General features: G+C 31.2%; 60 protein-coding genes, 2 tRNA genes, 2 pseudogenes and 1 riboswitch (1 of these 65 cut by a window edge). Of the genes and pseudogenes, 56 read left to right on the top strand and 8 right to left on the bottom strand.

What is annotated here, in order from left to right:
- From CUL_RS19540 to CUL_RS0112775, 22 genes are all read left to right on the top strand, one after another.
- Window positions 1-312, top strand: the 3' portion of a protein-coding gene (locus tag CUL_RS19540) for a hypothetical protein (protein ID WP_025642117.1). Its footprint begins 309 nt before the window's first position; only the last 312 of its 621 coding nucleotides appear in the window; the start codon falls outside the window, past its left edge; it ends in the stop codon at window positions 310-312.
- Between the two features lie 108 nt (window positions 313-420).
- Window positions 421-1,119, top strand: a complete 699-nt coding sequence (locus CUL_RS0112875; protein WP_005585952.1) for a flavodoxin family protein — start codon at window positions 421-423, stop codon at window positions 1,117-1,119.
- Between the two features lie 149 nt (window positions 1,120-1,268).
- Window positions 1,269-2,582, top strand: coding sequence for a M18 family aminopeptidase (locus CUL_RS0112870; protein ID WP_005585953.1), 1,314 nt, complete (start codon window positions 1,269-1,271; stop codon window positions 2,580-2,582).
- 514 nt (window positions 2,583-3,096) lie between these two features.
- Window positions 3,097-4,140: a S66 family peptidase gene (locus CUL_RS0112865; RefSeq protein ID WP_097677641.1), complete on the top strand. Its 1,044-nt coding sequence runs from the start codon at window positions 3,097-3,099 to the stop codon at window positions 4,138-4,140.
- Window positions 4,141-4,399: 259 nt separating this feature from the next.
- A complete protein-coding gene (locus tag CUL_RS19535; RefSeq protein WP_025642113.1) occupies window positions 4,400-4,663 on the top strand; it encodes a hypothetical protein in 264 nt (87 codons plus the stop codon).
- 113 nt (window positions 4,664-4,776) lie between these two features.
- Entirely contained in the window at window positions 4,777-5,544 is a 768-nt protein-coding gene (locus CUL_RS0112855) for an HD domain-containing protein (protein WP_201767899.1), read from the top strand.
- Between the two features lie 140 nt (window positions 5,545-5,684).
- A complete protein-coding gene (locus CUL_RS0112850) occupies window positions 5,685-6,674 on the top strand; it encodes an NHL repeat-containing protein (RefSeq protein ID WP_025642109.1) in 990 nt (329 codons plus the stop codon).
- A gap of 164 nt (window positions 6,675-6,838) precedes the next feature.
- Complete coding sequence (locus CUL_RS0112845; RefSeq protein WP_025642107.1) at window positions 6,839-7,606, top strand: GNAT family N-acetyltransferase; 768 nt, start codon at window positions 6,839-6,841, stop codon at window positions 7,604-7,606.
- 23 nt (window positions 7,607-7,629) lie between these two features.
- Window positions 7,630-8,235, top strand: a complete 606-nt coding sequence (pcp, locus tag CUL_RS0112840) for a pyroglutamyl-peptidase I (RefSeq protein WP_005585961.1) — start codon at window positions 7,630-7,632, stop codon at window positions 8,233-8,235.
- A gap of 32 nt (window positions 8,236-8,267) precedes the next feature.
- On the top strand, window positions 8,268-9,611 hold the full coding sequence (locus CUL_RS0112835; protein WP_005585963.1) for a B12-binding domain-containing radical SAM protein: 1,344 nt from the start codon (window positions 8,268-8,270) through the stop codon (window positions 9,609-9,611).
- Between the two features lie 37 nt (window positions 9,612-9,648).
- Window positions 9,649-10,062, top strand: a complete 414-nt coding sequence (locus CUL_RS0112830; protein WP_005585964.1) for a DUF3788 domain-containing protein — start codon at window positions 9,649-9,651, stop codon at window positions 10,060-10,062.
- 109 nt (window positions 10,063-10,171) lie between these two features.
- Window positions 10,172-11,098, top strand: coding sequence for an SPL family radical SAM protein (locus tag CUL_RS0112825; protein WP_025642104.1), 927 nt, complete (start codon window positions 10,172-10,174; stop codon window positions 11,096-11,098).
- Window positions 11,099-11,272: 174 nt separating this feature from the next.
- The gene (locus CUL_RS0112820) at window positions 11,273-12,109 is read left to right on the top strand and encodes an amidohydrolase family protein (RefSeq protein ID WP_025642103.1); all 837 of its coding nucleotides are present in this window, start codon (window positions 11,273-11,275) and stop codon (window positions 12,107-12,109) included.
- A gap of 176 nt (window positions 12,110-12,285) precedes the next feature.
- Window positions 12,286-12,729: a GNAT family N-acetyltransferase gene (locus tag CUL_RS0112815; protein WP_025642100.1), complete on the top strand. Its 444-nt coding sequence runs from the start codon at window positions 12,286-12,288 to the stop codon at window positions 12,727-12,729.
- A gap of 70 nt (window positions 12,730-12,799) precedes the next feature.
- On the top strand, window positions 12,800-15,142 hold the full coding sequence (locus CUL_RS0112810; RefSeq protein ID WP_035143233.1) for an ATP-dependent DNA helicase: 2,343 nt from the start codon (window positions 12,800-12,802) through the stop codon (window positions 15,140-15,142).
- A gap of 428 nt (window positions 15,143-15,570) precedes the next feature.
- Complete coding sequence (locus tag CUL_RS0112805; protein ID WP_025642096.1) at window positions 15,571-15,972, top strand: GNAT family N-acetyltransferase; 402 nt, start codon at window positions 15,571-15,573, stop codon at window positions 15,970-15,972.
- A gap of 6 nt (window positions 15,973-15,978) precedes the next feature.
- Window positions 15,979-16,329: an SH3 domain-containing protein gene (locus CUL_RS0112800; protein ID WP_025642094.1), complete on the top strand. Its 351-nt coding sequence runs from the start codon at window positions 15,979-15,981 to the stop codon at window positions 16,327-16,329.
- Window positions 16,330-16,387: 58 nt separating this feature from the next.
- Window positions 16,388-17,353, top strand: coding sequence for an alpha/beta hydrolase (locus CUL_RS0112795; protein WP_025642092.1), 966 nt, complete (start codon window positions 16,388-16,390; stop codon window positions 17,351-17,353).
- Between the two features lie 91 nt (window positions 17,354-17,444).
- Complete coding sequence (locus CUL_RS0112790) at window positions 17,445-19,208, top strand: MutS-related protein (protein ID WP_025642090.1); 1,764 nt, start codon at window positions 17,445-17,447, stop codon at window positions 19,206-19,208.
- Window positions 19,209-19,245: 37 nt separating this feature from the next.
- The gene (locus CUL_RS0112785; RefSeq protein WP_005585974.1) at window positions 19,246-19,698 is read left to right on the top strand and encodes an NUDIX domain-containing protein; all 453 of its coding nucleotides are present in this window, start codon (window positions 19,246-19,248) and stop codon (window positions 19,696-19,698) included.
- Entirely contained in the window at window positions 19,698-20,342 is a 645-nt protein-coding gene (locus tag CUL_RS0112780; protein WP_025642087.1) for a DNA alkylation repair protein, read from the top strand. Before CUL_RS0112785 ends, CUL_RS0112780 begins: the two co-directional genes overlap by 1 nt.
- A 17-nt stretch (window positions 20,343-20,359) precedes the next feature.
- Entirely contained in the window at window positions 20,360-20,878 is a 519-nt protein-coding gene (locus tag CUL_RS0112775; RefSeq protein ID WP_025642085.1) for a GNAT family N-acetyltransferase, read from the top strand.
- 115 nt (window positions 20,879-20,993) lie between these two features.
- On the opposite strand, the gene CUL_RS0112770 is transcribed toward CUL_RS0112775, so the two are convergent.
- Window positions 20,994-21,491, bottom strand: coding sequence for a cupin domain-containing protein (locus CUL_RS0112770; protein WP_005585977.1), 498 nt, complete (start codon window positions 21,489-21,491; stop codon window positions 20,994-20,996).
- A gap of 686 nt (window positions 21,492-22,177) precedes the next feature.
- Here CUL_RS0112770 and CUL_RS20235 point away from each other — a divergent pair.
- Window positions 22,178-22,282 (top strand): annotated as a pseudogene (locus CUL_RS20235) (MerR family transcriptional regulator); the annotation flags it as partial.
- 57 nt (window positions 22,283-22,339) lie between these two features.
- Here CUL_RS20235 and abc-f read toward each other — a convergent pair.
- On the bottom strand, window positions 22,340-23,809 hold the full coding sequence (gene abc-f / locus CUL_RS0112765; RefSeq protein ID WP_025642083.1) for a ribosomal protection-like ABC-F family protein: 1,470 nt from the start codon (window positions 23,807-23,809) through the stop codon (window positions 22,340-22,342).
- A gap of 462 nt (window positions 23,810-24,271) precedes the next feature.
- On the opposite strand from abc-f, the pseudogene CUL_RS20015 reads away from it, so the two are divergent.
- From CUL_RS20015 to CUL_RS0112735, 6 genes and pseudogenes are all read left to right on the top strand, one after another.
- Window positions 24,272-24,481: pseudogene (locus CUL_RS20015) on the top strand (glutaredoxin domain-containing protein); the annotation flags it as partial.
- Between the two features lie 73 nt (window positions 24,482-24,554).
- On the top strand, window positions 24,555-25,730 hold the full coding sequence (locus CUL_RS0112755) for a DUF438 domain-containing protein (protein ID WP_035143231.1): 1,176 nt from the start codon (window positions 24,555-24,557) through the stop codon (window positions 25,728-25,730).
- Window positions 25,731-25,772: 42 nt separating this feature from the next.
- Window positions 25,773-26,474, top strand: a complete 702-nt coding sequence (locus CUL_RS17395) for a GNAT family N-acetyltransferase (RefSeq protein WP_025642079.1) — start codon at window positions 25,773-25,775, stop codon at window positions 26,472-26,474.
- Window positions 26,467-27,015: a GNAT family N-acetyltransferase gene (locus tag CUL_RS0112745; RefSeq protein WP_025642076.1), complete on the top strand. Its 549-nt coding sequence runs from the start codon at window positions 26,467-26,469 to the stop codon at window positions 27,013-27,015. The genes CUL_RS17395 and CUL_RS0112745 overlap by 8 nt, the downstream gene beginning before the upstream one ends.
- Before the next feature lie 26 nt (window positions 27,016-27,041).
- Window positions 27,042-27,599 carry a GNAT family N-acetyltransferase gene (locus CUL_RS0112740; protein WP_005585984.1) on the top strand — a complete coding sequence of 186 codons (558 nt, stop codon included), beginning with the start codon at window positions 27,042-27,044 and terminating at the stop codon, window positions 27,597-27,599.
- A 169-nt stretch (window positions 27,600-27,768) separates the two neighbouring features.
- Window positions 27,769-27,827: riboswitch (Fluoride riboswitch) on the top strand.
- A gap of 58 nt (window positions 27,828-27,885) precedes the next feature.
- Entirely contained in the window at window positions 27,886-29,058 is a 1,173-nt protein-coding gene (locus CUL_RS0112735; protein ID WP_025642074.1) for a cation:proton antiporter domain-containing protein, read from the top strand.
- A 22-nt stretch (window positions 29,059-29,080) separates the two neighbouring features.
- Here the strand turns inward: CUL_RS0112735 and CUL_RS0112730 are convergent, their stop codons facing one another.
- From CUL_RS0112730 to CUL_RS0112715, 4 genes are all read right to left on the bottom strand, one after another.
- A complete protein-coding gene (locus CUL_RS0112730) occupies window positions 29,081-29,518 on the bottom strand; it encodes a YaiI/YqxD family protein (protein WP_025642072.1) in 438 nt (145 codons plus the stop codon).
- 21 nt (window positions 29,519-29,539) lie between these two features.
- Entirely contained in the window at window positions 29,540-29,812 is a 273-nt protein-coding gene (locus CUL_RS0112725; protein ID WP_025642071.1) for a putative signal transducing protein, read from the bottom strand.
- 155 nt (window positions 29,813-29,967) lie between these two features.
- Complete coding sequence (gene thyX / locus CUL_RS0112720) at window positions 29,968-30,669, bottom strand: FAD-dependent thymidylate synthase (RefSeq protein ID WP_025642070.1); 702 nt, start codon at window positions 30,667-30,669, stop codon at window positions 29,968-29,970.
- 31 nt (window positions 30,670-30,700) lie between these two features.
- Complete coding sequence (locus tag CUL_RS0112715; protein ID WP_025642065.1) at window positions 30,701-31,291, bottom strand: DsbA family oxidoreductase; 591 nt, start codon at window positions 31,289-31,291, stop codon at window positions 30,701-30,703.
- Window positions 31,292-31,509: 218 nt separating this feature from the next.
- Between CUL_RS0112715 and CUL_RS0112710 the strand changes: the two genes are divergently transcribed.
- The gene (locus tag CUL_RS0112710) at window positions 31,510-31,698 is read left to right on the top strand and encodes a hypothetical protein (RefSeq protein ID WP_025642059.1); all 189 of its coding nucleotides are present in this window, start codon (window positions 31,510-31,512) and stop codon (window positions 31,696-31,698) included.
- 46 nt (window positions 31,699-31,744) lie between these two features.
- Here CUL_RS0112710 and CUL_RS0112705 read toward each other — a convergent pair.
- Window positions 31,745-31,832, bottom strand: a tRNA-Leu gene (locus tag CUL_RS0112705).
- Window positions 31,833-32,014: 182 nt separating this feature from the next.
- On the opposite strand from CUL_RS0112705, the gene polA reads away from it, so the two are divergent.
- The 26 genes from polA to CUL_RS0112575 all read left to right on the top strand — a co-directional run bounded on the left by polA (window position 32,015) and on the right by CUL_RS0112575 (window position 57,133).
- Window positions 32,015-34,672 (top strand): DNA polymerase I, encoded by a 2,658-nt coding sequence (gene polA, locus CUL_RS0112700; RefSeq protein ID WP_035143250.1) that lies wholly within the window; start codon window positions 32,015-32,017, stop codon window positions 34,670-34,672.
- Complete coding sequence (gene coaE, locus CUL_RS0112695; RefSeq protein WP_005588739.1) at window positions 34,659-35,273, top strand: dephospho-CoA kinase; 615 nt, start codon at window positions 34,659-34,661, stop codon at window positions 35,271-35,273. Before polA ends, coaE begins: the two co-directional genes overlap by 14 nt.
- Before the next feature lie 18 nt (window positions 35,274-35,291).
- Complete coding sequence (locus CUL_RS0112690) at window positions 35,292-35,948, top strand: lytic transglycosylase domain-containing protein (protein ID WP_005588740.1); 657 nt, start codon at window positions 35,292-35,294, stop codon at window positions 35,946-35,948.
- Between the two features lie 17 nt (window positions 35,949-35,965).
- A complete protein-coding gene (locus tag CUL_RS0112685) occupies window positions 35,966-37,720 on the top strand; it encodes a peptide ABC transporter substrate-binding protein (RefSeq protein WP_025642055.1) in 1,755 nt (584 codons plus the stop codon).
- 37 nt (window positions 37,721-37,757) lie between these two features.
- Window positions 37,758-37,844 (top strand) — tRNA-Leu (locus tag CUL_RS0112680).
- Between the two features lie 57 nt (window positions 37,845-37,901).
- Window positions 37,902-38,948: a DNA polymerase IV gene (locus tag CUL_RS0112675; protein ID WP_005588742.1), complete on the top strand. Its 1,047-nt coding sequence runs from the start codon at window positions 37,902-37,904 to the stop codon at window positions 38,946-38,948.
- 334 nt (window positions 38,949-39,282) lie between these two features.
- Window positions 39,283-40,617, top strand: a complete 1,335-nt coding sequence (gene rsxC / locus CUL_RS0112670) for an electron transport complex subunit RsxC (protein WP_005588743.1) — start codon at window positions 39,283-39,285, stop codon at window positions 40,615-40,617.
- Window positions 40,618-40,628: 11 nt separating this feature from the next.
- Entirely contained in the window at window positions 40,629-41,666 is a 1,038-nt protein-coding gene (locus CUL_RS0112665) for an RnfABCDGE type electron transport complex subunit D (RefSeq protein WP_179956604.1), read from the top strand.
- Window positions 41,667-42,242, top strand: a complete 576-nt coding sequence (locus tag CUL_RS0112660) for an RnfABCDGE type electron transport complex subunit G (protein WP_005588745.1) — start codon at window positions 41,667-41,669, stop codon at window positions 42,240-42,242.
- A 22-nt stretch (window positions 42,243-42,264) separates the two neighbouring features.
- Window positions 42,265-42,891, top strand: coding sequence for an electron transport complex subunit RsxE (rsxE, locus tag CUL_RS0112655; protein ID WP_005588746.1), 627 nt, complete (start codon window positions 42,265-42,267; stop codon window positions 42,889-42,891).
- Window positions 42,888-43,457: an electron transport complex subunit RsxA gene (rsxA, locus tag CUL_RS0112650; protein ID WP_005588747.1), complete on the top strand. Its 570-nt coding sequence runs from the start codon at window positions 42,888-42,890 to the stop codon at window positions 43,455-43,457. Before rsxE ends, rsxA begins: the two co-directional genes overlap by 4 nt.
- 11 nt (window positions 43,458-43,468) lie before the next feature.
- Window positions 43,469-44,284, top strand: a complete 816-nt coding sequence (locus CUL_RS0112645) for an RnfABCDGE type electron transport complex subunit B (protein ID WP_005588749.1) — start codon at window positions 43,469-43,471, stop codon at window positions 44,282-44,284.
- Between the two features lie 165 nt (window positions 44,285-44,449).
- Window positions 44,450-44,836 carry a NusG domain II-containing protein gene (locus CUL_RS0112640; protein WP_236616476.1) on the top strand — a complete coding sequence of 129 codons (387 nt, stop codon included), beginning with the start codon at window positions 44,450-44,452 and terminating at the stop codon, window positions 44,834-44,836.
- A gap of 11 nt (window positions 44,837-44,847) precedes the next feature.
- Window positions 44,848-45,372, top strand: coding sequence for a Gx transporter family protein (locus CUL_RS0112635; protein WP_025642050.1), 525 nt, complete (start codon window positions 44,848-44,850; stop codon window positions 45,370-45,372).
- 9 nt (window positions 45,373-45,381) lie between these two features.
- Window positions 45,382-45,963, top strand: a complete 582-nt coding sequence (locus tag CUL_RS0112630) for a Maf family protein (protein WP_025642049.1) — start codon at window positions 45,382-45,384, stop codon at window positions 45,961-45,963.
- An 18-nt stretch (window positions 45,964-45,981) separates the two neighbouring features.
- Window positions 45,982-46,689 (top strand): RadC family protein, encoded by a 708-nt coding sequence (gene radC / locus CUL_RS0112625; RefSeq protein WP_005588754.1) that lies wholly within the window; start codon window positions 45,982-45,984, stop codon window positions 46,687-46,689.
- Between the two features lie 40 nt (window positions 46,690-46,729).
- Window positions 46,730-47,761 (top strand): rod shape-determining protein, encoded by a 1,032-nt coding sequence (locus CUL_RS0112620; RefSeq protein ID WP_025642046.1) that lies wholly within the window; start codon window positions 46,730-46,732, stop codon window positions 47,759-47,761.
- Window positions 47,762-47,772: 11 nt separating this feature from the next.
- Window positions 47,773-48,609, top strand: a complete 837-nt coding sequence (gene mreC, locus CUL_RS0112615) for a rod shape-determining protein MreC (RefSeq protein WP_005588757.1) — start codon at window positions 47,773-47,775, stop codon at window positions 48,607-48,609.
- Window positions 48,610-48,625: 16 nt separating this feature from the next.
- Window positions 48,626-49,126 carry a rod shape-determining protein MreD gene (gene mreD, locus CUL_RS0112610; protein ID WP_005588758.1) on the top strand — a complete coding sequence of 167 codons (501 nt, stop codon included), beginning with the start codon at window positions 48,626-48,628 and terminating at the stop codon, window positions 49,124-49,126.
- A gap of 11 nt (window positions 49,127-49,137) precedes the next feature.
- On the top strand, window positions 49,138-52,473 hold the full coding sequence (locus CUL_RS0112605; RefSeq protein WP_025642043.1) for a penicillin-binding transpeptidase domain-containing protein: 3,336 nt from the start codon (window positions 49,138-49,140) through the stop codon (window positions 52,471-52,473).
- Between the two features lie 51 nt (window positions 52,474-52,524).
- A complete protein-coding gene (locus CUL_RS0112600; RefSeq protein WP_005588761.1) occupies window positions 52,525-53,187 on the top strand; it encodes a septum site-determining protein MinC in 663 nt (220 codons plus the stop codon).
- A 19-nt stretch (window positions 53,188-53,206) separates the two neighbouring features.
- On the top strand, window positions 53,207-54,001 hold the full coding sequence (minD, locus tag CUL_RS0112595; RefSeq protein ID WP_005588762.1) for a septum site-determining protein MinD: 795 nt from the start codon (window positions 53,207-53,209) through the stop codon (window positions 53,999-54,001).
- A 13-nt stretch (window positions 54,002-54,014) separates the two neighbouring features.
- On the top strand, window positions 54,015-54,293 hold the full coding sequence (gene minE / locus CUL_RS0112590; protein ID WP_005588763.1) for a cell division topological specificity factor MinE: 279 nt from the start codon (window positions 54,015-54,017) through the stop codon (window positions 54,291-54,293).
- A gap of 114 nt (window positions 54,294-54,407) precedes the next feature.
- Window positions 54,408-55,274 carry an FMN-binding protein gene (locus CUL_RS0112585; RefSeq protein ID WP_005582122.1) on the top strand — a complete coding sequence of 289 codons (867 nt, stop codon included), beginning with the start codon at window positions 54,408-54,410 and terminating at the stop codon, window positions 55,272-55,274.
- A gap of 61 nt (window positions 55,275-55,335) precedes the next feature.
- Window positions 55,336-56,391 carry an FAD:protein FMN transferase gene (locus CUL_RS0112580; RefSeq protein WP_005582123.1) on the top strand — a complete coding sequence of 352 codons (1,056 nt, stop codon included), beginning with the start codon at window positions 55,336-55,338 and terminating at the stop codon, window positions 56,389-56,391.
- Window positions 56,392-56,449: 58 nt separating this feature from the next.
- A complete protein-coding gene (locus CUL_RS0112575; RefSeq protein WP_005582125.1) occupies window positions 56,450-57,133 on the top strand; it encodes a M23 family metallopeptidase in 684 nt (227 codons plus the stop codon).
- Here the strand turns inward: CUL_RS0112575 and CUL_RS17390 are convergent.
- Window positions 57,130-57,671, bottom strand: a 542-nt coding sequence (locus CUL_RS17390) for a transposase (RefSeq protein WP_201767898.1), incomplete at its 5' end; no start/stop codon positions are given. The genes CUL_RS0112575 and CUL_RS17390 overlap by 4 nt on opposite strands.

The following is a 57,671-nucleotide window of genomic DNA, read 5'->3' as shown; positions in this document are numbered from 1 at the left end:
GGAAGAAATCCATTGATAGATGCAGATGACATTACCTCATATGGAAAAGGAGAGTATTGGAAGAAGGGAGAATACTATAACAATGCTCTATTAATACCTATGGACTCTAGATGTACCGCAAGTCCTACTGGCACAAATGATTATGTATATTATAGGGAAGGTGGTATGAGTTGGACAGTACCATATTTAGCAGGATTATACGCATTGGCATGTCAAGTTAATCCAGATATTATATTGGATGTATTCTTTTTTGAAACCCTCAATACAAGCGATACAGTAATTGTTGATGAAACCACTGGGGAAAATTGTTAACCCTATCAGATTAATTGAAAAGATCGAGAAAATGGAATAGTGCGAGAGAAATAATATTTAATTTCAACTTTATCAAAATTGAAATTTCAAAAGGGGGAATTAAGCAATATGAGAATTGTAGTTTTGCATGGGCAATTGCATAAAGGTAGTACATATAATATTACAAAACTTTTTTTAGATAATCTTTCAGATGAAAATACAGAAATAATTGAATATTTTATGCCAAAGGATACCCCATCATTCTGTATAGGCTGTTTTAATTGTTTTACAAAGGGTGAGGAACAATGTCCACATGCTGAGGTGGTTCAACCAATTGTTAAAGCAATTGAAGAAGCTGATTTATTAGTTTTAGAATCTCCTTGTTATGTCTACGGAATGAGTGGTCAACTTAAAACACTTCTTGATCATTTAGCCTATCTATGGATGCCACATAGACCTCATCCCAAAATGTTCAGTAAGGTTGGGCTAGTTATTTCCACCGCTGCAGGTGCAGGTACAAAAAAAGTGACAAAAGCTTTGAAAGATAATCTTTTCTATTGGGGAGTAGCTAAAATCTATCGTTATGGAAAAAATGTTGCTGCTTCAAGCTGGGAAACTGTAAAACCAGAAAAGAAGCGTCAGATAGAAAAGGAAGTTATAAAATTAGCTAGTAGAATTTCAAAACAGATAGGTAAGACAAAACCAGGGATAAAAACCAAAGCAATATTTCAAGTAATGCGAATGAGTCAGAAAATAAATGATTGGAATCCCACTGATAGAGAATATTGGTTACAAAAAGGATGGCTTGATTCGAGTAAGCCTTGGTAAACCACATTAATGAGTATCTACCAGAAGATTTCAAATACCCAAATGCTTTTGAAAAACCTATTGTTTTTGTCTTATAAATATAAGTCTAATATGTTATAGTTTTTATATATGGAATATTAATTAAAGAATAGGTATGAAAGGAAGATTTTATGGGAAAAGAACAAGAATTTGCAAAAAAATTAATAGATTTTATCAATGCAAGTCACAGTTCATTTCATGCAACAAAAAATGTAGAAGAAATACTTATAAAAGAAGGGTTTAAAAAAATTGAATTACAGGACAAATGGAAATTAAGTAAAGAAGGCAAGTATTATGTATCTAAGAATAGTTCAGCAATAGTAGCATTCGTAATAGGAAAAGGAGAAATAGAAGATGATGGATTTAGGATTGTAGGGGCTCATACAGATTCACCAACTTTTAGGATTAAACCTGATCCTGAAATGACTGTGGAAGGAGAATATTTAAAATTAAACACAGAGGTCTATGGTGGGCCAATATTAAACACTTGGTTTGATAGACCTTTATCTATGGCAGGTAGAGTAAGTATAAAAACTAAAAATCCATTAAAGCCCAAAGAATTACTGATCGATATGGAAAAACCTATAATGACTATCCCTAATTTAGCCATACATATGAACAGAAAAGTAAACGAAGGTGTAAAGATAAATCCTCAAATTGATACTTTACCATTACTATCAACTATAAATGATAAATTTGAAAAAGAGAGTTTCATATTAGGATTAATTGCTGAAAAATTAAATATAAAATTAGAGGATATTCTAGATTTTGAATTGTTCTTATATGGTGTAGAGAAAGGATCTTTAATAGGGCTTAATGAAGAATTTATCTCTATTGGCAGATTAGACGATTTAGCTATGGTTCATGCTGGATTATATGGGCTTATAGATAGTAAAGTAGGTAATGCTACAAATGTACTAGTTTGTTTTGATAATGAAGAAGTAGGTAGCACCACAAAACAGGGAGCAGCGAGCCCCATGCTTAGAACTGTTCTTGAGAGAATTGCAATATCTATGGGTAAGGACAAGGAAGATTATTATAGAGCATTATCCAATTCTTTTTTAATATCTGCTGATATGGCACATGCACTTCATCCTAATTATACAGAAAAGCAAGACCTGACTAATAGACCAGTAATAAACGGAGGCCCAACTATAAAGATATCTGCAAATCAGTCCTATACAACTGATAGTTCGTCGTCAGCTGTTTATGAAGGAATATGTAAATCTGTAAATGTTCCTGTACAAAAGTTTGTTAACAGGTCTGATGAAAGAGGAGGCTCCACTATAGGACCTATATCCTCAACTCAATTAGATATTCCTTCAGTAGATATAGGAAATCCAATACTTGGTATGCACTCTATAAGAGAATTAGGCGGGGTTTTTGATCATTATTATGTCTATAAGTCTTTTCAAGAATTTTATAGTATTATAGCAACAAATTAATTCATATACATTTAAATATATTCTTAATTCTTCAATTGATAGGTAATAATTTACCTATCTTTTTTTGTTCTGATAATAATAATGTAAAAAGAAGGGATTTAAAATAAAATGTAGAATATTAGAGATATGAATCTACATTTAATGAGGTAGGATGGGCTGATAATGTAATCGTTGTAGTTGTTGTTTTAATTTAGTTATTATAGAGGGGCAGTTCGTAAAAAATAGGATGAAACTGTTTATAGTAAATAGCCTATAGATGCCTCCAATACTAAGAACGTTATAGGAAATACCAATATGGGAGCTACTTATTAATGTCTTTTATGTAAAAAAGTATGTATTAAGCAATTATATAAATATTTATTATATTGAAGTATTGGATTGTAAAATATTAATAATTTACAAAAAGGAAAGAGGAAATAGCATGCCTATAGAAAAAGTTCTACGTAGCAAATATGGGAAGGTTATGTGAAATTTGCTTTTAATAGAGTGTTAGAGGGAGGTCCGAGAACTAATAATGATAAAACCAAAAAAATTAAAAAAAGGAGATACAGTAGCAACGGTAAGTTTGTCATGGGGTGGAGCAGGAGATAAAGAATATAGATATCGATATGAGATAGGTAAAAAAAGAATGGAAGAATTGTTTGGAGTAAATGTTATAGAGATGCCAAACAGTTTAAGGGGTAGTGAATATTTAAATAATAATCCCAAAGCAAGAGCAGAAGATTTGATGAACGCCTTTAAAAATAAAGAAGTAAAAGCTATTTTTTCTAATATAGGTGGTGATGATACCCTAAGATTGTTACCCTATATAGATTTTGAAATAATAAAGAGAAATCCGAAAATATTTATGGGTTATTCTGATACAACCGTAAATCATTTTATGTGCTATAAGGCTGGTTTGACGAGTTATTATGGTCCGAGTGTTTTAGGAGAATTTGCAGAAAATGTAGAGATGCACGATTATACGATTAAATGGATCCAGAAATCACTATTTAGTAATGAAACTATAGGAGAGATTATGCCAAGTGAATATTGGACATCACAATGGTTAGCATGGGAAAAGGAAGAAAATAGTAAAATAAAAAGAAAAATGAATATGGAGAAAAGGGGTCATGAGATTCTTCAAGGAAAAGGAAAAGTAAGAGGCAAACTGATAGGTGGTTGTATAGAAGTATTGGATTGGTTAAGAGGCACAACTTTATGGCCAAGTTTAGATGAATGGGAAAATAAAATATTATTTCTAGAGACTAGTGAAGATAAACCTACCCCAGATTATATAAGATGGTATCTAAGAGCTCTAAATGCTCTTGGCATATTTGGTAGAATAAATGGTTTAATAATAGGTAAGCCTCAAGATGAAAAATATTATGAAGAATATAAGGATGAGTATTTAAAAGTAATAAGAGATGAAGCAAAAAGAGATGATCTTCCAATAATGTATAATATGAACTTTGGACATACAGCACCAATGTTTATTTTACCCTATGGTGTTGAAGCAGAAATAGATTGTGACAATAAAAAGTTTAGAATTAATGAATCAGGAACAGTAGAAGAATGAGATAGAGCAAGTATATCAAGAATAAATAGAAGTACTAAGGGTATTAGATAAAAAACAAATAATGTATTGCAATAGATAAAGTAGGAAGAAGCATATAATACTAAGATAAGAAATGATATATTCTATCTAAGAAAATATACAGATATATAAGCAAGAAATTAATATATACTATAAAAGAATGTTAATTCAAAAATATAGGCTTAAAGATTTATTATTATCAAGACCACTAACCCTTAGCATATGCTTAATGAGTGTTACTATGGTTATTAGACTATTGGATATTTTTGTTTTCGGATTGGACGATCTATTAGGTGAGATTATATTGTCAAAAATAATTGGTTTTATTATTGTAATTCTATTTGTAAAGATAGTTGGCGATAACATTAGTAATATTGGATTTAATATTAATAATGGGAGGTCAATTTTTCAATCTATAATATTTATACTTATTCCAATTCTAATCATGCTTACTAAGAAACTTAATAAAGTTGATAATAAATGTTATAGCGAAACAAAATTGTAATAGTCTATCAAGATTTTAAACGTTCATCACATTCCTTCTTCGATATTATCCTGGGTTTGAAATTTGGATTGGTGTAATTCTTGTTTTCATCACAATAGGAATTTTTATACAGCATGGACAAAGTGAGGGGTATATTTTTCTATTCAATGGACAGATTACCTGTCCCTCTATCCATAATAGCCATTAGAAAGGAAGTAAATATGATGATAGATAAAAAACATGAGAAGATAAAAGAAATTGTTGAAAAAGAGTTATCATGTTCAGCACATAATTTAGACCATGTAATGAGAGTGTATAATTTATGTTTACTATTAGCAGAATATGAAGAAAATGTTGATTTACATGTTCTTATTCCTGCAGCGCTGTTACATGATATTGCTAGAGTAAAAGAAAGCAATGATAATACTGGAAAGACTGATCATGCTATTTTAGGCAGTGAAATTGCAGGAAGGATTTTAAGAGATTTAGAATACGGAGAGGACAAAATTGAAGAAATAAAACATTGTATTGCATCACATCGATTTAGAAGTGGAAATGAGCCAAGGACAATAGAAGCTAAAATACTATTTGATGCAGACAAGCTAGATTCATTAGGGGCTATTGGAATTGCACGTACCTTTATGATATCTGGCCAGTTTGGACAAAAATTATCAACAGACCTGTTCTCAAAGAAATATATGGTTGAAAATACTACCGAAAATGGAAGGTTAAAAGATGTATCAAAGCATTCACCTTTTATTGAGTATGAAGTTAAGTTTAAAAAAATACCAGAGAAGTTATATACGAAAAAAGCAAAGGAAATTGGTATTGATAGATTAAACTTTATGAATGAATTTTTTAATAGATTGAGTATGGAAATAGAAGGAATGAGGTTGGTCTAGTTTCAAAAATAAGCCACCAGCAAACAAAATATTGATGTAAAGGAGTTTGGCTTAAAGGACTGATTCAGAGATGTGGCAAATATAAGAGCTATAGATATGAATAAAATCAGATATAGGTTAATAAATTTAGGGGGATAATTATGTGGAAAGTAGAAAAGATAATTAATTATGAAGAAAATAAAAATTGGGGAGATGGTTTTTCTCATTTAGGCTTCCATGACTATTTTGGCAATCAATATGGACTTGATTATGATAATAATTGGGTAGGCCAAATAGATGGAAATAATTTGTTGTGGACAATTGGACATAACTCTGGCTTTGAGACTAATTGTCATATTAATTGTGATATAAAAAATCCAAACTATTTAACAGGATTACCCGATGGTTCACCTATAGTAGTAAGTGGTGGAAACAAAATAGTGTATAAGATAATAATGGAAAATAACAAACCTAAAGATATAGAAGTTTTAATTGATTGTAACAAAATAGGATTAAAAGATGTAGGAAATTGTGAATATGATATAGATGGTAATATGTGGATAAATGAAATAACCGGCTGTAGGATATGGAAGTTTGATAAAAAAGGCAATACATTAGAAGTTTTGGGAACTGGGCAACCTGGATTTCAAAGGGAGGAAGTTTCTTTTAATGAGGCACGTTTTAACTGGATATATGATTTAAGGAGAGGTCCTGAAGGAAATATCTATATATTAGATAGTAAAAATTATGCAGTACGGAAGATTAATATAGATAAAGAGACTGTTGAATTAATTGCTGGAACAGGTAAGCCTGGTTATACAGGTGACGGTGGAGATGCTAAAGATGCTACTTTTGGTGGAAATAAAGAGAGTTATTTTGATGGACCATGGTCTTTGTCACTTGATGAAGTTGGTAATATATATGTAGGAGACACCCAAAATCATGTTGTAAGAATGATAACGAATAAAGGGAAGGTTTATACAATAGCGGGAAATATCAATGTAATAAAAGGTAGAAAAAATAGAACCAACGAAAAGGATTTGTTTAAGATAAACTTGCCGTTAATTTGTAGTATGGACTATTATGATAGAAGATTGTATATTCCTGAATGGGATGGAGATTTAATTATCTTAAAGAAAGACAGCAAATAGATTATATTCGCTGACTAAGGAGAGATTTATTATGAAGAAAAAGTATACAGAAATAAATTCTAATCAGCATGTCGTAAAATTATAACTATAATTTATATTGAATAATTCCTATTTAAAGCAATGAGATTTCATATTGGATTATTAAAATACAAGGGGAGAATATAATGAAATTTGAAGAAATATATGAAAGAGGGTATAGTTATAAAGAAAGTTTTTTCTATGGTGATATGTTAGAGGATTCAAAACTATATGAATTTCCTGAAGGTGTTTTTTTGTTGGGAAAGACTAGCGAGGACATGGAGTTATTATGGGGAGTAAATAATTTAGAAGATTTAAGAAGTAGCATAGAAAAAATAAAGAAGGAAAATCCAGATATTAAATTTATATTTAGGTATGGCAATAGTCTTAATGAAGTCATTGAAAAGGAAAAAATAATTAATCAGTGGGGGTATAAGGGCAAAGAAATTTATGTAGGCTATTCATGCACATTAGATAATATTACATGTCAAGAGGATAGCTCATCTATTGAATACTTAAAGAGAGAAGATATAAATGAGTTTCTCATATTTGATAGATACCTGTTTGATTCTCTTAACATAACGAAAAATCAGCTAACTACTAGGTTGGATGATGATCATCATATAATACTGGTTTATAAGAAAAACAAGAAGATAATAGGATCTATAATAATTGAATTATATGGAAGAAACAATATAAACTGCTTTATAAGGAATGTTGGGGTAAGTGAAGTTGAAAGAGGAAAAGGTTTTGGAAAGAGATTGATACTATCTGGTTTAAAAGAAGCAAAGAAAAAAGGAGCATTAAAGGCAATGTTATGGGTTGGATATGATAATATAATTGCAAGAAATTTATATGAAAAAATAGGATTTGTCTTAGATGAGAGTGAAGCAGAAGTTATATTTCAGGTATAATTAAATTCGGGAGGTAATTATGAATGAAGCTTTTGATTACGGGATTTGAACCATTTGGCGGAGAAACTATTAACCCTGCCTATGAAGCAGTTAAAACTTTAGAAGACAAAATAATGAATACAGAAATTATTAAAAAAGAAATTCCTACTGTATTTAACAAATCCATAGAAGTATTAGAAAATTTAATTGAAAATGAAAAACCGGATATAGTTATTTGTGTTGGACAAGCTGGAGGGAGATATGATATTTCATTAGAAAGAGTAGCAATAAATATAGATGATGCAAGGATAAAGGATAATGAAGGAAATCAACCAGTAGATATAAAAATATTTGAGGATGGAGAAAATGCTTATTTTACTTCACTACCTATAAAAAGAATGGTAAAGAAAATTAGAGAATCGGGTATTCCAGCTAGTATCTCTAATACTGCAGGAACTTTTGTATGTAATCATATTATGTATGGACTATTATATTTAATAGACAAAAAATATCCTAATATAAGAGGAGGTTTCATTCATGTACCATATTTACCTGAACAAGTCATATCAAAAAGGAATATGCCTAGTATGAGTATTGAAAATATTAGAAAAGGATTAAGATTAGCTGTTGAAGTTGTTTTGGAGAAATAGAAGAACCTATACCTTGGAGGGAAAACGCTGATATGATTATTAAATTGATACAACCTAAAATGATTATGAGGCCAATGGATACTCGACTTAAAACTAGAATGGCCCCATCCCTTGCATTATTGACAATAGCAAATATGATTCATAAAGAACATACAGTAATAATTGAAAATGAAAATATAGAAGATATTAATTTTGATGAAGCAGTAGACATTGTAGGCATTACTGTTACAGTAGATGTTTTTCCTCGTGCAATAGAAATTTCAAAGATTTACCAAAGTAAGGGGATTCCAGTCGTAGCAGGTGGAATACATATTACTGCATTTCCTGAACAGGCCAAAACGTACTTTGATATTGTAGCTGTTGGATTAGCAGAGAAAACATGGCCTGATATTATTCGAGATTTTCAAAATGGGAAACTGAAAAAAATATACCGATGTAATGGTGAAATTAAAGGTAGTGAGATTGTTTCGCCAGGATATCATTTGATTGATACCAAAAAATATTTATATTGTAATATTATTAGTACAAGTAGAGGATGTCCATTCAGATGTGATTTCTGTTACAATAGCTGTGAAGCTTATAAAACATTGTATATTAATAGGGATATTGAAGATGTGATAAAAGATATAAAAACAATTGGCAAGCGACATGTTATGTTCATAGATGATAATTTTATTGGAAATCCCAAATGGACCTTAGAATTTGTTAGAGCCATTAGACCAATGGGATTGAAGTGGAATGCAGCAGTTTCAGCAAATATAGTGGACATGCCTGATTTATTAGATGAGATGGCTATCTCAGGATGTGAAAGTTTATTCATTGGTTTTGAAAGCCTAAATGAAAAGGCTATAAAAAATGTCCATAAAAGTCAGAACAATATCCGAAAGTATGAGACTTTAGTTAAAGAAATTCATAAAAGGGGAATAATGATTAACGCTAGTTTTGTTTTTGGCCTTGACGATGACGATATTACAACATTTAAGACTACATTAGACTGGATCGTAAAAAATAAAATAGAAACAGTTACATCCCATATACTAACCCCATACCCCGGAACAAAAGTTTACGATGAGTACGCCAAAAATGGAAGAATCATAGACTTTGATTTTTCAAAGTATAATACTGCAAATGTTGTATTTAAGCCAAAAAATATGACTCCTGAGGAACTTTATAATGGATATATATGGATTTACAGACAAATTTACTCTACGAAGAATATATTTAAAAGGATGCCAAAGGCACATAAACAACGAGTACCATATTTTCTATTTAATTTTTTATATAGAAAATTTGGAAAAGCAACTGAAAAACTATGTGAATTAATAACTTATGAACGGGTTGGCAGTATTGCAGAAAAGCTTTCCTACCTTGTCTAGACATTTTTAGAAATCAAGAAAGCAAGGAGGTGTAAATGTGCTTGAGACAATTCCTAATAAAGAGCAAATAGAATCTCTAATAGGCGAGACAGCAATGGAAGCATGGAATGAAGTTATTCAATTTGTAGAGTCAAATTATCAATTTGATCCTGTATGGGATGAAGGCGGAAAGTATGGGGTTTGGGAAGTGAAATTTCGTAGAAGTGGCAGAACCCTATGTGCTTTTTATGTAAAAGAGGGACAGTTTATTGTACTGGTTATATTTGGCAAGGCAGAAAGGCAGAAATTTGAGTTAATACAAAATGAGTTTTCTTCTAAAATTATTGAATTATATTCAAATACCCGTCAATATCATGATGGTAAATGGTTATGGATCAATGTTTCTGATATGAGTTTAGTTGAAGATATAAAGAGATTGATAATAATAAAAAAGAAACCTAAAAGAAAATAAATGAAATAGGTAATGACCCATTAGAAAATACCAGAATTAAAATACCTATATTTTCTTGCGATTCCAGATTATTATGCAATAAAAGTATTTAATCAAAGAGGAGAATATTATGCATGAAACAGAAGTGAAAGGTATCTTATCCGCTCAGAATGGAATAAATATATATCGAGACTGCACCCATGGCTGTATTTATTGTGACTCAAGAAGTAAGTGTTATCAGATGAATCATGATTTTGAAGATATAGAGGTAAAGGTAAATGCTCCTGAAGTTTTAGAGAAGGCCCTGCGTAGAAAAAGAAAGAAATGTATGATAATCACTGGAGCTATGAGTGACCCATATATTCATTTGGAAGAAAAGCTAGAAAATACCAGAAAGTGTATAGAGCTTATTTATTCCTATGGATTTGGACTGGCTATACAGACAAAGTCTACAAGAATTTTAAGAGATCTAGATTTACTTAAAAAAATTAATGAAAATACAAAATGTGTAATACAAATGACCCTTACTACTTATGATGAAGATTTATGCAAAATAATTGAACCAAATGTGAGCACTACAAGGGAACGGTTTGAGGTGCTAAAGATAATGCGTGATAACGGAATCCCAACGGTAGTATGGTTGAGCCCTATTTTACCATTTATCAATGATACGGAGGAAAATATTAGAGGAATTTTGGATTATTGTGTAGAGGCAAAAGTACATGGCATTATTTGTTTTGGCATTGGACTAACACTAAGAGAAGGCAATCGAGAATACTTCTATAAAAAGTTAGATGAACATTTTCCAGGAATGAAAGCCCGATATATTGAGAGGTATAAGTATGCGTATAATGTAAATAGTCCTAATAATCATAAGCTGATGAGTATAATAAAAAGAACATGTAAACACCATGGTATATTGCACGATATTGAAGAATGCTTTAATTATCTTCATGAGTTCACAGAAAGAAATGAGTATGAGCAGTTAATATTACCTGGATTAGATAAGCTGGAGCTTTCAATTAAGAATGATGCAATACGACCTTTATCAAAATAGGAAATGAAAGATACAAAAAGTCACAGATGCATTAATGATTTCTATGTTTAAGTCAAAGGAGAATATTTATGGAAAAACAGAGGGGAAACTATTTAAAGAGGGATTAATAAAAAAGATTTAACTAAGATAAGAAAGGTATCCAAGGGAGATGTACATAATCATTGTGGGCTAGGTATGAGATTCTCTATTTTTAATAAATGGGCTGGTGGCAATGTAAATAATCCACCTAGTAAAATAGATGGACTTAAAGGATTAGATGATTATATTTTTAATGAAACTATGAGGTATATTAGTAAAAAAGAAGATATTCTGTTTTTAATTGTAGAAACGGTAAAGGAAGCCATAAAAGATGGAGTAAAGGTATTAGAAGCTAGTATAGATTGTCATGAACTAATGCGCTTTACTGAAGAGGATGAGTTCTTCAAAACAGTACTTTACATTAGAAATAAGTATATTGAATCGACAGACTTTAGACCAGAGGTAGGTATGCCTAAAAATATATCCAATGAAAATCTAGAGAAACTTTTGCTACCCTGTATAGACAGTGGAGTGTTTTTTTCTATAGATTTATATGGAGATGGAACTGTAGATGACTTTGAGAGATTTAGAGATTATTATAAATATGCAAAGGAGAAAGGTCTTAAACTTAAAGTACATGCTGGAGAATTCCATGATTCTAAAAATGTAAAAAAAGCAATAGAAATATTAGAAGTAGATGAAATACAACATGGCATAGGGACTGTTTCAAATGAATACGTGATGGATTTAATAAAAGAGAGAAACATTAGATTAAATATATGTCCAAGCAGCAACTATATATTAGGAGCGGCTAAAGACATGGCATGTTATCCTGCCAGAAAATTATTTGATAATGGGATACTTCTTACAATAAATACAGATGACCTATTAATATTTAATAGTGGAGTTTCTGAGGAATATTTATATTTATATAGGCTAGGATTGTTTAATGTAGATGAATTAAATGAAATAAGGAAGAATTCATTATTATAGGGAAGGCATATGAATTCACTGTTTTATTAAATAAGATTGGATTTGCAGGATGAAAACATTATGGTCTTTATTATGATTATTTAGACCCTAAAAGCAAAGCAATGCAGATGTTTTGGTAGTATTCATGTAAGTCACTTTCGATAAAGATAATATTTCAATTTCATGGAGGTGTAAAATTGTTTTTTGATACAACGGATTTGCGAGATCAAGAAATTTATCTACGCCTATATAGAACTTCTGATGAAAACATCGAGAAGGGATATGTTCCAGCATATTATTTCAAGATTGTCAGGTGCGTTGATGATGTTGAAGTAGGTCAGTGTGATTTGCGTATCGGGCATAATGATAATACAAAATATGGCGGGAATATAGGATATGAAATTTATGAATCTTATAGAGGAAACCATTACGCCTCAAAGGCCTGTAAATTACTGTTTCTATTGGCAAAGAAACACAAGATGGATAAAGTTATAATTACATGTGCACCGGAAAATATTGCATCCAGAAAAACTTGTGAACACAGTGGTGCTGAACTAATAGGAATTATCGATAGACCAACGTGGCATGAATTATATAAAAACGGGCAAAAAAAGACTTGTCAGTATATAGTAAGATTATAGGTATTAGAAAGGAAGTCCATATGAAAGCATATATAGGTATCAAATATCATGAAGATTAAGGATGAATAATATGTCTAAGCAAATCAAAGTATCTGTAAGGAATTTAGTCGAGTTTGTACTTCGTTCAGGAGATATAGACAATACATTTATGGGAAGTACTAGAGCAGTGGAAGGGACAAGAGCCCATCAAAAGGTGCAAAACTCTTATGGAGAAGAATATACTCCAGAAGTTGCATTAAGGCATATCTTAAATTATGAGGATTTCACTATAGAAATAGAAGGTAGAGCGGATGGGATTTTAAAGACAGATGAAAATATAATAATAGATGAGATTAAAAGCACTACAAGGCCATTAGATGAGCTTGGTGAAGATTATAATCAGCTTCACTGGGCTCAAGGGAAATGTTATGGTTACATGTATGCAAAGGAAAATAAAATAGATGAAATAAATATACAGCTTACCTATTACAACATTGAATGGGAAGAAACAAGGAAGTTTATAAAATACTATACTTTTAAGGAATTAGAGGAATTCTTTTTAGGGTTAATTGAAGAATATGTAGAGTGGGCAAATATGACTTTTTATTGGCAAATGGTTAGAGATGCAGCCATAAAAGAACTTTCTTTTCCTTTTAAAAGTTATAGAAAAGGTCAAAGGAAATTAGCAGTTGCCGTTTATGAGACAATACTTAATGAAAAAAACCTTTTTGCTCAGGCTCCAACAGGTATAGGTAAAACCATTTCTACTATATTTCCTTCTATAAAGGCTATTGGGGAGGGTGTTGCTTCTAAAGTTTTTTATTTGACCGCAAAGACTATTACAAGGCAGGTAGCTTTAAATTCTATAGAGCAGATGGCATGGAAGGGACTTAGGATTAAATCCATTTTTATCACTGCTAAGGAAAAAATATGTTTAAATGAAGAAGTAAAATGTAATCCAAGAGACTGTCCTTATGCCAAAGGCCATTATGACAGGGTGAATCAGGCTATTATGGATGTACTAGAGAAACAAGATATGATGACAAGGGAGATTATAGTAGAATATGCACAACTTCACCAGGTATGTCCCTTCGAATTTTCTCTAGATTTAAGTCTTTGGAGTGATGTAATAATATGCGATTATAACTATGCATTTGATCCAAATGTAAGTTTGAAAAGATTTTTTGAAGGTAATGGAAATGACTATATATTTTTAATAGATGAAGCTCATAACCTAGTAGACCGTTCTCGGGACATGTTTTCAGCACAGATTACAAAAGAGCCATTTATAAAATATAAAAGATTATTTAGAGAAAAATTTCCCAATGTTTCAAAAGCTTTTAATAATTGTAATAATGCTATGAATAAAGTAAAAAGAGAGCATGTTTCTAATAAGGATTTTTATTATCAAAAAGAGGAAATAACAGATATTTATTCTCCAATAAATAAGCTTATAAAAGAATTAGAAGAGTGGCTTATAAATGAAAAAGGACATGGGCTTCATGAGGAAATACAGGAGTTATATTTTGAACTATTGAGATTTATTAAGATAGCCGATTTCTATGATAAGAGGTATGTAACCTATATTGAGCCAATGGGTAAGGATATGCTTTTAAAGCTATTTTGCATAGATCCTTCCTATTTATTAAGTGAAATATTAAAAAAGGTGAGAGCAGCTATATTCTTTTCTGCTACATTAACACCCCTTGATTATTATAGAGATGTATTAGGTGGAGATGAAGAGGATTATATTATTAGATTTTCATCTCCCTTTCCCAAGGACAATCTATGTCTTTTAGTTGGGGATACTATTTCCACTAAGTATAAGGATAGAGATAAAACTTACTTAAATGTAGTGGAATATATTGAAGAATTTGTATCACAGAAAAAGGGAAATTATTTTATTTTCTTTCCTTCATACAAATATATGGAACAAGTGTATTTAAATTTTGTAGATAGAAATCCAGATATTAGAACTATAATTCAGGAAAGTTTTATGACAGAAGAAGATAGAGAGAAATTTTTAAATAGATTCAATCTAGAAACAGAGGATACAATGGTTGCTTTTGGAGTATTAGGAGGTATATTTTCAGAGGGAATAGACTTAATTGGAGACAAACTCATTGGTGCTGTAATTGTAGGAGTAGGGCTACCCCAGATATGTTTTGAAAGAGATATTATTAGAGAATACTTTCAATCAGAAAATGGGTTAGGCTATGAATATGCTTATATGTATCCTGGAATGAATAAAGTCCTTCAAGCTGCTGGTAGAGTTATTAGAAGCGAGAAGGATAAGGGAGCAATACTACTTATAGATGAAAGGTTTGGCATTATAAAGTATAAAAGATTATATCCAAAGGAATGGTCTCATTATAAGAGGGTAGCAAATTCAAAACTTATAAGAGTAAAACTCATGGAGTTCTGGAAGAATTAGTTTATATTCACCTAGGAAAGCAAATGATATCATTAGAACTCATGTAGGAGGAAGGGTTACGAAAAGGGTAATACTGATTTAAATAAGAATTGATATTAAGTGAACATAAGAAAATTTATGTGTCTTAGTTTTGTTTTTAAACTTTAGTGGCAGTTTCCGGCATATTTATAAAGAACAGCATTTCCGATTCGAGATTTGGCAAATATCACGACACATTCTTTATACATTGTGAAGCATATATCAAATATAGGGAAACATAAAAATAAATATCTCAAGAGGGATAGGATGGCCTTAGTTGATGAAAAAAAGGTAAAGATAATTTTAAAAATAGCATTTCAGAACAAATCAATTATCTATTAATTGAAAGGGACATGCATAATCGAATTAAAATTGCTAAGTATTTAATGAGAGAACCTGGTGAATTTAATATGAGTATAGAAAATGAAATAAAGTTTATTAAAAATAAAGCAAATAATGATAAGGAGATCTTTCTTACTGCAAAAGTTAATGGAAATATTGTAGGCACACTAGGTTTTACAACTAGTTCTTTAAAAAGATATCAACATAAAGGTCAATTTGGAATAGCAATATTAAAGGAATTTTGGAATTATGGTATAGGAAGTAAATTGATAGAAACGATGATAAACTGGGCAGATAACAGTAATTTTCTAAAAATTTGCTTAGAAGTAGATTCCAATAACGAACGGGCTATAAAACTGTATGAAAAATTTGGATTTCAACAAGAAGGAATCTTGAAGTTTGATAAATATTTAGAAAAAGGAGTATATATAGACTCTATTATTATGTCAAGAATTAATAAAGAGAGGTAAATAAGTATGATTTATAAAGTAATTAAATCCCATATTAGCAATTATCCAAATCCAATAACAATAAAAAAAGGCACCAAATTAAAGATAGGAGATAAATATAATGGACCAGAAAATTGGGATAACTGGAGGTATTGTTATACATTAGATAATGAGACAGAGGGATGGGTTCCAGAACAGATACTTTCTATTGAAAATGAATATGGAACAATATTAGAAGATTATACAGCAAAGGAACTGAATGTTAAAATAGGCGAAGTTGTTGAAGGGACAGAAGAACTTAATGGTTGGTTATGGTGTATAAAAATTATTGATAAAGATGAAGGGTGGTTACCAAAGGAAAAATTAAAAAATATATAATTCTGTAGATTAAAGATCTTTTTAACATATTATTATAATATCGAAAGGGGCTCAAATATTGAAAAAGAAAAGAATAATAAGAATATTTGGCATCACCTTAGGATTTGTTATATTAGCCGGAATAATTGGAACTTGTTATTTTACAGGAATTTCTGTTTTTAATGGTTCTATGCAAATGGTGGATAATGAGAGCACTAGTTTTGAAAATGCAAAAGCATATTTCAAAAAGATAAATTTTAATTTAGATGAATTTAAATCAAAATATGCAATTGAGACAATACAAATAAAATCTACATCTGATGAACATATAATCCCTGCTGATTATATCACTATAGATGGAGATAAAAATACAGATACCATAGTCATGGTTCATGGTTTGGGTGGAAATCGTTGGACAAACTATCCTATAGCTAATATGTTTTTAGAAAACGGATATAATGTTATTTCTTATGACCAACGAAGTTCAGGAGAAAATACAGCAAAATACACTACTTATGGTTACTTAGAAAGTCATGATTTACAGGATTATGTTACATATCTAAAAGATAATATTGGTGATAATAAAAAGATTGGAGTATGGGGAACTTCATTTGGTGGGGGCACCGTAGGAATATATCTTGGTTCAGACCAAGCCAATAGGAATGTTGATTTTGCAATTTTAGACTGTCCTATGAGCAATATGAGTTATATGCTTTCTACTGAGATGGAAAAAATGGATATAGGTATACCGGTAGATTTCATGATGTTTACGGGAAATATCGTTACTAAATTGAAATTAGGATTTTCTTATGAAGATGCTAATATTTGTAACCGTATAGGTGATACTAAAGTACCTCTACTAATTATAAATAGTAGAGCTGATGAAATAACACCTTATTTTATGGGACAGGATATTTATAATTCAGTTAAACATAATAATAAAAAGATTTTTACTGTTGAATATAGTGCACATGCAGAAATATATTTTGACTATCCAAATGAATATGAAAATAATGTTTTTGGGTTTATAAAAGAATTGGAGTAAATTATAGATTTGGAGGAGAGTCAATATAATTTTTTCACAATTTATCAATATCTTATAAAACTAATCATCTAGAAAAGGAGGATAAAATGCTTTGAATCAATTTTCTAAAGGAGATTTAGATTTCATAATAGAAACCTTATCTGTAGTTCTAATTATTGTTGGAATTGCATTAGGAATACAAGTAAATTATTTGTTTTTTTTAGTTTCTATTTCAGTAATTATATTTTTATTAGTATATCAAAAAATAAAAAGAAATAATTATGTAAAGGGTAAGAAAAAGGCTATTAGTGAATTATGGGGAGAAGAAAGGAAAGATAATGCTAATTTTTCTGGGAAAGATAATCTTCATAAATTTCTATCTAAAAGGGAAAATATTTATTTTTCAATAGACGATATTACATGGAATGATTTAGATATGGATACTATATTTACAAAAATTGATCATACTATGAGTTTGCCAGGTATGCAATATCTATATTATATTCTGAGAAGACCTTTATTTAAAGAAAATCCACTTAATAAAAGGTATGAAATAATAGACCGATTAAGAAATAATAGTGATATTTCACAAGGAATTCAGTATTATCTTTCTATACTGGGGAAAGAGGAGGGTAAAGAGATATTTGCATACTTTGAAGAAGGTATGAATGTAGATACAAATTATTCAACTTTATACCAAATACTTTCTTATATACCTTTTTTATCATTGATATTGCTATTAATTAACCTTAGAATTGGGTTTGCTATATTTATATTAACTTTTATGGTTAATACTGTGGTTTATAATAGCAACAAGCATAAAATATATGCAGAGATGGAAACTTTTAAATATTTAGGAAACCTTATTTATTGTGCTGAAAATATTATGAAATTAAACATAGATAGTTTAGGATTAAATCAAAATAGTTTAGAGGAGTTATTGCAAAACACCAAGAAGATAAAGCGTAATATTTCTAAAATCAACTTTAACGATGAACTAAAAACAGAAGCTCAGTTATTAATAGATTATTATAATATGATTGTTTTAAGAGAACCAAAAGTATTTTATAGAGTTGTTAAACAGTTAAATGAAAATAAAGAGGATTTTTTGAAAATGTATACAATAGTTGGTGAAATAGATGCATATATTTCTGTCAGTTCCTATACATCAGGGTTAGATTACTTTATTAAACCTAAGCTTAGGAAGGAAAACTGTAGATTCTATTTGGAAGTAGATAAAATGTATCATCCCCTATTAGAAAAACCAGTACCCTATACTTTTGAATTTAATAATAAAGGGGTTTTAATTACAGGTTCAAATGCATCAGGAAAATCTACATTTTTACGGACTATAGGCATAAACTCAATCTTTGCTCAGACTCTAAATATAGTATTAGCTAAAGGTTATACTTCCTCTTATTTTAGACTATTTACTTCAATTGGAACTACAGACAGTATTGTTGAAGGGGATAGCTATTTTATGGCTGAAGCTAAGGCATTGAAGAGGATAATTGACTCTATTGCTTCTGATGAACCAATACTATGTATTTTAGATGAAATATTTAGAGGTACTAATACAGCTGAAAGGATTAGTGCTGCCAGTGTAGTACTAAATTATATGATAAATAATAATTCTTGTGTCATTGCAGCCACACATGATTTAGAGCTTATAAGTTTAGTAAACAATAAATATGAAAATTATCATTTTAAGGAAACTATTAAAAGTAAGGATATAATATTTGACTACATATTGAGGAAAGGCCCTTGTGTAAGCAGAAATGCTATTGCAATTTTAGAATATCTTGACTATCCGTCGGAAATATATGAAAAGGCTTTAGTACAAGTTGAAAACTATTCTATAATTAGTAATAAATGAGAACAATAAATATGGAAAATTGAAAGGAGAAATATATATGAGCAATATATTGTACATTGTCAATGTGGAGGCAGCCATATATAAAGATGATAAATGGTTGATCATAAAAAGAAGTGAAAAAGAAGAACATGCTCCAGGACTTATGTCTTTGGTTGGAGGGAAAGTAGAAACAAATATGGCACAAGATGGCATTTTAGAAGAGACTTTAAGAAGGGAAATAATGGAGGAAGTTGGTATAGAAGTTTTAGATACAATGCATTATCTTGAGAGCAAATCATTCTTACTAGCTGATGGACAAGTAGTTGTAGATGTGGTTTTTATATGCAAATATAAATCTGGGGAAGCAAAGCCCGTGGCTACCGATGAGGTTGGGGAAATATATTGGATGACTTGTGAAGAAATATTAGAAAATGAAAAAGCCCTTATATGGTTAAAGGAGAGCATCGAAAAGGCTGAAAATGTCAGGTTAAGATTAGAAAGAGGGATATAATGGACATTTTTCAAATATTCTATAACAATAGAAACGAAGAACAAGCAATACCTATGGCCAAATATATGAAAAACAAATTCCCTTTTCTTGGCCTTAAAAAGCCAGAAAGGAATGGATTATCGAAGGAATTACTAAAAGTTAAAAGAAAGGATACAAATATAGATTGGAATTTCGTTTTTAAATGTTATGATATGCCAGAAAGGGAATTTCAATACTTGGCTATAGATTATATGGAAAAAGTTAAAAAGCTGTTTACGCCAGATGATATGGGAAATATTGAGAGACTATTGACGACAAAATCATGGTGGGATAGTGTAGATGCCATAAATAGAATAGTAGGCCATGTAGCTATGGAATATCCTGAAGTAAAGAAAGACTATTTAACCAAATGGATAGAGTCGAATAATATTTGGTTAAATAGGGTATCTATTATATTTCAATTGAAATATAAAGAAAAAACCGATACCCAATTTTTAAGCAAAGCAATTTTATCCAACTCCGAAACCAATGATTTTTTTATAAACAAAGCAATAGGCTGGGCCTTGAGAGAGTACTCTAAAACCAATAAGGAATGGGTGAAAAATTTTATCCATAAAAACACACTCCATCCTTTAAGCGTTAGGGAAGGTAGCAAGTATTTATAGGTAAATGAGGTGAGAATATGTCTCAACATTTGAAAATTAGTAAGGCTAAAAAGGAAGACGCTGAAAAGGTATTAGAATTCTTAAATATTATTGGTGGGGAAAGCGACAATCTATTATTTGGTGAAAATGAATTTAAAGACATGCCAGTAGAAAAAGAAATGGCAATCATTGAAGATATTAATTTATCGGATAAATCAGTTATGTATCTTGGGAAAATTGGTGAAGAAATAGTTTCTATTGGTTCATTGCAAGGATTTATCAATAGAACTCGTATTGCCCATAGAGGTGGACTTGCTATAAGTGTTAAGAAGAAATATTGGAATCAAGGTATTGGTACTAAAATGATGGAAGAATTGATTACATTTGCAAAATATATTGCAAAACTGGAAGTTATAGAATTAGAAGTTAGGATAGATAATTTAAGTGCAATAAAGCTTTATGAAAAATTGGGATTTGAAAGGATTGGAGTGTATAAAAAATTTTTTAAAATTGATGGAGAATATTTTGATGCTGTACTTATGAATTTATATCTTTAAAATATTAAGTGATAATATGATGTATTGCTAATATATAATGATGGATTAATTGATAATTTGGTAGCGGAAAAGATGTGGACAAAGAATTTTTGTCCACATCTTTTACTACCAATATCTAATAACGATTTTCATGTATTTCAGCTTCTTCTTTAGTTCTATGAATTGTGCCATGGGGATGCTCTGGAGGTGCATATATAGAATATAGTTTAATTGGTAAATTACCTGTATTAATTAAATTATGCCATGTGCCTGCAGGTATAAATATTACATAATCGTCATAAACTCTTGTTTGAAAACTCAAGTTATCCATTGTATTCCCCATTCTAATGATTCCTTGCCCTTGTTCAATACGAATGAATTGATCTAGATCAGGGTGCATTTCTAGACCGATGTCATCACCAACATTAATACTCATTAGTGTAAGCTGTAGATATTTCCCTGTCCATAATGCTATACGAAAATAGTTATTTTGTTTTGCAGCTTCTTCAATATTGGTTACAAATGGGCAAGGTCCATAATCTTTTAATTGGATAGGGTCTTTATAATAATTTGGGTGACGTTTTGGTTTGTTATCCCAGTAAGGACACGGATACGATCTATAATCATTATACATGATATTCACTCCTTTTATGGCTTCTATGATATTATATGTATTATATTCAAGAGGAGTTCTTTATGAAATTAAGTATAAAAATATTTTCTAGAATCTATGACCATAAATATATGTAAAAGGCAAGTGTTTTTTCTTAATTTTCACAAAATAATGCTCCCGAACAATTTTCAATTTCTAATCTTCTAAATAGGCAATATTCAAGGGATTCTTCTATAAGTTTTTTCTTTATATCTTTGTAAGCGTTGCATATTAAACTGTATTGGGCCCTTATGTAGCTTGGTTTTCAACCCTAATTCTGTCAAGAATAAATTTAGCTTTATTGGTGTTATTCAGTATATTTAAAGTTTTGTCATATAGTTTATATATCTTTAAAGTTTTATCCCTTTCAAGGTGAGCAATTTGTATTAATCTTCCATGAATATTAGCATCTCCTGTTCTATCTAACCATAGAAAACCCTATATTTTAAACTCCAATTTATATGAACTGGTTTAACAAGTTTTAAAATATAGTCTTTAAAATTTAAGTCAAAGTAAGAGGAAAAAATATGATTGGCTAAAATTCAAATAGAAAAATACATTTGGCGGTGGAAGAGAAGGAGAGGTGCTTAAAAAATAAATATTTGAATCGGAACCTTTAGATACTATGATAAAATTGGTTTATTTACTGTTGATCGAAGAAAAACTATAGATACTATACCGAGAAAGATACTAAAAGACTACAAAGTATTATGGCTATGAAAGAAATGATGTTTTCTTTAGAGGATATAAATAGAGAAAATTATAATTTATAAAACTATATAGATCAAGCACAAGAAAAAATAATTTTTATTCTTGTGCTTGGCTATATTTTAGCACAATTCAACAATATCTGTAGCAACCTTGTCGATAAATTTTTTATCATGCTCAACAAGGAGCATTGTAGGGGCATATTCTAAAATCATATTTTCAATCTGAATTCTCGAAATGATATCAATATAATTTAAAGGTTCATCCCAGATATATACATGAGCCTGTTCACAAAGGGATTTTGCTAAAAGAACCTTTTTCTTTTGACCACTACTGTAATTCTCCATGGGAATATCAAATTGTTCTCGGGGAATTCCCATTTTTCTAAAGATTGTTAGAAACTGAGTCTTATCAATATTGGAATTATCAATAAACTCAAATAGACTGCCCTTTAAAAAATCAAATTGTTGTGGCACATAAGATATTATTAAATTATTGGCTTTCCACAATTGGCCAATGGTTTGTAGTTTTTCACCTAGAATAGCCTTTATAATACTGGATTTTCCGCTGCCATTATTACCTTGCAGAATTAAACATTCCCCTTGATTAAGGGTAAAGCTTATTGGTTTAAATATAGGATTATCATTGTAATATATTGTATAATCGTCTACTTCTATAAGAGTATCTACATGGTGCTCTAAAGGGTCTATTTGTAGTGCTTCAATCTCCTCTATATTTTTGAGTAATTTTTGCTTTTTCTCAATGGCTTTTTCATAACGTTTCTCAATGTTTTTAGAGCGCTTCATCATTTTAGCAGCCATATGACCAATATATCCTCGATCTACAGGACCTTGACCAATTTTGGATTTCTCAACTTTATCTGACCATAGAGCTTTTTCCCTTGCTGAGTCTTTTAATCTTCGTATTTCTTTTCTTAATTTTTCATTTTGTGCAAGCTCAAATTGATCTTCTAAATGCTTATTGCGCTGCCATGTATCGTAATTTCCTTTAGTTAGTACAATTTTATTTTTTTCAATGGCCAATATATGGTCAACGGAGATATTTAAAAACTCTCGATCGTGGGATACAACTATAAATCCTTTTTTCATTGCCAAGTATTCAGCTACAAGTTTCCTACCTTGAACATCTAAATGATTGGTAGGTTCATCAACTAATAGAAACTGATTATCTGTAATAAACATAGTGGCAAGAAGTATTTTAGTCTGTTCTCCATGGCTTAAGGTAGAAAAAGACCGGTACAACACATCTTCCTTAAGTTGAAGCAAGTTCATTTCTTTTTCCAATTTCCACAGTGGAAATTCTCCTTTTAAGTTTTCAATAACTGATATGGTTATATTATCTGGATTATTTACCACATAGGGAAAGTATTCAAAATCTACAGAAGTATGGATATTACCCTTATAGGACAACTTACCCATTAAAAGGTTTAGAAATGTAGATTTTCCATAACCATTGCGACCAATAAATCCTAATTTCCAATTTGTATCTAGTTGTAAACTTACATCATCAAAAATTGGATTAATGCTACCTATATGAGTAAATGTTAAATTTTTAATATCTATTAATGACAACTAATTTCACTCCTTCTTCAGATACTTCTGGTATAAAAGGGTATTATTCATATTGTTCACCTCCATAAAAAATGCCAAGAGAAAGCTCTCCTGGCAGCAGAAAAATATATAAAAAAAGATGATCAAAATCATCCTTTAATAAAATATAAATATATTCATAAGAGATTTCTCGCTAAAATTAGACACAAAAATACTAGGGTAATATAATGGCTGTATTTTTGTCCCTGTAAAATTTTATTATTTAGCAAGAAATAAAATCATGAGCAACCTCCAAATATTATTTTCACATTAATTTTACCATATTGAGTATAAAGTCACAAGTATTATTCTAAATATTCATTATTAATATATTTACCAATTAGGAGGACCATGATATATTAAATATAGATAATTTACTTAGGAGGAGAGATGTAAATGAAGAAAATAATTGTTTTTGGTAGTAAACATTGACCAGATTGTGAGCCAGCGAAAGAGTATCTTTCCAACAACAATATTAAGTTCTTATATTTAGATATTACTGAAAATATGTTATACCTAAAGAAGTTCTTAAAAATAAGGGATAATAGACCGGAATTTGATGAAATAAAAAAGGCAGGAAGGGTAGGGCTTCCTTGTATAGTTATAAATGATGGGGAACAGGTTATTTTCGATTATAAAAAGTTGATAGTTTAAATATATAGAATAGTTGGTATATATTGGATATATTATAATTTAGATTATGTGAAATTTTGAAGCAAGGGGTGTAATGGTGGATATAGATAGGAAAAAAATTGAAAGTTTAAAGGAATACGTTCAAGGAGTTGTGGATAATGGAGATGGGAAAGCTTTATATCTTAAATACAAAGAAGATATTGAAACTGTAACTCCACAAGAATGTTTTGAAATATTTACCTCAAAATTAGAAAAAGGGTATACACCAAAGGATGTACTTAAAATATTAGATAAGGTTATAAATGTATTTCATAAACCTTTAAGCAATTATTCATGGAAAAAGCCAAAAGAAGACAGTTTTTTATATTATTTAATAAAAGAAAATGAAGCCCTTACGAAAAAATTAGAAGAAATAAAGAAAATAATATTAAACAAAGAAGTGGAGATAAAAAAGGATGAATTATTAGTTCGTGTTAAGAAACTAGAGGAATTTAATCAACATTATTTAAAGAAGGAGAATATACTTTTTCCTTATTTAGAGAAAAAAATGGACAGGTTCCATGGACTAACTATTATGTGGTCATTACATGATGAGGCAAGAAAAAATATAAAGAGAGTAGAAAATTTATTAGAATCTGAAAATATGTCTGTTGAAGAATTTAATAAAGAAATTGGTAGTTTGTTCTTTACTTTACTTGGTATAGTAAAGAAAGAAAAACTTATTTTATTTCCAGCATCTATGGAAGTAATTAGTGATGAGGAATGGGAAGATATGCATGCTCAAAGTATGGATTATGGATTTCCATTTATTCAAAAGCCAGCATTAGAGAAGAAAGAAAAATTAGATTTATATGGGTTAGAGGCAACGAAGTTCAAAACCAATACTGGAGAATTGAATTTTGAACAGATGATGCTTCTATTAAACGCTTTGCCAGTAGACCTTACTTTTGTAGATGAAAACAATAAAGTTAGATTTTTTACAAGGCCTAAGGATAGAATATTTCCACGTTCACCAGCCGTCATTGGCCGTGATGTGGAGAATTGTCACCCTTCAGAAAGCGTAGATGTAGTAAATAAAATAATTGAAGCATTTAAAGATGGTAGTAAGGATTCAGCTAGATTTTGGATAGACTTGAAGGGGAGAAAGATATTAATCCAGTATTTTGCATTAAAGAATTCAAAAGATGAATATAAAGGAGTACTGGAGGTTAGTCAAGATATTACAGGAATAAGGGAATTAGAAGGGGAAAGAAGATTATTAGAATGGTAGATAAGTAATACTCTAATAAGGTTAAAAACTGGGGGGATCATATTGAATAAAGTAGTTGGAGCATGGGGATGCATCTGTAGTGATTGCCACATTTTTGAGGTAAAATGTATGGGATGCCATGCTATAGAAGGCAAGGAATGTGAGAAAATGCCATGTGAAAAGTTTTGGATGAATAAAAACCCAAATTGGACAGATGAACAACATAAAAAAATTGTTGAAGATAGAACTGCTTTGCTTAAAGAGTTGGCAAACACTAGGGATTATTTTATTAAAGAAATAAGTGATCCAAAATCCAAATCAAATATAACTAATTCCATACTTAGAAAACTACCAGATTGGTTTGGAATAGAAGAAGCTATTATTGAATATGTAGATAAAGTAAAGGATACCATTTTTTATGCAGCTTTTGATAATGATAAGCCTATAGGATTTTTAAGCTTAAAGTTTAATAATGAATATACTTGTGAAATATATGTTATGGGGATTAAGAAAGAATATCATAATAAAGGAATAGGTAGAGAGTTAGTAGAAAGAGCCATAAGTTATTTGATAAAGAAAAATTATAAGTTTTTAATGGTTAAGACTCTTGGAGAAAGTCATCTAGATAAGAATTATAAAAAAACTAGAGAATTTTATAATAAACTAGGATTTTATCCAATCGAAGAAATTAAAGGAATTTGGGGGGAACATAATCCTTGTCTTATAATGGTAAAAAGTTTGTATGGAGGTACAGTCAATGTTTAAACATATAGTTGATAATAATATTGAACTAAGATTAGTTGGTATACATCACGCAGAAGAGATGTTTAAATCAATCGATTCAAATAGAGAACATTTAGGAAAGTATTTGCCTTGGGTTGATAGTACTAAAACTGTAGATGATACTATATCCTTTATAAAGAATAGTAAAAAGCGATATGCAGCCAATGAAGGTTTTGATGCTAGTATATGGTATAAAGGAGAATTTGCAGGTGTTATAGGTTTTCACGGTATAAATCCTAGTATTAAAGAAATAAGTATAGGTTATTGGCTAGATGAAAACTATGTAGGAAAAGGAATAATGACAAAAGCATGTATAGAATTTATTAATTATGCATTTACTATTTATAATCTAAATAGAGTAGTAATTAGATGTGCAGAAGACAATCTTAAAAGCAGAGCTATTCCAGAAAGGCTTGGATTTACTAAGGAAGGTATAATTCGAGATGGTGAATTACTTAAGGATGGTTATGTAAATTGTGTTATATACGGAATGCTGAGAAAAGAATGGAATAGAGGGTATTAATTATCTGAAATATAGGGGGCAATAAAATGGGAAAACAACCTATAATAGAAACAGAAAGGTTAATACTAAGACCTTTTGAGTTATCGGATTCGAAAAGAGTACAAGAATTGTCTGGAGATTCAAAGGTGGCAGAGACAACCTTAAATATTCCCCATCCCTACGAAGATGGAATAGCGGAATCATGGATTAGTACTCATAAACATAATTTTAATAGTGGAAAAAGTATTACCTATGCAATAGTGATAAAAGATACTAAAGAAGTAATTGGAGCAATAGGCCTTACGATAAGTAAAATTCATAGAAAAGCAGAACTTGGATATTGGATAGGAGTACCTTATTGGAAAAATGGATATTGTACAGAGGCTTCTCAAGCTATTATTGAATTTGGGTTTAAGGAATTAAATCTAAATAGGATTTATGCACGAGCTATGGATTCTAACATTGGTTCATGGAGGGTAATGGAAAAGGTAGGTATGAAATATGAAGGCACTCGTAGACAGGATGCTATTAAAAATGGAGTACCAGTGGATTTGAAAAGTTATGCAATTCTAAGAGAAGAGTTTTATAGGTGTAGAGCGGATTAGACTGTAGAAAGTTAGTTTCTGAAAGCATCCATATGATAATTTGGATTAGCGGAGTATCTGAAAATGAAAAACTAATGTATAGGTTTGAAATATTTATTATTTTTGTTTACCATATAAATTTAAATTTCTTGACATTAGATAGAGAGTTATAATATACTCTTACTAGAAAATAAATAATGGTGATGGGGTTCACCAAAATCGCTTAATGCTAATGACTCCTACAGGAATACTATGTTATACCTGTGGGATTTTTATTTTTTGTGACTATTATAAAGGAGATGATATTTTGGCAATAAGCTTAGCAGCTATTCTATTATTAGGATTACCAGCAAACAAACTGTTTGAAAAGCTTAAGTTACCAGGATTACTGGGGATGCTTATTTTAGGTATTATTATAGGACCTTATGGTATAAATTTGCTACAAAAAGATATAATTAATGCATCGGCAGATTTGAGAAAAATTGCATTAATAATTATTTTATTAAGAGCAGGCTTTGGAATTGATAAAAAAGCATTAAAAAAGAACGGAATTACTGCAATCAAAATGAGTTTTATACCAGCTATATTAGAAGGATTTACAATTGCTTTTATTTCAACAAAGCTTCTTAATTTCTCCTTTATCCAAGGTGGGATTTTAGGATTTGTAATTGCAGCAGTTTCTCCAGCAGTAGTAGTTCCTTCTATGTTAAAATTGATTGAAAATAATATAGGGGAAACCAAGGGTATACCTACTTTAATATTAACAGGTGCTTCTATCGATGATGTTTTTGCTATTACTATATTTAGCGCCTTTTTAGGATTATATAGTGGTACACATTTAAATATTGGAATACAGATACTAAGCATACCAATATCTATATTATTGGGTATCATAGCTGGTATTGTTATTGGAATTGTATCCATAATAGTCTTTAAAAAATATCATATGAGAGATACTAAAAAAGTATTATTAATATTAGGTCTAGCTATTTTATTAACTGAGACTGAAAATTTATTAAAAATGCGAATTCAAATAGCTTCTTTGTTAGGAGTTATGACCATAGGTTTTGTAGTAATGGAGAAAATGCCTTTAGTAGGTAAAAGGCTAGCAGCAAAATTTAACAAACTATGGGTTTTTGCAGAAATATTATTATTTGTATTAGTGGGTGCTCAAGTAAATGTAGGAATAGCATTTGAAGCTGGGAAAACGGGAATTGTAATTATCTTGATTGGGCTATTAGGAAGAAGTATAGGAGTACTGATTTCCTTATTAAACACAGATTTAAATTGGAGAGAAAGACTATTTTGTATAATTTCATATACACCAAAAGCAACGGTCCAAGCTGCAATTGGAGCGGTACCATTGTCTTTAGGTGTAGAGTCAGGAGAAATAATTTTAGCATTAGCAGTATTATCCATACTTATTACTGCACCTTTAGGAGCTATTGGTATTAATTACTCAGCAGAAAAATTACTGTAATATATCTGATGTATAAGCCAAATCAGGATATAGATAAAATAAGCCTTTTTAAGTTCTCTTCAAAATCCTCATTAGCTTGAGGATTTCTTTTTTTGAACTTAGTATAGATATTTTGTTTTCTCCGCAAGGTTTGGTGAATATATCTTCTATTTAATATTTCATCAATATTATTTTCTGTAATGAATAATCCGTTTTGATTGATACAATAAGCATTTTTTGCTAACCCCATAGCTGCTAGACCATAGTCCTGGCTAATCAATATATCACCAGGTTTAATCCTATTTACTATGTAATAATCTGCACTATCGTTAGATATATCTACAGTTATGATTTCTGCATAAGGGTCGTTTAATTCTACTGCGTAATTTTTAACTACCACTATTTTAATATTATTCTCTTTAGCAACTCTTATTGCAATATCAACTACAGGGCAACCATCAGCATCAATAAAAATAGTCATTCAAACACCTCTGATTAATCATTATTCATCCCAAGGGAATTCATCAATAATAGATTGAGCTTTTTCAAGCATGGATTTTTCTACGAATATATCAGTTCCATAAATTGAAAAGCCACTATAAATCCTCATATACCCTCCACTTCCTTGATCCTTAAGGATATATGGGATATTATTTTCATCTAATAAATTTTCAATGAAGTTCAACTCAACACTATTATATACAGTTTTTAAAAGAACCATTTTAATATCATCTTCATGATTTTTCTTATGAATATCATGTTGCTTATTAGACATAAAATTCACCCCTTATTAATTATATCTTATCATATATAATTAATACCCATAAATATAGTGGAATATTTTATATAAGAAAGAAAAATTTGAGCCAGCTGGTTTTTAGATACTATATAAACTGAGAACGGCTGAGCTAACCGTTCTCTTAGATGAACTTAAATAGAAATAGCTTCTAATGATACTGGGAAACTTTCTTTTGCTAATATAAGTATGGCTTTCGCATATTCTTGAATTTCTTTTTGAGCATCAGATTGAATTCTTTGGTTAATAAAATGAACAACTGACTGTAAAGAGGCTGTCCAGTACCACCTTACATACATGCCATATGCTGGTAAGAACAATCTTGCTTGTTCAGCACATATACCATCTTCCAAGGCTTCATTATATAATCTTTCCCCTAAATCTATATATTCCATAAGGGATTTTGTATATTTTTCTCCCAATTCCCACTCTATAGGTTTACCGCTACCTTGTTTAGAATTTTCTGGTTTACTCCGCCATTGATTTTTTTCAGGAATATAGAATAGGGGCTCTTCAGTAATATACCTTCTGCTAGATTCATTCCATGCGTTAAGTGAATCCCCAACCCCTTCTTGATGGGCTGATCCTACAATATATTTCCACCATTGTCTAGCTACCATAAGAGGAGCATATACTTCAAATTGTAATATGGCATGTCTAAAAGGGGAAGTGTGGTCCTCTCTAGCTAAAAAATTAATAAGCCTTCTATCCTTATCGTCTAATTCTAAAGATTCTTTTGCGTAAGACACTCTAGCAGCATTTACGATAGTTAAATCTGAGCCTAAAGTATCTACAAGTCTTACATAACCCTTATCTAACACATTTATCATTTTCATATATTCAACCCCTTAAATTAAAATTATACTTTTAACCCAACAAGTCTTTCTTAAATCTCTCATAATCCTTTAATAAAGTTACCTTTTTATTTCCATTTACAATAAATGTAGGTACAGATTCTATTCCATATACAGACCATAGGTTTTTTGCCTCTTCCATTTCCCCATCATAGAAACCCTCATCAATACATTTGTTCATTTCTACTATATTAATTCCAACCTCTAGTCCTATTTCATTAATAATTACTGGTTCACCTACATTTATTCCATATTCAAATATAGTTTTAAAAGCTTCTTTAGCAAACTGGTAGTATTTTCCTTCATCCCTTGCAAATAAAGCAGCCTTGTGTAGTCTATGGGTGTTAAATTTTTTGGTTTTGTTATTGTATACCAAATTATACTCGGAGCCTAATCTTTCAATTCTTCTATAACTCATCTCTATCTGTTTCTGTGGGATCTGGTCTGTTAAATCTCCTCCTTCAATGGGAAGAACTGGATCTAATTCATAGGGAATCCATTCTATATTTATATCTGGAATTTCTTTTGTTAATTTCTCAGCTATAGAAAAACCTATATAACAAAAGGGACATGCAAAATCAGAAACTATCTTTATACTAGTCATATTACCACTCCTTAATATATACTATATATGGTATACCCAAGGGGGTAAAATATAAACCTAATGTATACTTGTTAAATAGATTGTATTTACTTAAACCACTCATCAATAATACTTATATTGGAAATTAGAAAAAATTAGGATATAATTTATATAATATTAATTAGTGAAGTAAGCAAGGATTAAAACTTAAGATTATTTTTAGAGAAGGGGCGAAGGGGATGGAAATTAAAAGTGGAGATATTTTAGTTTTAAAAACGGGGAATGGGGAATATAGGTCTAGGATATCAAAAATTGATGGGGATATTGTAAAAATTATTGACAAGAATGGTAGTTACAGACAGATATCCATAAAGAATGTTGACGACATGATCAAAAATGGGTTTTCATCTATAGAAAAATTTGATTAAAAATTGAAAAAGGCTTAAGCCTTACAGCTTAAACCTTTATAAGCACTGGTGCCGAAGGAGGGGCTCGAACCCTCATGGTACAAAGTACCACTGGATTTTGAGTCCAGCGCGTCTGCCAGTTCCACCACTTCGGCTTACTTGCTACAAAAAATATAATAACATAAAATTATCAAACAATCAAGAACTTTATTTTCAATTATATTTACTGAAAAATATATTTAAGGTATACTAGTTATAGCAAATGGCAAAGTTTTTAATATGTTCAATATAATATTTGAGGAGTGATTTTGTGAATAGAGAAAAAAAAGAAAAATTAATGGTCATAGATGGAAATAGCTTAATCCATAGGGCTTTTTATGCCCTTCCTTTATTATCTACAAAGGATGGTATATATACAAATGGGGTTTATGGTTTTTTAACCATGTTATATAGAATTAGAGAGGAATATACCATAGACTATATATGTGTGGCATTTGATAAAAAAGGTCCTACCTTTAGACATGAAGCTTTTGACCTTTATAAAGCAAATAGACAGTCTACCCCCAATGAATTATCCCAACAGTTTCCTATACTGAAAGAAATACTTTCAGCTATGAATATAGCCCAACTAGAACTAGATGGATATGAGGCAGATGATATTGCAGGGACATTGTCAAAAATGGGAGAAGATAATGGACTGGAAACCATATTGGTAACTGGAGATAAGGATTATTTACAACTAGCCTCAGACTATACTAAGGTTTTAATAACCAGAAAGGGAATTACTGAATTAGAAGAATATGATAGGGAAAAAATAATAGAGGAATATGGAATAACTCCAGACCAATTCATCGATTTAAAGGGACTTATGGGAGATAAATCCGATAATATTCCTGGAGTACCAGGCATAGGGGAAAAAACTGGCATAAAATTATTAAAAGAATTTGGTACTATGGAAAACCTGTATGATAATATAGATAAGGTAGGAGGCAAAAAAACTAAAGAATCTTTAATAGAACATAAAAACTCTGCGGGACTTAGTAAAACTTTAGGAAAAATAATTAGAAATGCTCCTATTGAGTTTGTCCTTAAGGAACTAAAAGTAGAGGAACCTAATTGGGAAGAGTTGAAAAAACTATACGATATATTAGAATTCAATAGTTTACTTTCAAAAATACCAGAAGAAAAGATTACAATAGAAGCAGATTCCAAATATGAGGTAAAATATATAGTTATTGAAGAAAATAATTTTGATCAAATAATAGATAAAATTGAATCGGAAAAGAGCTTTTGTTTTAAATTCTTATTTGAGGATGAAAATTATATTAAAAGCGAAATAATTGGAGTTGGGATAAAGGTTGGAGATAGTGTACCTTATTATATAGATTGCTCTAAAAATGATATAAAATTATTTAGAAAAAAATTTGCAAAGTATTTTGAATCTAAGGAAATTGAAAAATATGGCCATATGATGAAAATGGACATATTTGCTTTATTGAAGCTTGATATAGATATTAATAATATGGTTTTTGATACTATGATAGGCCAATATTTATTAAATCCTGCCCAATCCAATTATAGTATCAATGAATTAGGTAAAGAATATCTAAATATTTATGGGAAAGACTTAGAAGAATTATTAGGGAAAGGTAAAAATAAAAAAAGATATAAAGATTTACCTGTGGAAACGAGGGCGGAGCATGTTGCACAAACTTTGGATTTAATCCATGGAATTAGAGAGCCTATAAACAGATTGATTGAAGAACAGGAAATGATCGAATTATATTATGAAGTGGAATTACCCTTAGTAGAAGTGTTGGCTAATATGGAATATTATGGATTTAAAGTAGATTTAGATGTATTGAATCAGTTAGGCGAAGAGTTTCAAGGAGAAATTGATAGCTTAACAAAAGAAATATATACTTTAGCTGGTAAGGAGTTCAATATCAATTCTCCAAAGCAAATGGGAGAAATATTATTTGATGAATTAAATTTACCTGTAATTAAAAAAACCAAAACTGGATATTCGACAGATGCGGAGGTTTTGGATAAATTAAAGGGTCAACATGAAATAATAGAAAAAATACTTAAATATAGGCAGATGGTAAAATTAAAATCCACATATATAGATGGTTTAATAAATGTTGTAGATAAAGAAACTAACAAAATCCATTCTAGCTTTAACCAAACTGTAACAAATACAGGTAGGATTAGCAGTACAGAGCCAAACCTACAAAACATTCCCATTAAAACAGAAGAAGGTAGGATGATTCGAAAGGCCTTTGTGGCTGAAGATGAAGACTATATACTAGTGGATGCAGACTATTCACAGATTGAATTAAGGGTATTAGCTCATATATCCAAGGATCCAAAGCTAATGGAGGCTTTTTACCATGGCGAAGATATCCATACAAAAACTGCAGCAGAAGTCTTTCATATTCCAAAGGATGAAGTAACACCTTTGATGAGAAATAGGGCTAAAGCAGTTAATTTTGGTATCGTTTATGGAATAAGTGATTATGGTCTTTCGAAAGATTTGAATATTCCTAGAAAAGAAGCCAAAGAATATATAGATAATTATTTGAAAAACTATGGAATGGTTAAGAAATACATGGAGGGTATAATAAAAATTGGAAAAGAAAAAGGTTATGTAGAGACTATTTTAAATAGAAGAAGATATGTTCCAGAACTTAAATCGAGAAATTATAATGTAAGGTCCTTTGGTGAAAGGATTGCCATGAATACCCCTATACAAGGGAGTGCTGCAGATATAATAAAAGTGGCTATGGTAAAAGTGTTTAAAGAATTAAATAAAAGAAATTTAAAATCAAGGTTGATATTACAGGTTCATGACGAACTTATTATAGAAGCATATAAAGATGAAGTAGAAGAAGTAAAAAATCTTATAAAGGATATTATGGAAAATTCTATTAAATTAGATATTCCATTAAAAGTGGATTTAAATACAGGAGACAATTGGTATGAATCAAAATAAAGCTAGAATTATCGGTTTAACCGGAGGTATTGCCACGGGTAAGTCAACGGTTTCCAATATCATAAAAAACTTAGGTTACAAGGTGATAGATGCTGATAAAATAGCAAAAAATGTGGTGCAAATAGGTAAACCCGCCTATAAAGAAATAATAGATGTTTTTGGGAAAAGCATATTAGATGCTAAGAATAATATTAATAGAAAAAAATTAGGCAGCATAATATTTAAAGATAGATTTATGAGGATGAAATTAAATAATATTGTACACCCCTATGTTTTTGAAGATATAAAAGAATTGATTGACAAATACAAAGAAGAGAGTATTATCTTTTTAGATGTGCCTTTGTTAATAGAAGAAATGGATGAATTTATCAACTACGGAATATCCTTTGATGAAATTTGGTTAGTCTATGTAGACGAAACTACCCAATTGGATAGGCTTATTAAAAGGGATTTAATTAGTAAAGAGGACGCAATAAAAAGGATTAAAGCCCAGATGCCTATAAAGTTAAAAAGAGAATATGCAACCAGAATAATCGATAATGGAAAAGATTTAAAAAGTTTAGAAGAAACAGTAGAAAAAATAGTATTTGAAGTAATATAATTCTCTGGAGGGTTTAATTTGACATGGAAAATAAAAAAAATATTTAAGAAAATAATATCTACTATTCTGATTTTTACATTAATCATTGCAGGAATACTCGTTTATTTGAAAATAACCTATCCTTTAGGCTATCTAAACTTTATTAAAAAATATTCTAAAGAATATAATGTAGATCCTTATTTAGTGGCAGCAATTATTAATGTGGAGAGTAGATATGATAAAAAAGCTATATCTTCTAAGAAGGCGAGAGGGCTTATGCAGATATCCCCTATTACTGGAGAATGGGCTGCAAAGGAATTGTCTATAGAAGACTTTAGTATGGAAATGCTCTTTGACCCAGAGATTAATATAAAAATAGGTACTTGGTATATAAAGGTCCTTTCTGAAGAATTTAATAATAACCTTCAGTTAATATTAGCAGCTTATAATGGTGGAAGTGGTAATGTATCTAAATGGTTAGAAAATGAAGAGTATTCCAAAGATGGATTAGCGTTAACTAAAATACCTTTTAAAGAAACAGAAGAATATATTAAAAAGGTGGAAAAGAACTTAAGGATATATAGGATAATTTATAAATCTCAATTTAATAGTTCATCTTTCTATGGAGAAAATTATTTAATTGGTTTAATGCATAATTTTAGAAAGATAATCAAAAATTTGATAGTGTATAAATAGCAAAGGGGGAAAATACTTTGAAATGTAGAAGGATAACAATTACATTATTAATTATGACAATCTTGTTTACATTAACAGGATGCGACAAAAATGAAGTAAATAATACATCAGAAACCTTTGAAACCAATGTTAATAATGTTAAAGAATATGAACCCGAATATGGTGGTCAATTGGTATTACCATTAACAACTTTAAAAACTTTAAATCCCCTAATCAGTGAAAATCTTAGTTATTATTATTTTAGTAAGCTAGTATTTGAAAGTTTATTCGAATTAGATGAAAATTTTGATATTAAATATCAATTGGCAGAAGACTATACTATCAAAGACGATGGAACCATAAGGATTAAATTAAGGGATAATGTACTGTGGCATGATGGTGAAAAATTCACAGCAGAAGATGTAGTCTTTACAATAAATACTATTAAGTATGCAAGTAATGATACAACTTATAAAAAAATGTGGAATGCTGCCATGGGCAATTTTTATTCTTCAAATATTAACAGAATTATAGATGTTAATATAATTGATGCCTATAATTTAGACATAAGATTTGATATAGGCTTTAGCAATAGTTTGGAAACATTGATTTTTCCAATCATACCTAAGCATAGATTTGTTGTAGGTAGGGAGGATAAAAATTCTTATATAAAAGCGTTGGCTGAGGAGGGATATACCCCCATAGGAACTGGACCCTATAGATTCTTAAACTATGACAAATATAAATCAGTCCAATTAGAATATTTTCAAGACTATAGGGAAGGCAGGCCTTATATAGATCAGATAGTCGGCAAAATATTAGAAGATGAAGAATTAGCCTTAACCGCTTTCGAAGCTGGGCAAATAGATTTGACTACAGCATTGGGGGTGGATTGGGAAAAGTTCGATCAAAACAACAGGGTTAAAATACTTGAATTCGTTTCACAGAACTATGATTTCATAGGGTTCAATTTTTCCAAGTTAGTTTTTAATAATGAAAAGGGATATAGACTAAGAAAAGCTATGGCTTATGGAATAGATAGACAAGCTATAATCCAGAGGGTGTATTTAGGTCACGCGACTCAGACAGATTTACCTATTCATCCTAATTCTTGGCTAATTTCTAATGAGGCCAATGCTTATGGATATAATTTATCAAAAGCTAGGGAGGAGTTGAATAGATTAGGTTGGAAGGATATTGACGGAGATGGATTTTATGAGGATGAAAATGGAAAGGAAATCATTTTAAGACTTACAACCAACTCTTATAGCCATTTAAGGCTTAAGACAGCTGATATGATTGTTGAAGATTTAAACAAAATGGGAATACGTGTAATTAAAGATTACCCAGAAAAGATACCAGACAATTTAACAGAGGAGATGGTAGAAAACCAGTGGGAACAGTTAAATAGCCAGATTGTAAAAGGAGATTATGATATTGTATTGTTAGGCTGGAGATTATCTCCAATACCTGAACTATCCTTTGCCTTTCACTCTAACCAAATAAAATCCGGCACTAATATTATTAGGTATAGCAATGAAGCTATGGATGAGGCTTTACTAGAGGCTTTTAGAGCTACTAATAGAGATAAAAAATTAAAAGCTTATGAAAAGCTGCAATCAATAATCACTGAAGACTTGCCTTATGTGAGCTTATTCTTTAAGAATAAAGCCTTATTAATGGACAAAAAGATTATGGGAGATATTGATCCTACCTTCCATGACGTTTATAGGAATATTGAAAAATGGTATATCCCTAAAGAATTCCAAGAAGAAATAGTTGATAAAAAATAGAATTTTATTTATAATAGAATTGTAACAATATAAAACTGCAGGGGTGGTGGAACTGGTAGACACGTATGTTTGAGGGGCATATGGTAGAGATACCGTGAGGGTTCGAGTCCCTTCTCCTGCACCAAATCATATACATATATAGTATATGATTTTTTTATACAATAACTGGGGTGGTATAAAAATGGATAGAGAAATAATTCATATAGATATGGATGCCTTTTATGCAGCAATAGAACAAAGGGACAATCCTAATTTAAAGGGTAAACCTGTAATAGTAGGAGGAGTTCGCAGTAGGGGAGTTGTATGTACCGCTTCCTATGAAGCTAGAATATATGGTGTTCACTCAGCAATGCCAATAAAGGTTGCAAGAAGATTATGCCCTAATGGTATTTATTTGCCAGTAAATATGGAAAAGTACAAGGAAGTATCTAAAGAACTCCATAGGATCTTTAAAAGATATTCATCAAAAATTGAACCTATTTCTATAGATGAAGCCTTCCTAGATGTAACTGGTGAAAACTCCCTCATTATTGCCCAAAACATTAAAAAAGATATACTAAAGGAACTTCAACTGACTGCTTCTGTAGGAATCTCTACCAATAAATTTTTAGCAAAACTTGCCTCAGATGTTAAAAAACCTGATGGATTAACAGTAATAAGAAAAGAAGAAGCAGTAAAATTTTTAAAACCTTTACCGGTATCTTGCTTATGGGGTGTTGGTCCCAAAATGGAGAGGGAATTAAACAAAATAGGCATATATTTTATTGGAGACATACAGAGATACGATATAGATGTTCTTATTTCCATTTTTGGTAAACGGGGAAAGGAAATATATGATTTTTCTTATGGCATAGACCCAAGGCCAGTAGAGGTCCATATCATTAATCAATCTATAGGAGAAGAAGAGACGTTTCAAGAAGATATTAAAAGTCCTGAAATATTAATCAATAGGTTAGAATTTTATTCTATTAATTTAGCTAATAAGTTGGTATCCAAAGGTTATTTAATAAGGACAATTACTGTAAAAGTAAAGTATAATGATTTTACTGTGGAGACTAGAAGTATGACTTTAAATATTCCTACTAATGATGAGAAGATTATTTTTAAGATAAGCAAACAAATATTGTCGAACAAATTTAGTTTAGATAAGAGCATTAGACTCATTGGATTGACCCTTTCGAACTTAATCTATCCAGAAGACCCAATCCAATTAAGTATGGAAATATGATCAAAGTATATTAAGGTAAAATAAGTTGTTTATTTAACAATAACTAGTATAAATTATTGATAATATAAAAAAAATCATATTTTATTAGAAAAGTATAAACATCTATAGCTGTGAATATAACTAGCAATGACCTATGAAAATTCTATTAGTAAAGGGATTGTTAAAAATATCTCAATACGTCTATATGGTATACAATCTAGGGAAATAATGTTATAATGAACAGTGGAAACAAATAGCCTGAACCCATTTTTTAAAGGTTTTACTTGATTATAGTTTATTTATTTTTTATCATTTTCAAATAATCAAAGAATAAGAAAAAAGAGGTGGAATAAGGATGAAGTTAGAGAATCTCACTTTCAAAGGTGGGGTAAATGTACCACATTATAAGGAGCTGACAGAAAACCTATCTATAGAGAGAGCAAAAGAGCCAGCTATGGTTACAATTCCATTGCACCAACATACTGGGGCACCCTGTGAACCTTTAGTAAAGGTAGGGGACAAAGTAAGAATTGGCCAAAAAATTGGACAATCGGAAGCTTTTGTATCTGCACCAGTTCATTCATCAATATCTGGTACAGTGAAAGGCATTACTACTATGACCATTCCTACTGGTCTTACTGTTAATTGTGTGATAATTGAGTCTGATGGAAAGAATGAATTACACGAATCGGTAAAACCTAAGGGAAAATTAGAGGATTTATCTTCTGAGGAGATTATTGAAATTATCAAAGAGGCAGGTATTACAGGTATGGGTGGGGCTGGTTTTCCAACTCATGTTAAATTATCACCCCCTTCAGATAAGAAGATAGATACTATTCTTATAAATGGGGCAGAATGTGAACCCTATTTAACAGCAGACCATAGAATAATGGTTGAAGAATCTGAAAAGGTAATATTTGGTTTAAAGGCTATTATGAAGGCTGTAGGAGTAGAGAGAGGAATTATTGGAATAGAAAAAAATAAACCAGATGCAATAATTGCTCTAAGGGAAGCGAGCAAAGATGTAAAAAGTGTTAATGTAGCCTCTTTAAAGGTTAAATATCCTCAAGGAGATGAAAAAAGGTTAATCAATGCTACCTTAGGACGAGTAGTTCCATCTGGAGGATTACCAATGGATGTTGGTGCTGTAGTATGCAATATTTCCACTACTAAAGCTATTGCAGAAGCCATATTAGAGGGAAAACCTTTGTATGAGAGAATAACCACCATTACAGGCCATGGTATAAAAGAACCTAAGAACCTTCTTGTGAAAATTGGAACACCTTTCAAGGATTTAATTGAACAATGTGGAGGATTTAATGAAGGCTCACCAGGCAAGATCTTAATGGGCGGGCCAATGATGGGATTAAGCCAATATTCAATAGATATACCAGTAATAAAAGGTACAGGTGGTATATTGATAATGACAGAAGAGGAAGCAAAACCAGAACCTATACAACCTTGTATCAGATGTGGCAAATGCGTAGAAGTCTGCCCAGTAAGGTTACAGCCTTTATATTTAAGTAGCTTTGCCCTAAAGAAAAATTTTGATAAAGCAGAAGAATTTCATGCTCTAGACTGTGTAGAGTGTGGAGCGTGTTCATATATTTGTCCATCTAAAAGACCTTTAGCCGAATCTATTAGAATGGCTAAAAGGGAAGTAATCGCTAAAAGAAAGCAAAATAGATAGGAGGATATGAAATGGATAGTAAAGTAATGGATACTTCTAAAGCCCAAGAGATTGCTTTAGAAAATATGTTGTTAGTTTCTTCATCTCCTCATATACGATCTAATGAATCTGTACAGAGGATAATGCTAGATGTAATAATTGCGCTTACGCCAGCCATTATAGGCAGCGTATACTTTTTTGGATTAAATGCATTAAAATTGATATTAATTTCCGTGGCTTCAGCTATGGTTTTTGAAGCAATCATTCAAAAGATATTTAACAAGCCTATAACTATAAACGATTTTTCAGCTATAATAACAGGTATTTTAATTGCATTTAATTTACCTGCCAGTGCACCTTGGTGGTTACCAATTATGGGTTCTGCTTTTGCTATAATAGTAGTAAAGCAATTTTTTGGTGGTTTAGGTTCCAATTTTATGAATCCAGCATTAGCAGCAAGGGCTATGTTACTAACCTCATGGCCAGCCCATATGTCTAGTTTTACTGGAACTAGACCAGATGTAGTTGCGACTGCTACACCTTTAGCTATAATGAAATATGGAATGGGAGCTGATGGAGGAGCATCTGCAACTGTTGAAGCTGCTACATCTGCATCACAAGCAGCAGGAGCAGAGTTACCTACATTATGGAATATGTTTATAGGAAATATTCCTGGGGCAATAGGAGAAACCTCTGTATTGCTACTGTTAATAGGTGCAGCATATTTGATAATTAGGCAAGTTATTGATTGGAAGATTCCAGTATTCTATTTGGGTACAACCTTTATTATGTTAGTTTTACTTGGAGTAGAGACAGAGTTTCTACCCTATCATATGTTAGGTGGAGGATTAATACTAGGAGCTTTTTACATGGCTACTGACTATGCTTCTTCCCCAGTTACTCCCATAGGGAGGATTATCTTCGGGGTAGGCGCTGGAATATTAACTGCTCTCATTCGAGTTAATGGTGGTTATCCAGAAGGAGTGTCTTACTCAATTCTATTAATGAATGTGGCAACTCCTTTAATTGATAAATTTACAAGGCCTAAAGTATTTGGGGAGGTGAAGTAGATGAACGAAACCCTAAAGTTAGGATTAATATTGTTTATTATTACTGCAGTAGCTGCTTCTGTGTTAGCAGTATCCAATAGCGTTACATCTGAAAGGATAGCTGAAGCCGACAGGTTAGCCAATGAAAGAGCAAAGATGGAAGTGTTAGATATAGCAGAGGAATTCAATACTATAGACGAGGGAAGATTAAAGGATATAATTGGCTCAAATACCAATATAGTAGAAATTAATGAAGGATATAAAGATTCTGATCTAGTTGGATATACATTTAATATGAAGGTAAATGGCTATGGTGGAGAGATTACCTTTATGACTGGAGTCTCTAAAGAAGGAAAAATTACAGGCTTAAAGATATTAAACCATGGAGAAACACCTGGACTTGGGGCTAATTCAACAAAACCTTATTTTTCCAACTCATTTAAAGATAAATCTGTAGATAACGAACTAACAGCGACTAAAAGCCCACAGGGAGATAGCGAAGTCCAAGCTCTTACTAGTGCTACTATTACAACAAATGCAATAGTTGATGGAGTCAATATAGTTCGTCAAGTATATAATGAGAAACTATCCAATTAGTTAATTTGTGGAGGTGTAAACATTGAAGTTATCTAAAGTCTTTTATAATGGAGTAGTAAAAGAAAACCCCATATTCGTCCAGTTAATAGGTATGTGTTCAGTTCTAGCGGTAACTACTTCTGCCATAAACGGTTTAGCCATGGGACTGGCTGTTACTGGAGTATTAATTGGATCTAATGTGGTGGTTTCACTACTAAGGAAGGTAATTCCAGATAAAATTCGTATACCAGCTTTCATCGTTGTTATTGCAACATTTGTTACTATCGTAGAGATGTTTATGAAGGCTTATACTCAAGATCTATATAATGCTCTAGGAATATTTATTCCTTTAATCGTAGTTAACTGTATTATTTTAGCAAGGGCAGAAGCCTTTGCATCAAAAAACAATGTTCTAGCCTCGGCAGTAGACGGTTTAGGTATGGGGCTTGGATATACTATAGCATTATTAGTATTAAGTATTTTAAGAGAGATTTTAGGGGCTGGAAGTATATTTGATATACAATTATTTGGTCCTTCTTTTGAACCTGCATTAATATTTATAATGCCACCAGGAGCCTTTATTCTACTTGGTATATTAATAGCAGTCTTTAATAGTATTAGGAATAAGAAAGCTTCAAAGGAAGCTTTGGTAAAGGAGGAAGCTAGATGAGCCTTTTTACTATATTGATAAGTACTATTTTTGTCAACAACTATGTATTAGCTCGTTTTTTAGGAATATGTCCCTTTTTAGGAGTATCTAATAAGACGGAAACGGCAACAGGAATGGGAATTGCTGTAACCTTTGTGGTGACATTGTCCTCAATTATAACCTATATAATACATCATACTATATTAGTTGGTCGTTTAGAGTATTTGCAAACTATAGTATTTATTCTTGTTATAGCAGCATTAGTTCAATTTGTTGAAATGGTACTAAAAAAGATGAGCCCAACTCTATATAATGCATTAGGGGTATATCTTCCATTAATTACAACTAACTGTGTAGTTCTTGGAGTCGCCATATTAAATATTCAAGAAGGATATACCTTAGTTGAAACAATATTTAATGCTTTTGGGGCATCTGTTGGCTTTAGCTTAGCCCTAGTGTTGATTTCAGGAATAAGAGAACAGTTTGAAGTTATCGATATACCAGAAGCATTAGAAGGTTTCCCTATTGCGTTAATAACTGCAGGTCTTATGTCCATAGCGTTTTTAGGATTTAATGGACTTGTATAGGAGGTAATAAGATGATAGAAATATTATATCCAGTTACTGTATTAGGTGGTTTAGGACTTTTATTTGGTACAAGTCTTTCATTAGCATCAAAAGTTTTTGCAGTAGAAATAAACCCAAAAGTTGAAGAGGTTAGAAAAGCATTACCAGGAGCTAACTGCGGGGCTTGTGGTTTCCCAGGATGTGATGGATTAGCAAATGCTATAGCAGAAGGTAAAGCTCCAGTAAATGCTTGTAGTGTTGGAGGTAACCCTGTGGCAGAAATGGTGGCTGAAATAATGGGAGTGAATCCAGTAGAAACTACTAAAGAAGTGGCCACTGTTCTATGTCAAGGGGATTGTAATAAAGCAAAAGAAAAGTATATTTATGATGGGATTATAGACTGCAGAGCCCAAAACATATTAGCAGGAGGTAGTAAATCTTGTTCCTATGGTTGCTTAGGATGTGGCACTTGTAAAGAAGTCTGTGAATTTGATGCAATTCAAATTGTAGATGGCATTGCAGTTATAGATAAAGACAAATGTACATCCTGCAAAAAATGTATAGATGTATGTCCAAAGGGGATAATTGAGCTTGTACCTTATGAACAAGAGGTAATAGTTAAATGTATGAGTAATGATCCAGGTAAAGTAGTAAGAGGCAATTGCAGTATTGGATGTATAGGTTGTCAGATCTGTGTTAAAAATTGTCCAGAAGACGCTTTTACCTTTGAAAATTATCTGGCTAAAATTAACTATGAAAAATGTATAAATTGCGGTATTTGTGCTGCTAAATGTCCTACAAAAGCAATTTTTTCAAGTCTGGAGGAAGCAAAGACGGCAGCCCAATAATAAGAGCCTAAATTTAGGCTCTTTTATTTTTAGTCAAATTCATTTATAATATAAAAGGTAAGGTAATAACTTTGTGCAATTATCTAAGTAATTCAAACTTGTAAATGGAAAGTATAAATGATAAACTAATTGTAATATGCACAGAATTAATATAAGTCCTAAAGGGTGAATAAGTTGACAAAAGGTGATAAGATTTTGATGATATTTATTGTAATTATAAGTATATTATCCCTATCATATGTAAAAAGATCAGCCTTTAATTATAATGAAAAGTATATAAGTATACAGGTAAATGGAGAAGAAATAAAGAAGATTATATTTGATGCCAATTTAATAGGGCAAACTATTCCGGTAGAAACCCAGTATGGGTATAATTTAATTGAGTTAGGAGATGGAATGGTTCGCGTAATTGAAGCAGATTGTCCCGACCAATTAGATGTAAAACAAGGCTATATATCAAAAGTTGGAGAAGTTATCGTTTGTTTACCTAATAGATTAGTTATTGAGATAAAAGGTATGGACGAAGGAGATGTAGATTATATAAGCCGTTAGAAGGTGAAAGGATGAAAGGTATTAAAAGATTAATTTTTTTGTCATTATTAGTTTCTATTGGGTTAGGATTAAGTATCATTGAATCGATGATGCCAGTACCTTTTGTGGCACCAGGAGCTAAATTAGGATTGTCAAATATGGTAATTTTGATAACATTAGTAATTTTTGGTTTTATGGAAGCTCTGACTGTTGGTATCCTTAAGTCCATAATATTTACATTAGTTTCGGGTAGTGTTACAAGTCTTTTTTATAGTCTTTCTGGTTCCGTTTTAAGCTGCGTATTGATGTTTATAATATATAATAATTTTTCTAATATATTTAGTTTAATTGGTGTTAGCATTTTTGGAGCATTAGCCCATAATTTTGCTCAAGTTTTAGTAGCTAGTTTAATGATGAAAAATTTTAGGATATTTTCATATCTTCCCATATTATTATTAACTAGCTTATTTACCGGATATTTTGTTGGGTTAGTTTCTATATTTGTAGTAAATAATTTAAAAAAATTTTTTGACAATATATTTTATTCTAAGAATTAAGGTGATATTATGAAGAGGATCATTCTTGCTTCAGCCTCTCCTAGAAGGAAAGAGTTGCTATTGAAGTATAATATTAAACCTATTATAATAGAATCAAAAATTGAAGAAAGAATTTCCCAAAAGGAAACAGCTGCGCAAATTGCCATGGCATTATCCTTTGAAAAGGCAAATCAAGTGGCAAAGGGATTCAAAGATGGAGAAATTATAATAGGTGCAGATACAATTGTAACTTGTAAGGGAAAAGTACTTGGTAAACCTAAAAATCAAGATGAAGGAAAAGATATGCTTAAATTTTTAAGTGGCAAAGAACATGAAGTAATAACTGGAATAAGCATTGTAAAATCCAACTCAAATATTAAGATAATAGACTATGAAAGGACAATGGTCAAGTTTAGGAAGCTTACCTATAAAAAAATTGAGAATTATATCAAAACTAAAGAATACATTGATAAAGCTGGAGGATATGCTATACAAGGGTTAGGAGGAATACTAGTAGAGTCTATTAATGGATGTTATTTTAATGTAATGGGTTTGCCTATATATAAATTAGACATTTTATTAGAAAGACATTTCGACATAAGTCTATTATAATAATTAGGGTGGTAATATATGGCAGAGAGTATTAATATTAACAAATCTTACACCATAAAGGATCTTCCATTATATGAAAGGCCTAGGGAAAAACTAATTAAATACGGAGTCGGTTCCCTATCCAATGCTGAGTTAATAGCTATTATTATTAGGACAGGATATAGAGAAGATACTGCAATAGACTTGGCCCATAGACTCCTTAGTATTGATAGTACTGGTATTGGATACCTTTCCCATGCAACTGTGGAAGAATTGACCAGTATAAAAGGTATAGGGCAATGTAAGGCAGCTCAAATTATAGCTGCCATAGAACTAGGCAAAAGGATTTCTAGCAGAAGTGGAGAAGACAAACTAAAGGTAGACTCGCCTTTAGTAATTGCAGAATTACTTATGGAAGAGATGAGGTACTTAAGGAAAGAACACTTTAAAATAGCAATTCTTGATACTAAAAATCAAATTATTAGTATTGAGAATATTTCCATAGGTAATTTGAACTCGTCCATCGTCCATCCTAGGGAAGTTTTTAATATCGCAATTAAGAGAAGTGCAAATTCTATTATTTTAGTACATAATCACCCTAGCGGTGATCCAACACCAAGCACAGAAGACATTAATATTACACATAGATTAATCGATGCAGGAAATATAATTGGGATCAAGGTTTTAGACCATATTATAATTGGTGATAATAAATATATAAGTTTTAAACAGAAGAACATTATCTAAATTATTGATTTTAGCCTATAGAAAGGAAGGAGCAAAAGATATGGGAATTTTTAGTGCATTTACAAAGGATATGGGTATTGATTTAGGAACAGCAAATACATTAGTTTATATTAAAGGTAAGGATATTGTAATTAGAGAACCATCAGTAGTAGCAATACAAACTAATACAAAACAAGTTTTAGCCGTAGGTGAAGAAGCAAAAAAAATGATTGGTAGGACTCCAGGAAATATTGTAGCTATACGACCTTTAAGAGATGGAGTTATAGCTGATTTTGATATAACGCAAAGCATGCTTAAGTATTTTATTAAACGTTCTATGCAAAGACGTTCATTATTTCAACCAAGGGTAGTAGTTTGTGTACCTAGTGGGGTTACAGAAGTAGAAAAAAGAGCAGTAGAAGAAGCTGCTATCCATGCTGGCGCTAGGGATGCATATTTAATAGAAGAACCAATGGCAGCAGCAATAGGTGCTGGACTTCCTGTTCATGAGCCTACTGGTAGCTTAATAGTAGATATTGGAGGAGGTACAACGGAAGTTGCTGTTATCTCCTTAGGTGGAATAGTTACCAGTAAATCTATCAGGATTGGTGGAGATGAATTAGATGAATCTATAGTAAACTATATTAAGAAAGAGTACAGTTTGATGATTGGAGAACGTACAGCAGAAGATATCAAAATTACTATTGGTTCTGCTAATGTAAACAATAAGGAAACTAAGATGAGTATTAGAGGAAGAGACCTAATAAGTGGTTTGCCTAAAACTATAGAGATAACTTCAAAAGAGATATATGAAGCTATGAAAGAACAAATATATAATATATTAGAAGCTATTAAATCCACCTTAGAAAAAACACCACCAGAATTGGCAGCAGATATAATGGAACAAGGTATAATGTTAACTGGAGGAGGAGCTTTACTTGATGGGTTAGATAGATTAATTAGAAACGAAACGGGCATGCCTGTTCATGTAGCAGAAGACCCATTAGATTGTGTAGCCATAGGGACTGGAAAAGCATTGGAAAGTATAGAAGTATTGAAAAAAACTGTATCAAATAATAAAAGAATAGGTTAAGTGGTGATTTTATGTTTTTTTTCAAAAAATATAAAAATAGAATGATAGTGACTATAGTTGCTATCATTCTAATTGTAATCATTGGTATTACTAGCAGTGAGAGAGTAGGATTATCTAAGATGGAGAAAATTGTTGGGGATGTAATGAAACCTTTAGAGAAAGTTTTTTTCAATCTTGGCAAAAAGACTTCCAATTTTTTTGGATCTATAAAGGATATTGGTAGTTTAAGAGAAGAAAATGAAAATTTAAAATTGAAAATTGCTGAAATGGAAGAGAAAAATAGGGCCTATGAAGATTTAATTGGCAAATCTGAGTACCTAAAGAATGAAAAAGAATTAATGGAGAATACCATTTACAATCTAATAAATGCTCAGGTTATAGGAAAAGAACCAGGCAATTGGTTTGATAGGTTTACTATAGACAAAGGTTCAAAAGATGGTATTAAAAAAGGAGATACAGTAATCCAAGCTATAGAAACTGATGAGGGTATAATTCAAGAAGGAATAGTTGGAAGAATTGCTGAAGTAGGAGATAATTGGTCTAAGGTAGTTTCTGTTATAGATGAAAATAGTAAAATCTCCTTTAAAGTTATAAGAACTCAAGATGGCGGAATGATATCAGGTAGTGTAGACGGTAGATTAAGTGGCTATCTATTCGATAACAAAGCGGATATAATGAAGGGAGACAAGCTTTTTAGCTCTGGTTTAGGCGGAATATATATGAAGGATCTTTACATTGGTGAGATTACAGATGTAATAAAGAAAGATGAATCTTTGACTAAGCAGATAGAGATAGAACCAGCGGTTGATTTTAAAAAATTATATAAAGTTTTTATTATAACTGATTAAAATTGAGGGATTTAAATTGATTACACTGATTACATTACTGATAATCATAATTAATTTTATATTGCAATCGACAATATTACATTATTTTAATATTTTCGATGTAGTTCCAAATACAAGTCTTGTAATTATTATTGTAATAGCATTACTAAGAGGGAAAAAAACTGCCAGTATTGCAGGTTTGATAGCTGGCCTATTACAAGATATTATCTTTAGCCCTGTGATTGGAATAAATGGTTTCATATACTTTTTTGTCGGATATTTTGTTGGCATGGCAGAAAACAAGTTATCTAAGGATAATATACTGATTCCATTTATAATGACTTTAATTTCTACTATATGTTATCATTTAGTCTACTATCTATTTATGTACTTTTTATCTTTTAATATACCCTTTTTTGCCTTTTTTAAGAATGTGGTTGTTATTGAGATGCTATATAATAGTCTCATATCTATTATATTGTACAAATGGTTTTCGAGGATATTTGTCATTCCTTCAATTAGGTTTGGAAGGAGATAGGGGTGTAGAATTTGAAAATATTAGAAAAGTTAAAAAATCGATATAATATTTTAATCATCATATTAACTACTATTATGCTAATTCTTTCTTTTAAATTAGCTACATTGACTATAGTAGAAGGAGATTATTATAGGGATATTTCCGATAATAAAAGGCTAAAGGAAATATACATTACGGCGCCAAGAGGCGAAATTAGAGATAGATATGGCAGGCTGTTAGCTGGCAATAAGCCTAGCTTTACTGTGCAAATTTTGAAAGATGAGTTAAATATTAAAGATAGGGATAAAAAAAACAATACATTGTTAACATTAGCTAGATTGCTGGAAGAGGATGGGGTAATCTATGTAGATGATTTCCCTATAGAATTTAATATCTTTGATTATATCAAAGAAGAAATATATGAAATAGAAAACATTACTCCAACTGAGAAGGTAATAGATATTATAATATCAAATAATTTATTACCACAGATATTGGACACTTACTATATCCATCCTGATTATAAAGAACATTATCAATTTATAACAGTGAATAAAGCTATAAATGCCTTAGAAAACAAAGGAATAGATATGCCCATTAATATTGAACTTAGTAAAGAAGGATTAAAATTAGATTTTGATAATGGAAAAGATATAGAAGAGTGGAAGAAACATTATCAAATAAGCCAAGGAGCTAATCCTAAAGAGGCAATAGTTAAACTAATAAATAATGATAAGAATATTATAAGAAAAATCATAGATCATCCTGTTTCAAGACAGATAGTCTATGATATATTAAAAGAAAATAACTTAAACAATAATTTGATATTAAAGGAGTACTCAATAACCTTTGATGAAGAATATTTAGAGCAAAAAAGAACTCTTATGAAAACCTTTAAAAATATAAATTTTGATTCCAGTGCAAAAGATGATTTTGTTAACATAGTTACTGAAACCTCATTAGTAGATATGTTGGAAAAGGTAGTGAATGTTGAAGATGAAAAGGGAAACGTAGAGACAACTATACCTGGAGAGATATTGATTAAAAAAATAGAGGAAAAGGGTTTAGAATCTCCTGTTAAGATAGAAATTAACGAAGAGGTTAACACTGTATTATATACTTATAAAGATAAGGGTTATTCCGGTGATAAAAGTCCTATAGAAGCATTAATAGATTTTGTAAAGAAAAATAGTTTATTGGAAGACTTCATTACTGATGATAATATAAAAGGCATAGCTCAAGAAGCCATACTGGAAAAAGGATATAATCCTAGAATTTCAGTTTCAAGGTGGGAATATGTATCTTTAGTTAACAAAAGTGATTGGTATGAAAAGTTTAAAATTCCTGAGGGGAAAAGTGCTGAAGAGGCTTTTTCTTATCTAATGGAATATTATAAAATAGATAAAAATTTAAGTAAGTATGAATCTAGAGTCATAATGAGCCTATATGATCAATTGGATAAACAAGGGCATAGAGCCTATCAACCTATTAATATTGCCTATGGCATTAAGGATGCAACCGTTGCAAAAATTGAAGAAGGCCTTATGGAAATGCCTGGAATACAAGTATCCATAGAGCCGGTAAGATACTACCCTCAAGGGGAAACCGCAGCTCATATATTGGGGTATTTAGGCAAGATATCTCAAACTAATGAAATTGAGAAATACGTCAAAGACAAGAAGTATTCTCCTAATGATATAATAGGTAAGACTGGTATTGAAGAGAAATTTGAGTCGGAGCTCAGAGGGAAAAGTGGTGTTAAAAGGGTAGAAGTTGACGTTTTGGGAAATACTACCAATATAATAGATGAAGAAAAGGCAACGCCGGGAAATAATATTTACCTAACCATAGATTTGCAACTTCAAAAAGTAGCAGAAGATGCACTAAAACATGCATTGGAGCAGATACAAGTAGGAGGAACTTTTAAAAGTCAGTGGGGAGACTATAAATTCGGAACTAGTAGAAGCAAGGGAAGACCATATAAAAATGCTACTTCTGGTGCGGTGGTAGTTACCGATGTAAAAACTGGGGAACTACTGGCGTTGGCCAATTATCCTGCCTATGACCCCAATCTTTTTTCTACTGGAATATCTAGTACAGACTGGGCTAGTTTATTTCCTGAAAATGAGGAAGATTTATTAGCACCAAGGCCTTTATACAATATTGCCATACAGACGGCTATACAACCAGGTTCTACTTTTAAGATGGTTACTGCTCTTGCAGCCTTGGAAAAGGGATTTAGTCCTAATAAGACTATTAGGGATATGGGAAAAGTGGATATTGGTCCTAGGTCCTTTGGCTGTTGGCTTTGGAATTCTAGTAGACGTACCCATGGACCCGTGAATGTATATGATGCTCTTAGGGATTCCTGTAACTATTATTTCTACTCTCTTGCATTGGGCAGAAACCAAAAAACCGGGGAAGCCTTAGGAGTAAGAGTGGACATTGAAGATATAGCCAATATTTCAAAACAATTAGGATTAAATGATAAAACTGGTATAGAAATAGACATACCTAGCGAGGCTTCTGGCGGAGTGCCAGATCCTCAAAGTAAGATAATGATAACTAAGAGTTTGTTAAAGAGATATTTAAATAGAAATATAAGGTCCTATATCAAAGAAGGGGAACAATTTTCAGATGAAGAAATAAATGAAAAAATAGAGGAGATAATAAGTTGGACAGATGAAGCAGAACCATTATCAAGGAACGAGGTAATAAGAAGATTAGATGCTATGGGTTTAGAACCAGAAAAGCGACTTGAGGGAGAAAGGGAAGGAATTGCAGATAAAATCAAATTTACCTATTTAAACTATGCAGGATGGAATATTACAGACACATTGAACGTAACTATTGGACAAGGACAGAATGCCTACACTCCAATTCAAATGGCGAATTTTGTTGCAACTATAGCTAACGGAGGCTATAGACATAAAGTAACTACTATAGATAGCATAAAAAACTTTGATAATTCAAAAACTATACTCCAAAGGGAAGTTAACCCAGAGAGAATCAAATTAAATGATTATGAAAACTTGGAACATGTAAAAATTGGAATGAGAAAGGTAGCTACCGAAGGAACGGCAAGAAGCCAATTTGGAAAATTTCCTATACCTGTAGCAGCAAAAACTGGGACAGCTCAAAGAACTGGTATCAATCCAGCAACTGGAGATACTTATGATGATTATGCTTGGTTTGTGGCTTTTGCTCCCTACGATGACCCAGAAATAGCGATTTCTGTAGTTTTATTTCAAGGGGGAAGTGGTGGATATGCTGGACCTATTGCTCGAGAAATTATTGCCGAATACTTTGGACTTAATAGTTCAGATAAAAAGGAAGCATTACCTTTTGAAATTGAATTGGTAAGGTAATCTATAGGCCTTCCAATTCAATTTTTAAAATTAGAAGGATTTTTTTAAGATATGGAGAATATATATGGAGAAGCTTTTGTGGAGGTAATACCTGTGAAAGAAGGACTAGTAAATTTTAGAGGAATAAAGGAAGGAATTTATATTTATATTCGAGAAGGAGATTTTAAGCATATTAAAAGGGAATTGGAGGACAAGTTGAAAGAATCTATAGATTTTTTTAAAGGAGCAAACCTTTTAGGGATCAAAGGGGAAAATATTTCCGACAATGAAGTTGACGAGCTACTTAAAATTATTCAGGATAAATATAAGTTACATATATCGGAGGCTGGGTTACCTTCCTATTTAGAAGAAGAAAAGCCCTATGAAGGTATTTATGAAGGAATGACAAAATTCATTAATACCACAATAAGATCTGGACAAGTTATTGAATATGATGGGAATATAGTTATTATAGGGGATGTAAATCCTGGTGCTCTTATCAAAGCAAAGGGTAATATTATAATACTTGGAACCTTAAGGGGAGTTGCTCATGCTGGGATAGATGGAAATTATAAGGCAATTGTAGCTGCTTATGATTTGCAACCGACACAGCTTAGAATTGGAAATATTATTGGAAGAAAGCCAGATGGAGATATAATTACCTCTGGGATGCCAGAAATTGCCAGAATTTGTGACGGTGAAGTTCTTATTGAGCCATATTTACCGAGAAAATAGCCAAGAGGAGGAAGGAAAAATGGGAAAAGCAATTGTAATAACATCAGGAAAAGGTGGAGTAGGAAAAACTACTACAACTGCAAATATAGGTACTGGATTAGCCATATTAGGTAATAAAGTTGTAGTAGTAGATACGGATATAGGTCTCAGGAATTTAGATGTAGTCATGGGACTGGAAAATAGAATAGTATATGATATTGTCGATGTGGTAGAGAAAACCTGCAGGCTAAAACAAGGTCTTATTAGGGACAAGCGGTTTGAAGGCTTATTTTTATTACCTGCTGCCCAGACGAAAGACAAGACGGCAGTAAAGCCTGAACAAATGTTGGAACTTATAAAAGAGTTAAAAGAAGAATTTGACTATATTATAATAGATTCACCTGCAGGAATTGAACAAGGATTCCAAAACTCTATTGCTGGTGCAGATGAAGCCTTTATAGTAACTACACCTGAAATTTCTGCAGTAAGAGATGCAGATAGGGTAATTGGGCTATTAGAAGCTCAGGGACTTAACAACCCTAAATTGATTGTCAATAGGATTAAACATGATATGGTAAAGAGAGGAGATATGATGAATGTAGAAGATATAATAGATATATTAGCAGTGGACTTAATAGGCGTTATTCCAGATGATGAAGCTATTGTAATCTCAACTAATAAAGGCGAACCGGTAGTAGTAGAAGATGAACCTTTATCAGCAAAAGCCTTTAGAAACATTTGTGATAGAATTATTGGAAAGGATGTAGAATTACTCAATTTAGAAAACAATGAAGGTAAACTCAGTAAGCTGATCAAACTGTTATTTAGCAAGTAAAGGGGGAATAACCTTGGATTTTTTTAAAATTTTTAGTAAAAACAATCAAAGTAGTAAAAATGTAGCTAAGGAAAGGTTGAAATTAGTTTTAGTTCATGATAGATCCGATTTATCTCCGAAATTTTTAGATATGATCAAAGGAGATATGATTAGAGTAGTAAGGGAGTATGCAGAAATTGATGAAGAAGGGTTAGATATTAAATTGACTAGGATGAAAAGGGAATCAGACAATATGCCTATGTCAGCCTTAGTGGCAAATATACCAATAATCAAAGTCAAGGATAATGAGTAATATATTGTGATTGTTAATAATCAAACAATTATTGTAATTATTATCAAATTTAGATATAATATATGAGGGTTTTCATGTACTTACCTAATTATTTAAAATTTTGGAGGGATACGAATGAAAAAAAGGTTAGGTTTTATGCTCTTAGCCACAGTGTTAATTGTAGCTTTACTTGTTGGTTGTGGCAGTAAAGAGACAGAAACTACAACTAATGGGGATTCTAATGACACTACAGCCGCAGGTGAATTACAAGATGGTACTTATTTAATCAAAGACCCTGTTAGTGACCATGGCAACTACGGTATGGCAAAGATGGAAGTTGTAGATGGCGAAATTTCTTCATTTAGCTATGTGGAAATTTTAGCAACTTCAGGAGAAGAAAAGAATGAAGATAATTACAACTATCCAGAAGGGTTAGCAGTAATTAAAGATCTTAACGAACAATTTAGCGAGAAAAAAGACCTAAACGAAGTAGATTTTGATGCTGTATCAGGTGCTACTCATACTAAAGAAGCCTTTAAAGATATAGTCAATAGACTATTAGCCCAAGCTGGAAAAGGAGAAACATATACCCCGGTATATACTGATGGTGAATATACAGCAGAGGCTGAAGAAGAAAGTCATGGTTGGCTAGGAGAAGTGGTGGTAGTAGTAAAAGATGGACAAATCGTGGGAATAGATTATTTTGAATCTGCAGTAGAAGATATGGAAAGTAATAAAGTAGTATTTGATGAAGACAATAAACCTGTCATGGATAGCGATGGAAAGCCTAAAACGGAACCAGTTCAAGTTAAAGCTGGAGATAGAAAATCCGTTGAAAATTATGCTTACCTAGACTCCTTTGATGTAGTTAAAGGAGTGCAAAAACTAATAATTGACAACAATGGTACTGAAAACCTAGATGTAGATTCTATTACAGGAGCTACAAATACAAGAACTACCATGATTGAACTAGTTGAAAAAGCATTAGAAGGTGCAAAATAGAAATAAAACCCTAACGTAATGTTAGGGTTTTTCTAAATATTCTCAAGAGAGGTAAAATGTTATGAAATTTAAAAGGTCATTAATTTATGTACTAATAGTTATAGTCATGACCTCTGCCATTTTGGGTTGTCAAAAATCGGATAACCAAGGTCCTTTGACTAGAACTGAATTTTTAATGGACACTGTTATTACATTAAAGATGTATGATCAAAAAGATAATAAAATATTAGATGAGGCAGTAAATAGATTAAAAGAAATAGAGGAAAGAATGAGTGCAACTATAGATACTAGTGATATAAGTTTGATTAATAAAAATTCTGGAATCAAACCTGTAAAAGTCCACGATGATGTATATTATGTTATTCAACAAGCCAAGTATTTTGCCAGAATTACAAAGGGGGCTTATGAACCAACTATAGGTCCTTTAGTAGATTTATGGAATATAACTGGTACTGATAAAGATGAAAGGCACTCTATACCAACTGAAGAAGAGATTAAAAAGAGGATGGCCCTAGTAGATTATAATGATTTAGAATTAATGGATAATAACCATGTATATTTAAAAAGAGAGGGAATGAAATTAGACTTAGGTGGAATAGTAAAAGGTTATGCAGCCGATGAGGTAAAAAGAATATTTATTGAAAATGGAATAGAGTCTGCTATAATCGACTTAGGAGGCAATGTTTATGCATTGGGGAAAAAGGAAAATGGAGAAGCCTGGAGAATTGGAATCCAAGATCCTTTTGAAGTTACAGGAAGTTATTTAGGAATATTAAGTGTAGAGGATAAATCCATAGTTACATCTGGAGACTATGAAAGGTTCTTTATATATGAAGGGCAAAAATATCATCATATAATCGATTCTAAAACAGGTTATCCATCTGAAAATGAAGTGGCTGGTGTAAGTATAATTTCAGATAAATCCATTGACGGTGATGCATTATCTACTGCATTATTTATACTGGGAGTAGACGAGGGAACTGAATTAATTAATGAACAAGAGAATATTGAAGCAATATTTATTACAAAACAAGAGGAAGTAATTGTAGATGAAAACATTATGGAAGATTTTTCTTTAAAAAACAACAAACTAAAATTGATTAAAAATCCAAACTAAAAGTAATAAAACCCACCGTTAATAAATATCATAATAGTAGATTAAGGTGGGTGAAATTATGTATAGAAAAAGGTATAATATTAGGTACAAAGGAATCCTTAATATATTGAAAAAAAGGCTACATTATAAAAGACAATTGAATAAAGTTATTGCTGTCCTAATAATATTGATTTTAATCCTTTTATTAAAGGTGATAAATAATAGTATTTCATCTAATATTATTCAAATAATTCATAATAGCATAAATCATGAATTTAGTATAAAGAAAGATGGGAAAATGATAATAGATTATGGTAAGAAACTGTTAATGTTACCTGAAAGAACTTTGTCTGTTTTGAATATTACTAACTCAACTAAATATCCACCACCAATTCCAGGAACAATCTACAATCCTTTTGGTGAGACTAGGCATCTAGATGGTAGAACAATATTTAATAATGGCATAGATATAATACCGGATGGAGAAAAAGAACCCGTCTCTATTGAGAAAGGAATTGTAAAATCAATTGAGGACAGGGGAACCAAAGGATATTTTGTTACGGTGGAACATGAAAACATGGAAACCCTATATGGATATTTAGCATTAGTCTATGTAAAGGAAGGAGAAGAGATAGAACTGGGGACTAAAATCGGCACCTTAGGAACCAATAAAAATGGAAATAGTTATCTACACTTTGAAGTTTGGATAGAAGGCACACCAGTGGATCCATTAAATTATGTAAATTTCAAAAATAAACTTTAAAAACTGTCTTGGACAGTTTTTGCAGTTTGTAGACAAAACACGGTTTCCTTCTTTATGGAAACCGTGTTTCTTAATGAACAAATAATAAAACTATATAAATTTGATAAAAGACCATGCATATTAACGCATGGATTGGATGGATTTGGTCCATTTTTCCTGGACCTCCACATCCAATTCGCTATCTTCTTTAAATTCATGCAAGCAGCAATAAGCATCGCCTGCGCCTTAACTTTTTTTAAGCCCCGTAGGGTTGTCCAGCGCATGCCATGCTTCTCTTTCATATCTGCAAATACACGTTCTATTGTTTCCTTTCTCATATCGTATATTTCTTTATTAATGCTTGTATGCCTTAAATGCTCGACTCCCTCCATATAATTTTCCCATATATGACGGGTAACAACTTTAGTATGGTTTTTGCTATTTGTGCATTTGTTTATATCTGGGCAATTTATACATATTTTAGGATCTGATTTATACTCCCTATAGCCATCTCTATTGGTTGTACTATACTTTAATATTTGATTGTTTGGGCATATGT

Source organism: [Clostridium] ultunense DSM 10521 (assembly GCF_000511955.1).
In the GTDB taxonomy this organism is placed as follows: Bacteria; Bacillota; Clostridia; order Tissierellales; family Tepidimicrobiaceae; genus Schnuerera; species Schnuerera ultunensis.
This window is presented reverse-complemented; position numbering and strand designations above follow the sequence as displayed.

Bases quoted from the DNA above. Each gene is read 5' to 3' on its own strand.
- CUL_RS0112875 (WP_005585952.1), top strand. From the start codon at position 421: ATGAGAATTGTAGTTTTGCATGGGCAATTGCATAAAGGTAGTACATAT.
- CUL_RS0112870 (WP_005585953.1), top strand. From the start codon at position 1,269: ATGGGAAAAGAACAAGAATTTGCAAAAAAATTAATAGATTTTATCAAT.
- CUL_RS0112865 (WP_097677641.1), top strand. From the start codon at position 3,097: ATGATAAAACCAAAAAAATTAAAAAAAGGAGATACAGTAGCAACGGTA.
- CUL_RS19535 (WP_025642113.1), top strand. From the start codon at position 4,400: ATGGTTATTAGACTATTGGATATTTTTGTTTTCGGATTGGACGATCTA.
- CUL_RS0112855 (WP_201767899.1), top strand. From the start codon at position 4,777: ATGGACAAAGTGAGGGGTATATTTTTCTATTCAATGGACAGATTACCT.
- CUL_RS0112850 (WP_025642109.1), top strand. From the start codon at position 5,685: ATGTGGAAAGTAGAAAAGATAATTAATTATGAAGAAAATAAAAATTGG.
- CUL_RS0112845 (WP_025642107.1), top strand. From the start codon at position 6,839: ATGAAATTTGAAGAAATATATGAAAGAGGGTATAGTTATAAAGAAAGT.
- pcp (WP_005585961.1), top strand. From the start codon at position 7,630: ATGAAGCTTTTGATTACGGGATTTGAACCATTTGGCGGAGAAACTATT.
- CUL_RS0112835 (WP_005585963.1), top strand. From the start codon at position 8,268: ATGATTATTAAATTGATACAACCTAAAATGATTATGAGGCCAATGGAT.
- CUL_RS0112825 (WP_025642104.1), top strand. From the start codon at position 10,172: ATGCATGAAACAGAAGTGAAAGGTATCTTATCCGCTCAGAATGGAATA.
- CUL_RS0112820 (WP_025642103.1), top strand. From the start codon at position 11,273: ATGAGATTCTCTATTTTTAATAAATGGGCTGGTGGCAATGTAAATAAT.
- CUL_RS0112810 (WP_035143233.1), top strand. From the start codon at position 12,800: ATGTCTAAGCAAATCAAAGTATCTGTAAGGAATTTAGTCGAGTTTGTA.
- CUL_RS0112805 (WP_025642096.1), top strand. From the start codon at position 15,571: ATGAGTATAGAAAATGAAATAAAGTTTATTAAAAATAAAGCAAATAAT.
- CUL_RS0112800 (WP_025642094.1), top strand. From the start codon at position 15,979: ATGATTTATAAAGTAATTAAATCCCATATTAGCAATTATCCAAATCCA.
- CUL_RS0112785 (WP_005585974.1), top strand. From the start codon at position 19,246: ATGAGCAATATATTGTACATTGTCAATGTGGAGGCAGCCATATATAAA.
- CUL_RS0112780 (WP_025642087.1), top strand. From the start codon at position 19,698: ATGGACATTTTTCAAATATTCTATAACAATAGAAACGAAGAACAAGCA.
- CUL_RS0112775 (WP_025642085.1), top strand. From the start codon at position 20,360: ATGTCTCAACATTTGAAAATTAGTAAGGCTAAAAAGGAAGACGCTGAA.
- CUL_RS0112770 (WP_005585977.1), bottom strand. From the start codon at position 21,491: ATGTATAATGATTATAGATCGTATCCGTGTCCTTACTGGGATAACAAA.
- CUL_RS0112755 (WP_035143231.1), top strand. From the start codon at position 24,555: ATGGTGGATATAGATAGGAAAAAAATTGAAAGTTTAAAGGAATACGTT.
- CUL_RS0112745 (WP_025642076.1), top strand. From the start codon at position 26,467: ATGTTTAAACATATAGTTGATAATAATATTGAACTAAGATTAGTTGGT.
- CUL_RS0112740 (WP_005585984.1), top strand. From the start codon at position 27,042: ATGGGAAAACAACCTATAATAGAAACAGAAAGGTTAATACTAAGACCT.
- CUL_RS0112730 (WP_025642072.1), bottom strand. From the start codon at position 29,518: ATGACTATTTTTATTGATGCTGATGGTTGCCCTGTAGTTGATATTGCA.
- CUL_RS0112725 (WP_025642071.1), bottom strand. From the start codon at position 29,812: ATGTCTAATAAGCAACATGATATTCATAAGAAAAATCATGAAGATGAT.
- thyX (WP_025642070.1), bottom strand. From the start codon at position 30,669: ATGAAAATGATAAATGTGTTAGATAAGGGTTATGTAAGACTTGTAGAT.
- CUL_RS0112715 (WP_025642065.1), bottom strand. From the start codon at position 31,291: ATGACTAGTATAAAGATAGTTTCTGATTTTGCATGTCCCTTTTGTTAT.
- CUL_RS0112710 (WP_025642059.1), top strand. From the start codon at position 31,510: ATGGAAATTAAAAGTGGAGATATTTTAGTTTTAAAAACGGGGAATGGG.
- polA (WP_035143250.1), top strand. From the start codon at position 32,015: ATGGTCATAGATGGAAATAGCTTAATCCATAGGGCTTTTTATGCCCTT.
- coaE (WP_005588739.1), top strand. From the start codon at position 34,659: ATGAATCAAAATAAAGCTAGAATTATCGGTTTAACCGGAGGTATTGCC.
- CUL_RS0112675 (WP_005588742.1), top strand. From the start codon at position 37,902: ATGGATAGAGAAATAATTCATATAGATATGGATGCCTTTTATGCAGCA.
- rsxC (WP_005588743.1), top strand. From the start codon at position 39,283: ATGAAGTTAGAGAATCTCACTTTCAAAGGTGGGGTAAATGTACCACAT.
- CUL_RS0112665 (WP_179956604.1), top strand. From the start codon at position 40,629: ATGGATAGTAAAGTAATGGATACTTCTAAAGCCCAAGAGATTGCTTTA.
- CUL_RS0112660 (WP_005588745.1), top strand. From the start codon at position 41,667: ATGAACGAAACCCTAAAGTTAGGATTAATATTGTTTATTATTACTGCA.
- rsxA (WP_005588747.1), top strand. From the start codon at position 42,888: ATGAGCCTTTTTACTATATTGATAAGTACTATTTTTGTCAACAACTAT.
- CUL_RS0112645 (WP_005588749.1), top strand. From the start codon at position 43,469: ATGATAGAAATATTATATCCAGTTACTGTATTAGGTGGTTTAGGACTT.
- CUL_RS0112635 (WP_025642050.1), top strand. From the start codon at position 44,848: ATGAAAGGTATTAAAAGATTAATTTTTTTGTCATTATTAGTTTCTATT.
- CUL_RS0112630 (WP_025642049.1), top strand. From the start codon at position 45,382: ATGAAGAGGATCATTCTTGCTTCAGCCTCTCCTAGAAGGAAAGAGTTG.
- radC (WP_005588754.1), top strand. From the start codon at position 45,982: ATGGCAGAGAGTATTAATATTAACAAATCTTACACCATAAAGGATCTT.
- CUL_RS0112620 (WP_025642046.1), top strand. From the start codon at position 46,730: ATGGGAATTTTTAGTGCATTTACAAAGGATATGGGTATTGATTTAGGA.
- mreC (WP_005588757.1), top strand. From the start codon at position 47,773: ATGTTTTTTTTCAAAAAATATAAAAATAGAATGATAGTGACTATAGTT.
- CUL_RS0112600 (WP_005588761.1), top strand. From the start codon at position 52,525: ATGGAGAATATATATGGAGAAGCTTTTGTGGAGGTAATACCTGTGAAA.
- minD (WP_005588762.1), top strand. From the start codon at position 53,207: ATGGGAAAAGCAATTGTAATAACATCAGGAAAAGGTGGAGTAGGAAAA.
- CUL_RS0112585 (WP_005582122.1), top strand. From the start codon at position 54,408: ATGAAAAAAAGGTTAGGTTTTATGCTCTTAGCCACAGTGTTAATTGTA.
- CUL_RS0112580 (WP_005582123.1), top strand. From the start codon at position 55,336: ATGAAATTTAAAAGGTCATTAATTTATGTACTAATAGTTATAGTCATG.
- CUL_RS0112575 (WP_005582125.1), top strand. From the start codon at position 56,450: ATGTATAGAAAAAGGTATAATATTAGGTACAAAGGAATCCTTAATATA.